This is a genomic window from Parabacteroides sp. AM08-6 (assembly GCF_003473295.1).
Classification (GTDB): Bacteria; Bacteroidota; Bacteroidia; order Bacteroidales; family Tannerellaceae; genus Parabacteroides.
Map to the genome: position 1 here is coordinate 386 of NZ_QRMP01000028.1, position 53,079 is coordinate 53,464.

General features: G+C 42.6%; 39 protein-coding genes and 1 pseudogene. 23 read left to right on the plus strand and 17 right to left on the minus strand.

Features of this window, described 5'->3' with window-relative positions:
- A partial coding sequence (locus tag DW103_RS18490; protein ID WP_233545703.1) for a DUF6383 domain-containing protein occupies positions 1 to 402 on the plus strand: 402 nt, incomplete at its 5' end.
- Positions 403 to 702: 300 nt separating this feature from the next.
- Here DW103_RS18490 and DW103_RS14410 read toward each other — a convergent pair.
- Positions 703 to 1,554: a Bro-N domain-containing protein gene (locus DW103_RS14410; protein WP_122277345.1), complete on the minus strand. Its 852-nt coding sequence runs from the start codon at positions 1,552 to 1,554 to the stop codon at positions 703 to 705.
- A 24-nt stretch (positions 1,555 to 1,578) separates the two neighbouring features.
- Complete coding sequence (locus DW103_RS14415) at positions 1,579 to 1,773, minus strand: helix-turn-helix domain-containing protein (RefSeq protein ID WP_370453488.1); 195 nt, start codon at positions 1,771 to 1,773, stop codon at positions 1,579 to 1,581.
- Between the two features lie 246 nt (positions 1,774 to 2,019).
- On the opposite strand from DW103_RS14415, the gene DW103_RS14420 reads away from it, so the two are divergent.
- From DW103_RS14420 to DW103_RS14455, 8 genes and pseudogenes are all read left to right on the plus strand, one after another.
- Positions 2,020 to 2,382, plus strand: coding sequence for a BlaI/MecI/CopY family transcriptional regulator (locus DW103_RS14420; protein WP_122277349.1), 363 nt, complete (start codon positions 2,020 to 2,022; stop codon positions 2,380 to 2,382).
- A gap of 20 nt (positions 2,383 to 2,402) precedes the next feature.
- A pseudogene (locus DW103_RS14425) lies at positions 2,403 to 3,821 on the plus strand (TonB family protein); the annotation flags it as partial.
- A 133-nt stretch (positions 3,822 to 3,954) separates the two neighbouring features.
- On the plus strand, positions 3,955 to 4,143 hold the full coding sequence (locus DW103_RS14430; RefSeq protein WP_122277353.1) for a hypothetical protein: 189 nt from the start codon (positions 3,955 to 3,957) through the stop codon (positions 4,141 to 4,143).
- A 180-nt stretch (positions 4,144 to 4,323) separates the two neighbouring features.
- The gene (locus tag DW103_RS14435; protein ID WP_122277355.1) at positions 4,324 to 6,534 is read left to right on the plus strand and encodes a patatin-like phospholipase family protein; all 2,211 of its coding nucleotides are present in this window, start codon (positions 4,324 to 4,326) and stop codon (positions 6,532 to 6,534) included.
- Positions 6,535 to 6,607: 73 nt separating this feature from the next.
- On the plus strand, positions 6,608 to 7,282 hold the full coding sequence (locus DW103_RS14440) for a DUF2461 domain-containing protein (RefSeq protein ID WP_122277357.1): 675 nt from the start codon (positions 6,608 to 6,610) through the stop codon (positions 7,280 to 7,282).
- Between the two features lie 242 nt (positions 7,283 to 7,524).
- The gene (gene sppA / locus DW103_RS14445) at positions 7,525 to 9,297 is read left to right on the plus strand and encodes a signal peptide peptidase SppA (RefSeq protein ID WP_122277415.1); all 1,773 of its coding nucleotides are present in this window, start codon (positions 7,525 to 7,527) and stop codon (positions 9,295 to 9,297) included.
- Between the two features lie 21 nt (positions 9,298 to 9,318).
- The gene (locus tag DW103_RS14450; protein ID WP_122277359.1) at positions 9,319 to 9,981 is read left to right on the plus strand and encodes a DUF2975 domain-containing protein; all 663 of its coding nucleotides are present in this window, start codon (positions 9,319 to 9,321) and stop codon (positions 9,979 to 9,981) included.
- Between the two features lie 68 nt (positions 9,982 to 10,049).
- Positions 10,050 to 10,259, plus strand: coding sequence for a helix-turn-helix transcriptional regulator (locus tag DW103_RS14455; protein ID WP_122277361.1), 210 nt, complete (start codon positions 10,050 to 10,052; stop codon positions 10,257 to 10,259).
- A gap of 151 nt (positions 10,260 to 10,410) precedes the next feature.
- Here DW103_RS14455 and DW103_RS14460 read toward each other — a convergent pair whose 3' ends face one another.
- The gene (locus tag DW103_RS14460; protein WP_122277363.1) at positions 10,411 to 11,775 is read right to left on the minus strand and encodes a TrpB-like pyridoxal phosphate-dependent enzyme; all 1,365 of its coding nucleotides are present in this window, start codon (positions 11,773 to 11,775) and stop codon (positions 10,411 to 10,413) included.
- Between the two features lie 156 nt (positions 11,776 to 11,931).
- Here DW103_RS14460 and DW103_RS14465 point away from each other — a divergent pair, with 156 nt between their 5' ends.
- Both DW103_RS14465 and DW103_RS14470 read left to right on the plus strand, forming a co-directional pair.
- Positions 11,932 to 13,155, plus strand: a complete 1,224-nt coding sequence (locus DW103_RS14465; RefSeq protein WP_122277365.1) for a DcaP family trimeric outer membrane transporter — start codon at positions 11,932 to 11,934, stop codon at positions 13,153 to 13,155.
- A 45-nt stretch (positions 13,156 to 13,200) separates the two neighbouring features.
- The gene (locus DW103_RS14470) at positions 13,201 to 14,418 is read left to right on the plus strand and encodes a hypothetical protein (RefSeq protein WP_122277367.1); all 1,218 of its coding nucleotides are present in this window, start codon (positions 13,201 to 13,203) and stop codon (positions 14,416 to 14,418) included.
- Positions 14,419 to 14,499: 81 nt separating this feature from the next.
- Here DW103_RS14470 and DW103_RS14475 read toward each other — a convergent pair whose 3' ends face one another.
- Entirely contained in the window at positions 14,500 to 15,510 is a 1,011-nt protein-coding gene (locus DW103_RS14475) for an aspartate-semialdehyde dehydrogenase (protein WP_122277369.1), read from the minus strand.
- 129 nt (positions 15,511 to 15,639) lie between these two features.
- Between DW103_RS14475 and DW103_RS14480 the strand changes: the two genes are divergently transcribed.
- Together DW103_RS14480 and DW103_RS14485 are read left to right on the plus strand one after the other, a co-directional pair.
- Positions 15,640 to 18,042 carry a lamin tail domain-containing protein gene (locus DW103_RS14480; RefSeq protein WP_122277371.1) on the plus strand — a complete coding sequence of 801 codons (2,403 nt, stop codon included), beginning with the start codon at positions 15,640 to 15,642 and terminating at the stop codon, positions 18,040 to 18,042.
- A gap of 71 nt (positions 18,043 to 18,113) precedes the next feature.
- Positions 18,114 to 19,016 (plus strand): YitT family protein, encoded by a 903-nt coding sequence (locus tag DW103_RS14485; RefSeq protein ID WP_122277373.1) that lies wholly within the window; start codon positions 18,114 to 18,116, stop codon positions 19,014 to 19,016.
- Here DW103_RS14485 and DW103_RS14490 read toward each other — a convergent pair.
- Positions 19,009 to 19,821, minus strand: a complete 813-nt coding sequence (locus DW103_RS14490) for a family 16 glycosylhydrolase (RefSeq protein ID WP_122277375.1) — start codon at positions 19,819 to 19,821, stop codon at positions 19,009 to 19,011. The genes DW103_RS14485 and DW103_RS14490 overlap by 8 nt on opposite strands.
- 763 nt (positions 19,822 to 20,584) lie before the next feature.
- Here DW103_RS14490 and DW103_RS14495 point away from each other — a divergent pair.
- Genes DW103_RS14495 through DW103_RS14505 form a run of 3 tightly spaced genes read left to right on the plus strand, consistent with a single transcriptional unit; the run spans position 20,585 to position 25,774 of the window.
- Positions 20,585 to 23,824 (plus strand): DUF2723 domain-containing protein, encoded by a 3,240-nt coding sequence (locus DW103_RS14495; protein WP_122277417.1) that lies wholly within the window; start codon positions 20,585 to 20,587, stop codon positions 23,822 to 23,824.
- A 2-nt stretch (positions 23,825 to 23,826) separates the two neighbouring features.
- Positions 23,827 to 24,438 (plus strand): polysaccharide deacetylase family protein, encoded by a 612-nt coding sequence (locus DW103_RS14500; RefSeq protein ID WP_122277377.1) that lies wholly within the window; start codon positions 23,827 to 23,829, stop codon positions 24,436 to 24,438.
- 43 nt (positions 24,439 to 24,481) lie between these two features.
- Positions 24,482 to 25,774 (plus strand): S28 family serine protease, encoded by a 1,293-nt coding sequence (locus tag DW103_RS14505; protein WP_122277379.1) that lies wholly within the window; start codon positions 24,482 to 24,484, stop codon positions 25,772 to 25,774.
- 12 nt (positions 25,775 to 25,786) lie between these two features.
- Here the strand turns inward: DW103_RS14505 and DW103_RS14510 are convergent, their stop codons facing one another.
- Positions 25,787 to 26,971 (minus strand): clostripain-related cysteine peptidase, encoded by a 1,185-nt coding sequence (locus DW103_RS14510; protein WP_122277381.1) that lies wholly within the window; start codon positions 26,969 to 26,971, stop codon positions 25,787 to 25,789.
- 154 nt (positions 26,972 to 27,125) lie between these two features.
- On the opposite strand from DW103_RS14510, the gene DW103_RS14515 reads away from it, so the two are divergent.
- Both DW103_RS14515 and DW103_RS14520 read left to right on the plus strand, forming a co-directional pair.
- A complete protein-coding gene (locus DW103_RS14515) occupies positions 27,126 to 27,686 on the plus strand; it encodes a DUF3575 domain-containing protein (RefSeq protein ID WP_122277419.1) in 561 nt (186 codons plus the stop codon).
- A 6-nt stretch (positions 27,687 to 27,692) separates the two neighbouring features.
- A complete protein-coding gene (locus DW103_RS14520) occupies positions 27,693 to 28,211 on the plus strand; it encodes a DUF3868 domain-containing protein (RefSeq protein ID WP_122277383.1) in 519 nt (172 codons plus the stop codon).
- 217 nt (positions 28,212 to 28,428) lie between these two features.
- On the opposite strand, the gene DW103_RS14525 is transcribed toward DW103_RS14520, so the two are convergent.
- The 5 genes from DW103_RS14525 to DW103_RS14545 form a co-directional block, all read right to left on the minus strand.
- Positions 28,429 to 29,274, minus strand: a complete 846-nt coding sequence (locus DW103_RS14525; protein WP_233545704.1) for a fimbrillin family protein — start codon at positions 29,272 to 29,274, stop codon at positions 28,429 to 28,431.
- Positions 29,275 to 29,426: 152 nt separating this feature from the next.
- Positions 29,427 to 30,377 (minus strand): fimbrillin family protein, encoded by a 951-nt coding sequence (locus DW103_RS14530; RefSeq protein WP_122277387.1) that lies wholly within the window; start codon positions 30,375 to 30,377, stop codon positions 29,427 to 29,429.
- A gap of 42 nt (positions 30,378 to 30,419) precedes the next feature.
- Entirely contained in the window at positions 30,420 to 31,322 is a 903-nt protein-coding gene (locus DW103_RS14535) for a DUF5119 domain-containing protein (RefSeq protein WP_122277389.1), read from the minus strand.
- Positions 31,323 to 31,448: 126 nt separating this feature from the next.
- A complete protein-coding gene (locus DW103_RS14540; protein WP_122277391.1) occupies positions 31,449 to 32,300 on the minus strand; it encodes an AraC family transcriptional regulator in 852 nt (283 codons plus the stop codon).
- 14 nt (positions 32,301 to 32,314) lie between these two features.
- Positions 32,315 to 33,841 (minus strand): glycoside hydrolase family 10 protein, encoded by a 1,527-nt coding sequence (locus DW103_RS14545; RefSeq protein ID WP_122277393.1) that lies wholly within the window; start codon positions 33,839 to 33,841, stop codon positions 32,315 to 32,317.
- A gap of 160 nt (positions 33,842 to 34,001) precedes the next feature.
- Between DW103_RS14545 and DW103_RS14550 the strand changes: the two genes are divergently transcribed.
- The 3 genes from DW103_RS14550 (at position 34,002) to uvrA (ending at position 41,915) form a co-directional block, all read left to right on the plus strand.
- A complete protein-coding gene (locus DW103_RS14550; protein ID WP_122277395.1) occupies positions 34,002 to 37,229 on the plus strand; it encodes a glycosyl hydrolase in 3,228 nt (1,075 codons plus the stop codon).
- A 12-nt stretch (positions 37,230 to 37,241) separates the two neighbouring features.
- Positions 37,242 to 38,990 (plus strand): alpha/beta hydrolase-fold protein, encoded by a 1,749-nt coding sequence (locus DW103_RS14555; RefSeq protein WP_122277397.1) that lies wholly within the window; start codon positions 37,242 to 37,244, stop codon positions 38,988 to 38,990.
- A gap of 138 nt (positions 38,991 to 39,128) precedes the next feature.
- The gene (uvrA, locus tag DW103_RS14560; RefSeq protein ID WP_122277400.1) at positions 39,129 to 41,915 is read left to right on the plus strand and encodes an excinuclease ABC subunit UvrA; all 2,787 of its coding nucleotides are present in this window, start codon (positions 39,129 to 39,131) and stop codon (positions 41,913 to 41,915) included.
- A gap of 227 nt (positions 41,916 to 42,142) precedes the next feature.
- Here uvrA and DW103_RS14565 read toward each other — a convergent pair whose 3' ends face one another.
- From DW103_RS14565 to DW103_RS14590, 6 genes are all read right to left on the minus strand, one after another.
- Positions 42,143 to 42,349 (minus strand): hypothetical protein, encoded by a 207-nt coding sequence (locus DW103_RS14565; RefSeq protein WP_122277401.1) that lies wholly within the window; start codon positions 42,347 to 42,349, stop codon positions 42,143 to 42,145.
- A 66-nt stretch (positions 42,350 to 42,415) separates the two neighbouring features.
- A complete protein-coding gene (locus tag DW103_RS14570; RefSeq protein ID WP_158576702.1) occupies positions 42,416 to 43,411 on the minus strand; it encodes a LacI family DNA-binding transcriptional regulator in 996 nt (331 codons plus the stop codon).
- Between the two features lie 5 nt (positions 43,412 to 43,416).
- Complete coding sequence (locus DW103_RS14575; protein ID WP_122277405.1) at positions 43,417 to 45,189, minus strand: L-fucose isomerase; 1,773 nt, start codon at positions 45,187 to 45,189, stop codon at positions 43,417 to 43,419.
- 35 nt (positions 45,190 to 45,224) lie between these two features.
- Positions 45,225 to 46,376, minus strand: coding sequence for a DUF6786 family protein (locus DW103_RS14580; RefSeq protein ID WP_233545705.1), 1,152 nt, complete (start codon positions 46,374 to 46,376; stop codon positions 45,225 to 45,227).
- Positions 46,377 to 46,477: 101 nt separating this feature from the next.
- The gene (locus tag DW103_RS14585) at positions 46,478 to 47,647 is read right to left on the minus strand and encodes a glycoside hydrolase family 172 protein (protein ID WP_122277409.1); all 1,170 of its coding nucleotides are present in this window, start codon (positions 47,645 to 47,647) and stop codon (positions 46,478 to 46,480) included.
- Positions 47,648 to 47,677: 30 nt separating this feature from the next.
- Positions 47,678 to 48,883 carry a sugar MFS transporter gene (locus tag DW103_RS14590; RefSeq protein WP_199653033.1) on the minus strand — a complete coding sequence of 402 codons (1,206 nt, stop codon included), beginning with the start codon at positions 48,881 to 48,883 and terminating at the stop codon, positions 47,678 to 47,680.
- Between the two features lie 344 nt (positions 48,884 to 49,227).
- Here DW103_RS14590 and DW103_RS14595 point away from each other — a divergent pair, with 344 nt between their 5' ends.
- Both DW103_RS14595 and DW103_RS14600 read left to right on the plus strand, forming a co-directional pair.
- On the plus strand, positions 49,228 to 50,421 hold the full coding sequence (locus DW103_RS14595) for a glycoside hydrolase family 172 protein (RefSeq protein WP_122277411.1): 1,194 nt from the start codon (positions 49,228 to 49,230) through the stop codon (positions 50,419 to 50,421).
- Between the two features lie 231 nt (positions 50,422 to 50,652).
- Positions 50,653 to 52,947, plus strand: coding sequence for a GH92 family glycosyl hydrolase (locus DW103_RS14600; RefSeq protein WP_122277413.1), 2,295 nt, complete (start codon positions 50,653 to 50,655; stop codon positions 52,945 to 52,947).
- Positions 52,948 to 53,079 lie beyond the last annotated feature (132 nt).

Here is a 53,079-nt window from a genome sequence, read left to right on the forward strand (position 1 = left end):
AAACCTTACCAATTCGCATTCCCGTTTGTATCAGGTGAATCTGGTGCTGTTTATGTGCAGACAATGCAACAGAAAAATAACAGTTATCAATATCTGCGCATTGTGAACGAATATGTAACATTGACAACTGAAAAAGATCAAGCTATCATCATCAATCCTGTAAATACAGGTGAAGCAACTGCAAACGAAGGTATTTCAACATCCGAAGTATCAGTTATCGGTGGCAATGGCCAGGTAACTATCAACGGTGCAGCCGGCAAGAAGGTTGTTATCAGCAACATGCTGGGTCAAATCAAGGCTAACACAGTTATCACATCCGACAACGAAACGATTGCAGCACCTGCCGGTATTGTAATAGTAGCCGTAGAAGGTGAAGAAGCTGTAAAAGCAATGGTTGAATAAGATATTAGAATAAAAGAAATATATAAGCTGCGGAGCCTTCAGGCTAAGTATCCCGTGACGGGTGAACAAGCAGCATATTAATACTAAAGTAAAAAAGTTATTCTGTAAGTACCCCTGTGAAGGAGGAAGACAGACAAAGAACAAGCCCCGGAGGAATTAGATACCTTCCGGGGCTTCGTCTTCGTAATCAGTTACCAAATCAGAAATCCGGCTCATTGTAGGTGAATCCTTTACAGATGTCTGCAACCGTCCATTCTGTATGCAATGTTGTCTTCATGATATTGATTCGCTTTTTTAGGATTATTCTTTTGTTTCCTCTTCCTCCGGGGATGAATTGAGTGCAATGCCTGTCTTGGCATTCAGCGGACTGATGACCGTCTTGCCTGTTTTAGCTTCCAATTCCATACGGGCGTTGCGGGCAATCTCACCACCTGCTTCTGCTACATTCATATGCTCCCGGAAATTTTTGGGATTTTTGCTTTCCGAAATTTCTTTGGTGGAAAGTTCTGCCAGCATATTAAGCACCAATTCCTTATTGGTCATATTGTCACGTAAGTTTTCTTTTTTCAAACCTTTGAACTGTTTGTATTCCTTGGCAGTCATGTCGCTCCAAGTCTGATAGATAATATCAGTCAGCGTAGCAAACTGTCCCCCCTCTTGCAATCCATGTCTCTTCCATTCATCAGTAAGGTCTTTACGAATCTCTATAGATTTGAGTCGCTGATTAATCCAATTATCCGAATAGCCCAGCCGCTTGTAATCCATCAGTGCTTGATTAATTGAAAGCTCGGGGTCTTGTATTTGATTGAGACGTTCCGTTGCCACCTGAGCCATCCACTGCTTGAAAGGTTCTGCCTTTGGCGATGGGATAGATTGGATAAGGCGAAGAATTTGCTGAGTATCTGCAACATCCGTTAAGCGCATCTTTCCATCGGCAGCGAGCATTTTCAAACCGTGACAGTTTGTCACGGTTTCATTACCTTCTGCTTTCAGCCTTTGTTTTAGCTTACGCCAATAGGCAGTTGCATCGACACTGTCTGTCAAAACAGCTACTACATCTACTATGGAAAAGTACCATTTTTCTTCTTCGTCGTTCCAAATGGTGCGGACTTTTTTTGCTTCAAAAAGCTTGATGGCATTATGTTGGGTCATAATATTTTATTCTTGTTTTTATTTTTAAATTTCGTTAGGTATAAGAAGTGTACGCATATCCACATTTAGTATTTCCGCTATCCTGTATAGTACGGATATAGGCGGTTGCATTCTATTCATGGCGTATAGATTGACCATATTGAAACTTTTACCAAGTCGTTTAGCTAATTCAGTTTGGCTAATGCCCTTCTCTATCAATGCTTCTTTTATCCGATTCACTACGACATCTTCTTTAACTTGTAACAAAGATAGCATAGTCCTTCCGGAAAACAAAACATCCTTTCGAAAATAGGAAATTTCAGCTTGTCTCCAATTCTGACATCCGGCAATGTGGCATCACAGTACCTTCCGGGGCTTCGTTATGTTAATCCTGCCAATGTTTAACTCTAATTAACTCATTTGCTCTTGTATATATACGGTTATATCGTAGATTTGCGATATAGTCGTATATTAATAGATAAAAAAATGGAAAAATTAACAAGACAGGAAGAAGAAGTAATGCGCTGGATATGGCAGATTGGGCCATGTTTCATAAAGGATGTTCTGGCAAAATACGAGGACCCGAAGCCTCCTTATACAACAATTGCTTCTATTGTGAAAAATTTGGAACGCAAGAAGTATGTGAAGGCAAAACGCTACGGTAATACGTATGAATATACGCCTTTTATCGAGGAAAGCGATTATAAACGTACGTTTATGAGTGGTGTAGTACATAACTATTTTGAGAATTCTTATAAAGAGATGGTTTCGTTTTTTGCTAAAGAGCAAAAAATTTCAGCGGATGATTTGAAAGAAATCATCGATATGATTGAAAAAGGGGAAGAATAATATCCTAAACATCTTATGCCATGACACCGGAATTTGCCTACTTTTTGAAGGTGAATGTAGCTTTTGTACTCCTTTATGCCTTCTACAGATTGTTCTTTTATAAAGATACATTCTTTAAGCTACGTCGTGCTATATTGTTGGCTTTCTTCGGTTTATCGTTGTTTTATCCGCTGATGAACATTCAGGATTGGATGAAAGAGCAGGAACCGATGGTTGAAGTGATACAGATATACTCATCTATGTTGCCTGAAATAGTTATTACTCCGGAAAATATTCCGGAGACGGATTGGCATGGCATTTTTATTTCCGGTATCTCTTATTGTTATTGGGGAGGAGTGGTACTTCTTTTTTTACGTTTTTTGCTGCAGTTAGGTAGCATCTTGATGTTGGCTCGCAAATCCGGGCGGACTGCTATGCACGGAGTACCGGTGCGTTTGTTGGCGAAACCGGCAGGTCCGTTTTCTTTTTTCCGACTTATTTTTTTACACCCTGACAGTCATTCCGAAAAAGAAATCGATGAAATTCTGACTCATGAATGCACTCATGTATCCCAGTGGCATTCGGTGGATGTGCTTATTTGTGAATTGGTTAATATTATTTGTTGGGTGAATCCGTTTGCTTGGCTCTTGAAACGTGAGGTTCGGCATAATTTGGAATATCTGGCCGATAACAGGGTACTTGAATCGGGCTACGACTGTAAAAGTTACCAGTACCATTTGCTGGGTTTGGCACACCATGACAAGTCGACAGCCGTTCTGTACAATAGTTTCAATATGCTGCATCTGAAGAACCGGATTAGCATGATGAATAAAAAACGTTCGCGCGGAATAAGCCGTACCAAATATTTGGCATTTATTCCGGTATCTGCCGGTTTAATGCTACTCAGCAATATCGATGCGGTAGCTCGTATCACGGATAAATTGACGGATGAACTGGCCGGTGGATTAACGAAGCATGTAAGAATGGATATATCCGGAGATATGGCTGTCCAAATTTACGGATTCGGGATGGAACCCCAGAGTTTTAAGCTTAGTAACCTGAATGATAATATGGATGTTCAGGTATTTCCCGGAAAGGAAAAAGTAGATTTCGGAGAGACTTCCAAGTCTGATTTGTTTTTTACAGTAGTGGAAAAAATGCCTGAATTTCCTGGTGGAACGAGTGCGTTATCGACTTATTTGTCTGAAAATACTAAATATCCGGTGATTGCACAGGAAAATAAAATACATGGACGTGTGAGCTGTTCTTTCGTTGTAAAAAAAGATGGGTCGATTACGAATGTAGAGGTCGTACGGAGTGTAGATCCTTCTTTGGACAAGGAAGCTGCACGGGTAGTAAGTTCTATGCCTTCTTGGAAGCCGGGAAGGCATCGGGGAGAGACTGTAAATGTAAGATATACGATTCCTGTCATTTTTCGTTTGAAGGCTAAAAACGAGGCATTTGAGGATGGAAAGAGCCAAAAATCTTCTATAATCAAAAGAATTGATACCTCCGGGCAGATGTTTACGATTGTAGAGAAAAAGCCTGAATATACGCTGCCGATAAATTTTCGGTTGTAATAAGAAATAATATATGAAATATAAGTTTTCTCTATTACTGTTCCTTTGCGCACTGTCCTTTATTGGGCAGGCGCAAAGTTTTGCGCTTCAGGATTTGGTTAATAAAAAACAGTTTGCGGCGGTTATTGCCCATGCTGACAACCTTACTTCTGCGGATTCAGCTGATTATGCAACAATGTTTTCCCTCTATCCTTCAGAATGAGCAGTTAAAGGGTATAAAAGAGGATGATAATCCTGTTCTGGTGATTGTCTGCCTGAAACAACAAGGTTAAATCATGCCTTCTTCTTGCTCAATAAATAAATGATAAGTATGTTTGTATGATATAAACATTAGAAATACTACTCGCTTTTTAGGGGGCAGACCCGGTAACATTTATTTTATATGAAGAAATTTCTCTGCTTTTTGCTGACGTTGTTGATGGTATTGCCTTCCATGGCTCAATCCAGGAAGAAAGTAGCTGTTGTATTGGGAGGAGGCGGAGCAAAAGGGGTTGCTCATATCGGGGTATTGAAAGTCTTGGAGGAGGCCGGTATCCCGATTGATATTGTGACGGGAACCAGTATGGGAGCTATTGTCGGAGGTTTGTATGCCATAGGGTATACTCCGGATGAAATAGAGGACATGGTGGAAAAACAGGATTGGGATATGCTGTTGAGTGACCGTGTGAAACGTAGTAGCCAGTTTTTCCCCGAAAAGGAAAACTCCGAGCGATATATCCTTTCCTTGCCTTTCGGTATGGCAAAAAAAGACCGGGTTATCGAGGGAATGATAAAAGGGCAGAATTTGCAAAATCTTTTTTCTAACCTAACGATAGGTTATCATGACTCTGTCGATTTCAGTACTTTTCTTAAGCCTTTTGCCTGTGTCGCCGTTGATATGGTAACAGGAAAGGATTATGTATTCCACCAAGGAAGCCTCCCTCTGGCAATGCGTGCCAGTATGGCTATTCCGGCGGTTTTTGCCCCGGTCCGGCTGGATAGTATGGTACTTGTTGACGGAGGATTGAATAATAATTATCCGGTAGATGTCGCTTTGGAGATGGGAGCCGATATTATCATTGGTGTTGATTTGGCAACTAGCGACCTTCGGGAGTTAGAACGGCTTCATTCACCGGGAGACGTCGTGACACAGATTATTGCTTTACACGGATATGATAAATATGCCCGGAATAAGGAACATACAGATTTGCTTTTTCGTCCGGATATGGAACCTTACCGCTCCGCAAGTTTCAGCCATGAAGCCTTGGATACTTTAATACATCGCGGGGAACGGGAAGCACGAAACCGGTGGGATGAAATAATCGCCTTAAAAAAGAAAATCGGTATTCCGGATGATTATCGGCCGGAAATCGCTGAAAAAAAGGGGGAGCCTCATTTGATTCAACCAGCCGATAGCTTTTATATTCGTAACATTTCATTCATAGGAGTTGACCCTCGGGATGAAAAATGGCTATTAAAAGCCAGTGGATTGAAAGAGAATAGTTTGACTACTGTGGAAGGACTTCAAAAAGCCATGTCGATAGTTGTAGGAACAAATGCTTATTCGAATGTAAATTATAAACTGACCGGTGAGCAACAGCAGGATTTGATACTAACTGTCCAGCCTAAATCAGTCAGTTCCGTTAATCTTGGGTTACGTTTTGATTCCGAGGAAATTATCGGAGTTCTACTCAATGCGACTTTTGATTATCGTAAGCATAATCATTCCAGATTAGCATTTACAGGTAGAGTTGGCGCCAAGACTTCTTTTGCACGACTGGATTGTGCAATAGAACGTTCTCCGCTTCGAAACATCAATTTGGCTTATCAATTTACTTATCAGGACTTGGATATCTTCCAGAAAGGGGAGAAAAAGTATAATACTACTTATCGGCATCATTTTGCGGAATTTGGTTATTCGGATATGAACTGGATGAGTTTTAAGTTAAATGTAGGTTTGCGGTATGAATACTTTGACTACAATACATTTCTTTATACCGGAGCGAGCGAACAATACCAAGTGAAGCCTGAAGGCTTTGTCAGCTATTTTGCAACGGCACATTTGGAAACATTTGATCGGCGTTATTTCCCGAATAAAGGTGTTTCATTGCAAGCCGATTATTCCATGTATACGGATAACTTTGTCAAATATCGCGGTTCTTCACCTTTCTCGGCTGTTTCGGTTAATTTTAAGACAGTTGTTCCGCTTACTTCCCATTTAAGCTTATTACCTGCGCTATATGGACGCGTACTTATCGGGAATAATCCGGCTTATCCTTTTCTGAACATGGTAGGGGGAGAAACTTTCGGACGTTATCTTTCTCAGCAGATACCCTTTGCAGGTATTAATCATGTTGAAATTTTTGATAATTCCGTAGCTGTGGCGCGTTTACAGGTTCGGCAACGTATTGCCGGACGCAACTATATTTCGTTAACGGGTAATTATGCCATTCACAATAATGATTTTTTTCGTTTGTTCGAAGGCAAAAACGTGTGGGGAGGGAGTCTTGGCTATGCTTATAACAGTATTGCCGGTCCCTTGAGCGCAACTTTCAGTATGTCTAATCAAAATACACATCTTCAATTTTATTTGAATTTGGGATTTAACTTCTGATGTGATTCTTTATTTTGTTTAGTCTGTCGTTTCATTAATTTCCGTACATTTGAAAAACAAATACATTAAATATATGAATGCGGAAATTATACAATTCCTGAAAGAACTTCAGCGGAACAACAACCGGGATTGGTTTCAAGCCAATAAAGAGCGTTACGACGGTTTGCGCAAAGGATTTATCGATGAGGTACAACAACTGATTAATCGGATTGCTTTGTTTGACCCCGAAGTGGCTGGGCTGGAAGCGAAAGATTGCTTGTTCCGTATTTACCGGGATATTCGTTTTTCACCGGATAAAACTCCTTATAAAAATCATTTTGCCGCTTATATAGCTTCTTGTGGAGGGCGTAGTAGCGAACGTGGAGGATATTATATTCATCTGGAGCCGGGCAATTGCTTGCTATCGGGGGGCGTTTGGTGTCCTCCTCCGGCTTTATTGAAAAAACTCCGGCAAGATATTTATGATCATATAGACGAATTTGTGGCTATTCTGGAAGAGCCTTCGTTTAAAGCCCTTTTTCCGGAAATGATGGGAGAAGTGTTGAAACGTATGCCTGCCGGTTATCCTTCGGACTTTAAATATGGAGAGATATTGAGACATAAGGATTTTAGTGTGGGTGCTTATAAACCGGACGATTTCTTTACTACTCCGGATTGGCTAGAGCAGTCCGTTGCTTGTTTCGAAAAATTGATGCCTTTTAATCGCTTCCTTAATTATACCGTGGATGAATATTTAGGTAGAATATAAGTAAATCTTTTCTGTGGGACGGCCTTTCCGGTCGTCCCGACAGGTTTTCTTTCAACTAATCAGACCTCTTTCTTTGGACAACACTCCTCATTACCAGACTGTTTATTCCCTGTTTCGATATATATTTTATGAATTTCGAAATAAATTTATCGTTTTTCGATAAAATATTTGGTGGAATAAAAAATAATGTATTCATTTGCATATCGAAAAACGATATAATAAACTACAAACATAGAAAAAGTATGAAACAATTTTTTAAAACAGTTTTTGCGTCGACGCTGGGTGTGTTGGTCGCATGTGGGATTATGACGATTGGCTCTATTTTCTTTATCCTGGGCGTGGCTGCAAGTGGGGAAGGTTCAGCTGCTTATAAACCGGAGAAGAATACCGTATTTAAACTTTCATTGAATGCTCCGCTGGTGGATCAGGTTGTGAAAAACCCATTTTCCGAATTGATGGGAGAGAGTAATGAACAGCTTTCCGTATCCAATGTGATAAAAGCGATTCGCCGTGCAAAAAATAATGAGAATATAAAAGGTATTTACTTGGAAGCTGGAGCTTTATCAGGAGGTTTTGCCGGAGTTGAGGCTATCCGTCGCGAATTGAAAGATTTTAAGGATAGCGGAAAATTTATTGTTGCTTATGGCGATTATTATACACAAGGTAGTTATTATATCTGTAGTGTAGCCGACTCTGTTTACTTGAATCCGCAAGGTTCTGTAAGCTTGATTGGACTTGCCTCACAGGGTATATTCTATACGGGATTGGCTGAGAAACTGGGGGTAGAACATTATATCTTTAAGGTAGGGACTTATAAAAGTGCCGTTGAACCTTATTTCCTGAAAAAGTTTAGTGATGCAAACCGTGAACAGTTGACTTCTTTCTTGGGTAGTATCTGGAATAATGTGACTACAGCAATTGAACAAGATCGGAATATTCCGGCAGAGCAATTGAATAAATATTTGAATGAAGGACTTGCCATAGGGGATGCTTCCAATGCTGTTGAATATAAATTGGCGGATGCTCTCCGTTATCGTTATGAAGTAGAAAACAGCATTAAGGCATTAGCCGGACAGAATACGAACGGTAAGCTGAAAACGGCCGGTGTCGATAAAATTGCATCTATCGCAGAAAAAGCAAAAGACAGTAAGAATAAAATAGCCATCCTTTATGCCGAAGGCGAAATCAGAGATGATGATTCTTCTTCTCCTTTCAGTGTAAATGATAAGATTATCTCTGAAAAAATGGCAAAAGAATTACGTAAGTTAAAAGATGATGATAATGTAAAAGCTGTTGTTTTCCGCGTGAACTCTCCGGGTGGTAGTGCTTATATTTCCGAGCAAATCTGGAAAGAGGTTGCAGAATTGAAAGCAAAGAAACCGATTGTTGTATCTATGGGCGATTATGCTGCTTCCGGAGGTTATTATATTTCCTGTGCTGCCAACAAAATCGTTGCCGAACGTACAACTTTGACCGGTTCAATCGGGGTATTCGGAGTTGTTCGCAACTTGACGGGAACCTTTGAAAAGGTAGGTGTAACTACGGATGTTGTTAAAACGAATACATATGCCGACTTGGGTGATATGAGCCGTCCGATGCGTGAAGATGAAAAAGCTCTTATCCAGAGAAGTGTCGAACATACTTATGATTTGTTCCTGACCCGTTGTGCAGATGGTCGTGGAATGACTAAAGCAGAAATCGACTCGATTGGTCAAGGACGTATATGGACCGGTGAACAAGCTTTGGAAAGAGGTCTTGTTGATAAACTTGGTGGTATGGATGATGCTATCAAAGAGGCTGCTACATTGGCAGAACTGACAGATTATTCCGTCACTTATGCCGATGGTCCGAAAGACTTTTTCACCAAATACATGGAAAAGAAAATGGATGAAGTAAAAGTTTCGATGATAAAGAATATGCTGGGTGATGAATATGAGTTGTTCAGTACAATCCGGAAAGCTAAAACAGAGAAGGGTATTATTGCCCGTATGCCATTCGATGTAAAAGGTTTATAAATAAGATAAAGGCTATAAATTATGAAACGACAATTGAATTTAATCTGTATCTTGATATTTCTTTGCTTAGGACTTTCTTTAATACCTCATGCTTTGATGGTATGTAATGGATTTATTGAAGGTTTTAAGTATGGAATGGAACAAGCTGAAGATGCAAGAAAAAGTGGGATGACAAGCTTCGATGCCCCATCACCTGTTGAACTTAGTTTATGGCCTAAATCGTTGGCTGTTAGTCCTGATAAGGTGTTTAACCTGAAAACAAACGAATGGGTTCCGGCCCAACATCTTAAAAGTTTGTTGTGGGTTAGACCGGAACATACGTTTTTTCCTACGGCTGTTAATGGTTTGTTCTCCTTGTTGGGACTGATTGCTATTCTATATGCAATTGTCCAGTTTTATAAGTTGATAAATGCAATCAACCATGAAATCATTTTCGAATGGGTAAATGTCCGTAAACTGACTCGTATCGGTATCGCTTTACTTCTTTCTTTTCTTTTGATGCAGACTTTCTGGTTATTGAACTATCTGTTGGTGAGAGAAACGGTAGAACTGGAAGGATATACGGTGAGTTTCTGGATGGATTTTAAAGCAATAGAATTGGTGTTAGGGCTGATAGCCTTATTGGTCGGACGTATTTTTGCTATGGGAATTACGTTGCGCGAGGAACAAGAACTGACAATTTGAAAGTTGTTGAAAATGCGGGAGATGTTGAAGAAGAACTGGTCGTTGAAGAAAAATCAATAGAATAAGCTATGGCGATAATTGTAAATTTAGATGTGATGATGGCAAAACGGAAAATATCGTTAGGCGAGTTGGCTGAGCGTATCGGTATAACTCCTGCAAATCTGTCTATATTAAAGACAGGAAAGGCCAAAGCTATACGCTTTTCTACATTGGAGGCGATTTGTAAGGAATTAGATTGCCAGCCTGCGGATATACTGGAATTTCAACACGAAGAGTAATCATTTCTGAGCACGAATCTGATAATAAATAAGGATTTGGTTATTGTCGGATAGGTGATTAAAATATTTCATAGACACCAAAAAGAGGCGCGAATAACAAAAGACGTGAGTCCCTGTTACAGCGCCCTTTTTATTGTAGATAAATCTTTGTTTATTTGATTATTTGTTCAATTTCAGAAAGATTCTTTGCCACTTCTTCGTCTGTAACTTCATAGTTCGTAAGGTCGCCGGCCAAATACTGGTCGTAAGCGGCCATGTCGATAAGACCATGACCGGAAAGGTTGAACAGGATAGTCCGGGGTTTCCCTTCCAGCTTGGCTTGTTCTGCTTCTTGAATAGCGGCTGCGATGGCATGTGATGATTCCGGAGCCGGAATAATACCTTCGTGTTGTGCAAATAGAGTGGCTGCTCTGAATGTATCCAGCTGTTTGATATCTACAGCCCCCATCAGGCCATCTTTCATCAATTGGCTGACGATAGAGCCGGCACCATGATAACGTAGACCACCGGCATGAATATTAGCCGGAGCGAAATTATGTCCCAGCGTGAACATCGGCAGAAGCGGAGTGTAACCGGCTTCATCACCAAAGTCGTATTGGAATTGTCCACGTGTCAGTTTCGGACAAGATGCCGGTTCGGCGGCTATAACACGAATCTCTTTCCCTTCAGTCAATTTATGGCGCAGGAACGGGAATGTGATACCGGAGAAGTTGGAACCACCACCAAAACAACCGATTACCACATCCGGGTATTCACCGGCCATTTCCATCTGTTTTTCTGCTTCCAGACCGATAACTGTCTGATGCAGCATCACATGATTTAGTACGCTACCCAATGTATATTTGCAATTCGGGGTCTGCATTGCCAATTCCACAGCTTCGGAGATTGCCGTACCTAAGCTACCCTGGTAATTAGGGTGGTCGGTCAGAATCTTGCGACCGGCTTTCGTACTCATACTTGGAGAGGCGATGACTTGTGCGCCGAAAGTCTGCATAATAGAACGGCGGTACGGTTTCTGGTGATAGCTGACTTTTACCATATAAACAGCCAGTTCCAATCCGAATGCTTTGGCTGCGTACGAAAGGGCTGCTCCCCATTGTCCGGCACCTGTTTCTGTCGTGATATTCGTCACTCCTTCTTTCTTACAATAGTAAGCTTGAGCCAGTGCCGAATTCAGTTTATGTGAACCGATAGGGCTGACACTTTCATTTTTGAAATAAATATGAGCGGGTGTATCTAATGCTTTTTCCAGTCCGGTAGCACGTACCAACGGTGTCGGACGCCAAACCTTATATAATTCGCGAACCTCTTCAGGTATTTCAATCCAGGTATCTGTTGTGTTCATTTCCTGGTGAGAAACAGCTTGGGAGAATAACGGATACAAATCTTCTTCCTTCATCGGTTGTTTGGTCTGGGGATTCAAAATAGGAAGTGGTTTGTTTTTCATATCGGCTACGATATTATACCATGCAGTAGGTATTTCATTCTCCTGCAATAAAAACTTTTTTGTACTCATAATCTTTCTATGTAGTTTACATTATTAATCATTATTGGCCTTTAAGGCTTACAACTTGGAAGCAAAGTAACAAATAATATTTCGTTATTCAAATGAAATGGACAAAAATATATACCTTTGCGACCTCGAATTGATAAACAAGTAACAAATAACAAAATGAAAAAACTGGTCTTTCTGTTAGCCGGTTTCTTTTCTGTGTTTCCGGTTGTTGCGCAGAAAAAGAATTTTACTTACAAGTTTTACGGCTTTGTGCGTGGAGATTTGTTTTATAATACTCGTGCCAATATGGCGCCTGTTGATGGAAATTTCTACCTCTATCCTTTGGATAAAAAACCGGATGCAGATGGTAAGGATTTGAATGGTACGCCCAATGGTAGTTTTTATACGTTTACTTCCCGTTTGGGGCTTGATGCGACAGGGCCAAACATTGGAACAGCCCGAACCTCGGCTAAGGTAGAAATGGATTTCGGTGGTTTTTCCGGTAATACAACTGTGTTGCGTATCCGTCAGGCGTATGTTGCTTTGGATTGGGATAAAAGTAATGTGACGATTGGACAAACCTGGCATCCGCTGTTCGGAGCCGTGTTTCCCGACATTCTTAATCTCTCTACCGGGGCCCCTTTTCAGCCCTTCAACCGTGAACCGCAGATACGTTACCAATATAAAGCCGGAAAAATCAAATTGACGGCTTCCGCTCTTTGGCAATTGCAATATCTTTCCAGCGGTCCGAATGGTATGAGCGAAGAATACATCAAGAATAGTTGCATTCCCGAATTTTATATAGGAGCCGATTTCGCCCCGGGCAATGGCTGGCTGGCAGGAGCGGGTGTGCATATGATTTCCCTGAAGCCCCGTACCAGTACCGTCTGGAATGATAAGACCTACAAGGTAAATGAGCGTATGACAACTTATTCGTACGAAGCTCATTTGAAATACACCGGACAAAATTACACTTTTGCCGCCAAAAGTTTGATGGCTTCCTGCCTCGACCATACTGCTTTGTTGGGTGGGTATGGTATCAGCAGTATTAATCCGGATAATGGAGAGCAGGAATATACGCCTTTCCGCCACTCTACGTCGTGGGTAAACTTTACTTATGGCACGAAATGGAAGACACACTTTTTTGCCGGTTATACAAAAAATCTGGGAACGACCGAATCATTGGTTTCCGATACTAAATATGGAATGGGCTTGGATATCGACCAACTGTTTTCGGCTAATCTCGCTTTTTCCTATAATCTTCCTCATTGGCAAATGGGTCTCGAATATATGCCGACTACCGCTTGGTATGGTAAAACCGATAAAGAAAACGGAAAAGTGACGGATACCCATTCTGTAACGAATCATCGTATTTTGGGATTAGTCATGTATTATTTCTAAAATACGGAATAAACGTTACCTTTGCGCAAAATTTGAAGAATTGAGATGAAGCGATATTGTCTAATCTTGACGGCTTTACTTGTAGTGACAGCCGGTTATGCACAAAAGAAGAATTTTTCTTATAAGTTTTATGGGCAGGTTCGCGGCGATTTGTTTTACAATTCCCGTGCAAATGCTGAGATTGTGGATGGTCTTTTCCATCTTTATCCGAAAGATGTAAATCCGGATGCGGATGGAAACGATTTGAATGCGACGGCAAACGGAAGCTTCTATCTGCTTTATTCCCGTTTGGGTGTGGATATAAAAGGGCCTAATATCGGTAAAGCTGTTACCACGGCTAAATTGGAAGGCGATTTCCGTGGGGCGGGTAGTAACTGGGCCGTTCTTCGTGTCCGCCATGCTTATGTGAATTTGGACTGGGGAAAATCAGCCGTTTTGGTCGGACAAACCTGGCATCCGCTTTTCGGAGATGTATTCCCGCAAATGTTGAATCTTTCTACCGGAGCGCCTTTCAACCCCTTCAACCGTAGTCCGATGCTCCGTTATCGTTATACCAATAAGAATGTACAATTGACAGCTGCCGCTATTTGGCAATTGCAATATCTTTCGGCCGGCCCTAACGGGAAGAGTGAAGAATATATCAAGAATAGCTGTATCCCTGAATTTTATGTCGGTGCAGATTATAAAGACCGGAACTGGATTACCGGTATCGGCATGGAAGTGCTTTCTTTGAAACCTCGTTTGCAGACAACAATTGGTGACCAAGTTTATAAGGTAAACGAACGTGTGACTTCTCTTTCTTTCGAAGCGCATGTCCGGTATACGGATAGCAACTGGCTGGTACAAGCCAAGACATTGTTGGCTTCCAATCTAACGCAAGCTTGTATGTTAGGTGGTTATGGAGTAACGTCAGTCAATGCGCGTACCGGTGAACAGGAATATACACCTTTCCGCCATTCCATGAGCTGGGTGAATGTTGTTTACGGTAAGAAATGGAAACCGGGTATCTTTCTGGGGTATTTAAAGAATCTGGGGACCGGGAAATCGATAACCGGAACGACTTATGGGGTCGGACTGGATGTGGATCAGGTGTTTACTACAAATTTGCAACTCTCCTATAATCTTCCTCATTGGAAATTGGGTATGGAATACAGTCCTTCGTGGGCCTGGTATGGCGATAAAGAGGGTGACAAAGGAAAAATAACCAATACACATTCGGTAGCGAACCATCGGGTGCTTGGCGTAGTGATGTATATGTTCTGAGCCAACGTATAGATATAAAAAACAGGGCAATAAAAAACCGAAAGGTTTCTATTGCCCTGTTTTTTATGCGAGTCAGGTGTTTTATCCGATATTCTTCACTTTCAACAGATATTCTGCAATCTGGACGGCATTCAGAGCAGCTCCCTTCTTAATCTGGTCGCTTACGGTCCAGAATGTTAACCCGTTCGGGTTGGTGATGTCTTTGCGGATACGGCCTACGTAAACAGGGTCTTTTCCGGCGATGAACAACGGCATGGGGTAATCTTTCTTGGCCGGTTCGTCCTGAAGGATGATACCTTCTGTTTCGGCAAAAGCCTGACGGGCTTCTTCCACGCTGACAGGATGTTCTGTTTCCACCCAAGTAGCTTCGCTATGAGCACGCATTACCGGAACACGTACGCAAGTTGCACTGACTTCAATGTCGGAATGCATGATTTTACGTGTTTCGTTGTACATCTTCATTTCTTCCTTCGTGTAACCGTTGTCTGTAAATACGTCTACGTGAGGAATTACGTTGTAAGCCAACTGATAGGCGAATTTTTCTACCGTAGGTTCTTCCCCTTTCAGCAGTTGTTCATATTGTTTGACCAGTTCCGCCATTGCTGTTGCACCTGCGCCACTGGCTGCCTGATAGGTAGATACATGTACACGTTTGATGTGCGACAGTTTTTCGATTGCCTTCAGTGCTACGACCATCTGGATAGTCGTACAGTTCGGATTGGCAATGATACCGCGCGGACGATTCAGTGCATCTTCCGGATTTACTTCGGGAACAACCAGAGGTACATCGTTTTCCATACGGAAAGCACTTGAATTGTCAATCATCACAGTCCCATGTTTCGTAATGGTTTCTGCAAATTCGACAGAAATACTGCCACCGGCCGAAACAAAAGCAACATCGATTCCCTTGAAGTCGTCGTTATGCTTAAGCTCCTTTACGGTATACTGTTTACCACGGAAGGTATAAACACGTCCGGCACTGCGAGATGAGCCAAAAAGCACCAGCTCATCCATCGGGAAGTTTCTCTCGTCGAGTACACGCAGGAATTCTTGTCCTACGGCTCCACTCACTCCAACAATTGCTACTTTCATTTTGAGCACTAATTAATTGTTTATTGAAAAAATTTGATAACTTTACGCCGTATCCGAAGCGCAAGCGCTCCTATGCTACAACGCTTTGGGCTGCAAAGATATACAATTTATAAACAAAACTGTAAAACTATGAGACAATTTATCTTATTCCTCTTCCTTTTGCTTCCTTTTTGTATATACTCACAAGTGAATGAAACGTTTGATGGACCGGAAATCGATTCGGACTGGATTGGTAAAGATCGCGATAAATTCGTGGTGAATACCGACGGACGTTTACAATTGAATATACAACCAACCGCTTCCGGTTCTGCTTCTATCGGAAGGAATATCGAATATGCGGCCGACATGCAATGGGAGTTTGATGTATTGATGAATAATGTACCGAGTGAAAAGAATCGTTTGTATGCCTATTTATATATAGAACCGGAGAACTTTTTCTATGTCTGTATCGGCTTTGACGGGGATAAAAAACTGGGTTTATGTAGGAAAGGCGGACAGGATATGTTTAAACGGAATATGAATAATTATAAAAAAGGCTCTTGGGTGCATATCAAAGTAACACTGGAAGAAAATAAGTATTGGACTTTATATAGTCGCCAACATGCGGATACTTATTATGTGAAGGAAGGAGTTTGTACTTATCCGGTTAATTCTGTGCCAAAAGGACAGTTTAGTTTTAAATTTCTTTATACTGAAACACGTAGCCGGTTATTCAGTATTGACAACGTGCGGATACAGCATGAAATAACGCCGACCGATACGATTCCTCCTGTCGAACCGGAAATACCGGCCCCTTCTCCGGCTGATTTGCCTGAATTGGAAGACATACAGGTATTGACCGCCTCTTCCCTCCAATTTGTTTTTACGGAAGCAGTCCGGATAGAGCATGCAGTCTTTTCGATTTCCGGAATAGGTAATGCGCTCCGGGCTACCTATGCCGATGAGTCGAAAGCCGTTATCAATACGCTTTTCCCGGACGAGCTTCAACCGGACGAAGTGTATACCGTCTCTTATGAAGGGGTGACGGATGTTTCGGGAAACAATCTTTCTGCCTATTCGGAGAAATGGTCGACAGCAACCGGAAATGAAGAGGATGAAAAGGGAGATGAGGATAATGAGAATGATGATGAAAATGATACGGAAGCCATACCTTCCAAAGCCGTTTTAATCAACGAAGTCATGGCTGATCCGAAAGGATTAGCCGAAAAGGGAAATTTGCCGGAAACAGAATATGTGGAAGTATATAATACGTTGAATCAAGAAGTTTCCCTTTCTGGTTGGCAATTTGTCTATCAAGGTCAGAAACCGAAAACAATCGGAAATATACAGCTCCCGTCCGGTGGTTACGCTGTGCTTTACCGTGCCAGTCGGGATATTAAAGTTGATGCAGGAGGATTAGCCATTCCATTGGAAAGTTTTCCGGCCTCTCTTGCCAATGCAGGAAAGATGCTGCAATTACTGGATGCAAAAGGGAATGTGGTGGATGAAGTAACTTATGAAAAAGCCACTCCGGGCAAGTCTTGGGAACGTGCTGCCAAAGGATGGATACTTTCAACAGATCCGCGCGGAGGTACACCCGGTTCGAAAAACAGTTCGTCGGAAGAGGAAAATCCCGGAAAACCGGATAAACCTGAAATTCCGGATACCCCTGACGAACCCGACACTCCTGAAATTCCGGATGAACCGGACTTTTCGGAAATATTTGTTGTCGAACCCGGTGAAATTGTATTTAATGAATTACTCCCCGAACCCTATTCCGGTGGTTCCGAATATATGGAATTGTATAACCGTTCGGGACGAACTTTGTCGTTAGCCGGCTTGTCTGTCGCGGTTCGTAAAACAGATGGTTCGCTCAGTACCCGATACCCTTTGTCTGCTGTTCATGAAAAGATGGAACCGGATAGTTATGCGCTACTTACAAAAAGTAAGGAAGGCGTTTCCTCTTTTTATCTGCTTAAATCGCCGGATGTCGTTTACGAGCTTCCTAAATTGCCGATACTGGCCAATACCTCTTCCTCTTTGGTTCTGTTTCGTACGAAAGATGAATGTGTAGTCGACGAAGTTTCTTATTCTTCTAAATGGCATGCCTCTTCCATAAAAGATAGGAAAGGGGTGGCTTTGGAGCGTATTCATCCGGATATGGAAACTCAAAATCCGGCAAATTGGACCTCGGCCACCGAAACGGCCGGTTATGGGACACCCGGCTACAGGAATTCGCAATACGGCATATCCAATCCGGAAGATGCAACCGGAATAGATGCACCGGCCTGGATTGAAGAAGGTCGTTATTACATTCTTTCCTATCTGCTTGATACCCCGGGCTATTATTGCCGGGCTTTTGTGTATGATATTTCCGGCAGACGTGTTGCCGAAATCGCGAATCATGCGTTGTTGGGTACTTCCGGGCAGTTGACGTGGGATGGAACAGCCTCCGGCCATCACCTGAAAGCTGGTGCTTATATCTTTTACGCGGAGCTTTATCACCCGGCCGGAAATATGAAGAAATATAAAAAGACATTTTTAGTTTATTGAAATACTGTTCTATTTTAAGCTTTTACATGTAAACTTTGATTAATTTTGCAGCCGCATAAAACTAAAATAGAATGAAATCTACATTGTCAATTACGTCTAACCAGATGATGTTCAGGGAAATGAGAGACTATCTGATGATTGCTCTCGGTATGATTCTCTATGGCATCGGATGGACTGTGTTCCTGTTGCCGAACGATATTACTACCGGTGGCGTTCCGGGTATTGCCTCTATCGTTTATTTTGCAACCGGATTGCCGGTTCAGTATGTTTATTTTGCGGTAAACGCCTTTTTGTTGATGCTCTCCTTGAAGATACTGGGTTGGAAGTTTAGTGTGAAGACTATTTATGCAGTGTTTGTACTGACATTTTTCCTGTCGGTCATACAAAAGGTGACAGAGGGGTTGACTCTTTTGCAGGATCAACCTTTTATGGCCTGTGTGCTGGGAGCTTCTTTTTGCGGAAGTGGCATCGGCATTGCTTTTTCAGCGAACGGAAGTACGGGAGGTACGGATATAATTGCCGCGATTATCAATAAATATCGCGATATAACACTGGGACGCGTGATTATGATTTGTGATATGATAATCATTACCTCCAGCTATTTCGTGTTGAAGGATTGGGAAAAGGTGGTATATGGTTTTGTTACCTTGTATGTAAGTAGTTTCGTTCTGGACCAGATTGTGAACAGTGCCCGTCAGTCCGTTCAGTTTTTCATTATCTCCAAGAAATACCAGGAAATAGGGAAAAGGATAAACGACTTACACCGGGGCGTTACGGTAATCGATGCGACCGGCCTGTACACCGGACAAGAGCAGAAGATTATGTTTGTCCTGGCAAAGAAACGCCAATCCACCACAATCTTCCGCATCATCAATGATATCGACCCGAATGCCTTTGTTTCCCAAAGCGCCGTTATCGGAGTTTATGGGGAAGGATTCGACCATTTCAAGGTAAAGAAAAAACTCACTAATTAGTTTTCTGGAAAACCCTTACATAATCTATCTTGTAGATAGCCGGGAGCGCCGTTTCGTCTATACCTTCGGCTCCTCCCCAGTTGCCGCCCCAAGCCAAGTTCAATTTGATATAGAAAGGAACATTGAACGGCCAGGTCCCTTTATCTCCTTGCCGGTCGTTCGTGAAAGTGAAATAACATTTTCCGTCGACATATCCTTTTATGAAATCTTCCGTCCATTCCACTGCGTAAACATGGAATTCGTCTTCGGCAGTATCGATGTATATCTCGTTATTTTTTTGCGTACCGATAGCATGGTTATATTTTTGGCAATGGATGCTCGACACAATCCAGTTAGGTCGGTAGCCCACCTCTTCCATAATATCGATTTCCCCGTCCAGCGGCCACTGTTTGAACTCTCTGGGAAGCATCCAGAATGCAGGCCAGGTTCCTTTCCCTTTCGGCAATTTCAGGCGTGCCTCGAAATAACCGTATTTCCAGCTTTCCGTACTGTTCATCCGGACGGAAAGGACCTCGTCTTTTACTTTTTTTGCTGTGATTTCCAATACTCCGTCAACAACCCGTGCACAAGTATCTTTCCCCCGTACGCCTGGTATATAATTTTGTATTTCATTATTTCCCCAACCATGATTGCCGGTTTCATACTGCCACAACGAGTTATCCGGCAGGGTCGGTTTCCCGTTTGTTTGAGAAGTTTCAAATTCATCGTGCCATACCAGTTTATATCCCGGTGGTGTCGTGATGTCTTCTCCAGCCATAAGCCTAAGGGAAGAAGCTAATAATAAACAGATTGTCAGGTGTTTCATGATATATAAATGTTGTTTACAATTCCATAACAGTTTTTATCCGCTTCCCTGTTCCGTTCATCTCTTGACAAAGTCCCGAATTTGAACAGGGGGAATAGCTTTTGCTAAGAAAGACAAATATAAGTAGTTTTTGTAAGAATAGGTAAACCGAAGAAATATTTTGAATGGAAATACAAAAGCTATCCGTCATATTTTTACTAATTGACAGGATGTTCTTCTTTTGAGTGTTTTGCTATCGGAATGATATCTTAAAAAGGGTTACATGTGCGGGTAATTTATTTTACCCGCCATACTAATCCCATTTACCCGCTATAGTAGTGACATTTTGATAATCGGAGAAATTAACTGGTAAAACTTTTGTCTGGTTCTTACAATTATTTTTCAAGTATGAATTTAGTCCCGATTTTTCTCATCTTTAATGATGCTGGCACTTTTCAGATGAACGTGGATATTTAGAAAGCATTTTTTTATTATCGAAATAAGTTAATATATCCAAATTCACAACCTTTATTTATTCAAGCTTCAAATCTCTGAAAAGCCTGATTTCATCCGGTGAAATCGGATGTGTCAGAGAACTGTCGGCGAATTGTCATTGAATTGTTGCTTTTTGTTCGTTTTTTGTCTGTTGCTTTTAATGTATTTCTAATTTTTCCCACACAATTTATGCGTTGTCAGGGCGTTGGTATTAAACGTAAATGCTTACCTTTGCGGCCGGTCGTCCGTGGAAGGAAGGCCATTGTTCAACAAATTTTTATACAAACGTATGGGAAAGTATAAACTAATCAACAACGTGTTAGGATGGATTGTATTCGCAATCGCATCTACCGTTTATTTGATGACAATCGAACCTACCGCCAGTTTTTGGGATTGCGGTGAGTTCATTTCTTCTGCTTACAAATTAGAAGTCGGGCATCCGCCCGGAGCACCTTTCTTTATGCTGACAGCTAACCTGTTTACACAATTGGCGTCGGATTCTGCTTCAGTAGCTAAAATGGTGAACAGTATGTCTGCCCTTTTCAGCGGGTTGACTATTTTGTTCCTGTTCTGGAGCATTACTCATCTGGCTCGTAAAATTATGGTGAATGATGGGGAAGAGGTTTCATTAGGCAAACTCATTACTATTATGGGTAGCGGCTTGGTGGGAGCACTGGCTTATACCTTTAGCGATACATTCTGGTTCAGTGCCGTGGAAGGAGAAGTATATGCCTATTCTTCTCTGTTTACAGCTGTGGTATTCTGGCTGATTTTGAAATGGGAAGAGGTGGCAGACAAACCTCATGCCGACCGCTGGATTGTATTGATTGCTTACCTGATGGGATTGAGTATCGGTGTTCACTTGCTGAACTTGCTGTGTATTCCGGCTATCGTCTTGGTGTATTATTATAAGAAATTCCCGAACCCGACCATGAAAGGGACGTTGGTCGCTTTGCTCGTTTCCTTTGCTATCGTTGCATTGATGATGTACGGCGTGGTACAAGGATTGGTTGAGGTATGCGGATATTTCGAACTGCTCTTTGTCAATGTATTTGGAATGCCTTACAATTCAGGAGTATTTGCTTATGTGATTGTGATGGGGGGCGTGTTGGCTTGGTCCATTTGGGAAACAATGCGCGACGAAATACATCCGGTTCGTTTGAAAGTAGCTTTCATCTTATCGATTGTACTGATTGGTGTTCCGTTTATCGGTAGTGGTTATGTTTTGGCTGTTATACTGACGGGTGCGCTGACTGCTTATCTCTTTATGAGCAAGAAGTTGAATATCAAGATGCTGAATACGGTTCTTGTCTGTCTGATGGTGGTGGTGGTAGGCTACTCTTCGTATGCACTGACACTGATTCGTGCTACGGCCGACACTCCTATGAACCAGAATGCTCCGAGTGATATCTTTACTTTGCGTACTTATCTGGCTCGTGAACAATATGGTAAAACTCCGCTTCTTTATGGGCAGACTTATGTTTCCGAAGTAAAACGTGAAAATAAGGGAGGAGCTTGTGTCGCTGTAGTGAAAGAAGGCGAACCGACTTGGAGCCGTATCGTCAAGAAAGATAAGAATGAAAAAGACCGTTATTACGTGTCCCGTAGAGACCAGGAATACCAATATGTGGATGAGCTGAATATGCTGTTTCCCCGTATGTATAGTTCGGATTCGCACCATGTCGAGGCGTATAAAGAATGGGCTCAGATAAAAGGAGAACCTGTCAAGTTTGACCGTTGTGGCGAGACTGTTTCTGTGATGAAACCTACATTTGCGGAAAATCTTCGTTATTTCTTCTCTTATCAGTTGAACTTCATGTACTGGCGTTATTTCATGTGGAACTTCTCCGGTCGTCAGAATGATATTCAGGGGCATGGCGAGATAATGAACGGAAACTGGATAACCGGTATTCCTTTTATCGATGAGGTATTGGTAGGCCCTCAGGAAGATATGCCGTTCGACATAGAGAACAATAAAGGACATAATGTTTACTATATGCTGCCGCTTCTGTTGGGTATTTTAGGTCTGTTGTATCAGGCGTATGCCGGACAGAAAGGTATTCAGAGTTTTTGGATTACATTCTTCCTGTTCTTTATGACCGGTCTGGCAATTGTACTTTATTTGAACCAGACTCCCTATCAGCCGCGTGAACGTGATTACGCGTATGCCGGTTCGTTCTATGCGTTCTGTATCTGGATAGGATTTGGAGTCGCGGCATTGGCGAAAGGATTGGAAAAATATGGAAAGATGAATCCGGTGATTGCCGGTTCCGTTGCAACGGTTCTCTGTCTGTTCGTGCCTATTCAGATGGGTGCTCAGAACTGGGATGACCATGATCGTTCGGGACGTTATGTTTGCCGTGATTTCGGAGCAAACTATCTGGAATCTTGTGAACCGAACGCTATTATTTTCACCAATGGGGATAACGATACATTCCCCTTGTGGTATGCCCAGGAAGTGGAAGGTATCCGGACCGACGTGCGTGTATGTAATACCAGTTACCTGCAAACCGATTGGTATATCGACCAGATGAAGAAACAGGCCTACGAGTCTGCTCCACTGCCTATTACCTGGACACGCGACCAGTATATACAGGGTACACGTGATGCAGCTTATATCTTCCCGTTGACAAAGGAAGCGATTGACCTGAATACGGCATTGAACTTTGTCCGTAGCGATGATCCGAAATTCAAGAAGATACCGGGTATTAGCCAGGAACTGGATTATATCCCGTCCGAAACATTGATATACAAGGTCGACTCTATAGCCGGAGTCAAGGCACTGGATGGGGATACTACCGGTTTGCTGAAAGAAATGGTTATCGACCTGAAAGGTAAGAATGCTTTGGGAAAACAGGAATTGACTATTCTGGATATGTTGCAGACGAATAATTTCAATCGTCCGATTTATTATGCTGTTACGGTTAATTCGGATCAGTTTGTAAAACTGGACAATTATTTTGAGCAGACAGGTTTGGCTTATGAAATCGTTCCGAAGAATGCAGGAAAGGCTGTCAACACTGAAAAGATGTATGACAATGTAATGAACAAATTCAAATGGGGCGGCGTTGACAAACCAGGCGTTTACCTCGACGAGAATGTAATGCGCATGTGTAAGAGCTACCGTATGGTGTTGTTCAATAAGTTGGCTGAAGCTCTTATTAATGAGGGAAAAAGAGATAAGGCGCTGAATGTACTGGATAAATGTATGCAGGTTCTGCCTCCCGAAAATGTTCCGTTGGACTATACAGCTCTTGCAACCGGTGAACTGTATTATACACTTGGCCAGAAAGAGAAGGCGGAGAGTATATTTACCGGTATTGCAGATGCTTCCATGCGTACTATCGACTGGTGCTTCCGTTTGAAACCTTCGCTTCTTGCACGAATGATGGGTGAATTGGAACAGAATCTGTATATAATGAGACAGGTACTGCTTGTGAATAAACAGTATAATCCTGAATTTAATAAGAAGTATCAAGAAGATTTCGATAATTATTGGATGAGCTTGAACTCGGTGCGTAAAGAATAGATATGTTTATAGAACAACCACCCTGGTTTTACAGGGTCCTGTTTCCAGGGGTAATCTGGCGAATACCGGCCAAGAAGAAGTGTGTGTATCTCACCTTCGACGATGGTCCAATTCCCGAGATTACCCCTTGGGTATTGGATATATTGGATAAATACGGCGTGAAAGCGACCTTCTTTTGTGTAGGCGATAATGTCCGGAAACATCCTGATATTTATCAGATGGTTTTGGATAGGGGGCATCATGTCGGTAATCATACTTTCAATCATATCCAGGGATTGCAATACTGGACGAAGAATTATCTGGCTAATGTGGAAAAAGCTGCCGGATATATCAAGAGTAATTTGTATCGTCCACCTCACGGGCATATGCGTTTTCCGCAGGTTGTCGCGCTTCGCCGGAAATACCGTATTATTATGTGGGATGTAGTGACGCGTGATTATAGTCCGCACATGACGCCGAACGGTGTATTTAATGTGGTGAAAAATTATACCCGGAACGGTTCGGTGATTGTTTTTCATGATTCTTTTAAGGCAGAACACAATATGCGTGAGGCAATGCCTCGTGCCATCGAGTGGCTGCTGGAACAAGGGTACGAATTTAAGCTGTTTGAATAGTGCCTTTTTCTCTTTGTTGGTTTGTATATTAATAAATTATAGCATGAAACGAGCGTTAAATCTACTCTTTCTTTCTGTTCTGTTGATTTTTGCCGCTAATACGGCAAATGCCCAATCACTGGAAGAAAAATTGGCGGCATTGGAAGGTGTCAGCGGCATTGAAAAGTTAGAATCCGACCATTACGCAGAGAAATATCTGGTTCGCATCACTCAACAGCTTGACCCGAAGAACCCGGCCGCCGGAACTTTTTCCCAACGTGTGATTGTGGGACATGTAGGCTACGACCGACCGACTATTTTGGTTACAGAAGGTTATGGAGCGGCTTATGCGCTGAGTTCCCGCTACCGGGAAGAACTCTCCAGCTTATTGGATGCTAATCTGATATTCGTAGAATATCGCTATTTCCTTGAGTCTACGCCTGAGCCGTGCAACTGGGATTATCTGACTGCGGAAAACTCGGCTTACGATTTACATCGTGTCAATCAGACATTCCGGCAGTTATATAGCGGTAAATGGATTAGTACCGGTATTAGTAAGGGAGGACAGACTACCTGTCTTTACCGGGCTTATTTCCCGGATGATGTCGATTTCTCCGTTCCTTATGTCGCTCCGTTGAATAGGAGTGTGGAAGATGGACGTCACGAACCGTTTCTTCGTAAAGTAGGAACCAAGGCAGAGCGCAAAAAGATTGAGGCGTTCCAACTGGAGGTGTTGAGACGCAAAGAGGAAATAGTGCCTTCTCTGGAACGTTTTTGTAAAGATAAAGGATTGTCATTCCGTATTTCGATGCCTGAAGTACTCGATTATTGTGTACTGGAATATCCGTTCGCGTTTTGGCAATGGGGGACTTCTGTAAGGAGAATTCCTTCTTTGTCGTCGGATACGGAAACCTTGTTTTCTCATTTGATGGATATCAGTAGTCCTGATTATTTTGCCGAAAACCAGCCGAATGTTTCTTTCTTTGTCCAGGCTACCCGCGAATTGGGTTATTATGGCTATGATACAAAGCCCTTTAAAGAGTATCTGACGATAGATAGCAGTGAGGGGTATCTGAACCGGATTATGTTGCCCCGCGAATTGGTAGATAAAATTGAGTTTCGTCCGGAATTATATAATAAAGTGTATAATTTCTTGAAAGAGAATGATCCGAAAATGATATTCATCTATGGCGAGATAGACCCGTGGAGTGCCACGCATGTCCCTGTTTTTCGAAGAAAAGTGAACGAACAGGTGTATTTCCAACCGGGTGGTAGCCATCTTTCTCGTATCGGCAATATGCCGGAAGATCTGAAAGAGAAGATATTGACGCAAATTAATAAATGGTTGGCGGAATAACCTCCCTGTTTTTTATTTATACACTGCCTTATACCATTTCAAGTGTTCTTGGTACCAAGCATTTATTTTCGGATAGTTCTCCGCGGGAACGTAGACGGAAAGGCCGCTACATCTGTTGATGGGAAAAGATTGCTGGGGATTCCCGAAATAAGCGGTTTCCGTATGTGCTTCATAAATAATTGCATTTTTCATACCGGCAGTGAAGCGTGTATATTGTTCTGGGGTTGCCAGTTGAGAGATAAAATCGTTGAAGTCATACAAAAGAACCGGGTTGTATGAGCCGGATTTGTATAAGTATTCAAGTCTTTGCATGGATGCAGACGAGCGGTCCAAACCATAGAGGTCATCTTCGCTTTTATCCGACAGTATTTCTTTAACAATGTTTGCCAGATTGTCGAGCTCACTGGTTTTGACCAAAGATACGGTAGCTGTCCGATAATCGCCGCTCATCACGTTATAATAGTTGTAGAACGCTTCTCCGGCTTTATCCAACTGGGCTGTTTCTGTGAAGAAATAAGGCATTATTACGCTATATGGCCAACCGGTTCCCATTGTTTCTGTAGGAGATGCCAGTATATAATCTGCTTTATCTTTAAGTTCGTAAGCACATTCTATATTTGCCATATAGCAGGCATCGAATAAAATAAAATCGAAGAAGTGGTCCGGTATTCCTTGTGCTAACTGGTCAATCTCCATCCAATTGCTGCCGTCTTGTCCGAATGCTCTGAGCATAGAATTCAGGTTGGATGGAAACCAACTTGTCCCATGGCTCCATAGGACAAGGCCATAACTGTCTGCCGGTGCCAATGTTACGGCATCCCGGATAATACTTTGCATGATTTCCGGGTCAACAGCATTTTGACTGTCGTAGGTCTTTATCGTATGTTCTTCTATATAACCTTTCAATACGTCGGATTGATTGATGTTTTCTTTTGTTTCTTCAATACGAAGGAGGCGGGGAAGTTCATTTCTTTGTGCATAGTAAACAAGCAAGTTCCCTCCGTTCAGGTTCTTATCGGATGCGCTCTCAATCATACTTTTCAGATTGCCTGTAGCAAATGAACTCAGGCTGTTATTGGCTATTATGTAGGCCAATACCGTGCGTTTTGGCTTGACTTCCGGTTCGTTATTCTCTTTCGAACAACCGGCTAAACCCAGGCAAAGAGTGAAAAGGAAAATGATAAATTTGAACTTCATGCTTACCTTAATGATTGATTAATAGATGTTTTGCAAAGATAGTGTTTTCTTGCTCCGACAGATGTATTTTCTATCGATTTTGTCTATATATCTATAGATTTTACATATATTTGTATCTTCAATATAATTGGTTTCGCATGTATCCGTAATGCCTATGAATAAAATATTTCTTGTCATTATCTTTTGTGTTTGTCTGGGATTGAATGCAAAGGCCCAAGTGATAGCTGTTAAAACAAACGTATTGTATGATGCGACTACAACGTTCAATTTGGGGGCTGAAGTCGCGTTTAATAAACATTTGTCGCTCGACATCTCCGGGAATTATAATCCGTGGACGTTTAACGATGATAAATCTATTAAACATTGGTCGGTGCAGCCTGAATTCCGCTATTGGATACATGAACGCTTCAACGGGCATTTTTTAGGAGTGCATGGCTTGTACGCTGACTACGATGTGGCGGGACAGAGTATTTTGAATGTGATGAAGTCCGGTTATGCTTATGACGGCAATGCTTACGGAGGTGGTATTTCGTACGGTTATCAGCTTTATTTGTCGCCGCATTGGAATATCGAGTTTACGGCGGGAGTAGGATATGTCTATTTTTCGTATGACAAAAAGCCTTTCCCGACGGGTGGAGAAGTGATTGGCCGGTATCGGAATAATTATTTCGGGCCGACAAAATTGGGTATCAGTATTATGTATATTATCAAGTAGAAAGCGATGAGAACAATTACTTATACTATTCTGTCCCTGCTTGTTTCCTGGGTTTGTTTGGCACAGGTGGAGATTTATAATTTCAGTGGTTCCGTATTGATTAAGGATAATCGTATCAGTCAGTTGCAGGGTAATAAGCTTTCATTGGACTGGACGTTTGATTTATGCGGATTGTCGGTTGGGCGGTATGAAACGTTGTCGATAATCCCGATGTTGCAGTCCGGACAAGATTCTTTGTTGCTGCAACCGATTGTAATTAATGGAGCTAATAAGCAAAAGATGTATCAGCGTACGCTTGCCTTTCACGGGAAAGAAGTTGCGGATGCCGGTGCTTATGTCGTGTTGTCTAACGAATCGGATTTGATGCGCCGGTTTTTTTATCGAAAAGATATTCCTTATGCCACGTGGATGAAGGGGTGTAAGTTCATTTTGGTTGGCATTTTGAAGGATTACGACGGCAATGTTATCCAGCGTTTTACGGATGTGTTGACGGAAGATTTCAAAGTAGAAGAAGCGGGGCTTTAGTAAAACGCTCCTTTGCTAAACCCAAAATGCTCCCATAGTAATCCCAATTTTCATTCGAGCCTTTATACTTACAACATATATTGAAACTAAAAAAGACAATTATTGAAAGTACTTTCAATAATTGTCTTTTTTGTTTTCCATGTTATGGATAATAAATTTGCTTGGGTGAAAATCCTAAAAAGGGAGTAAGCTTCTTTGATGATGTAAAGCTCCTTTTTCAGAAAAATACAGTTTCGTTGCTGCTACCTCCATCAAGCCAAGGCCTGATTTGTCCGGAGATACTAATATCTTTCGCTTGAATGGTGAATTCAAACGTTTGTTTTTTCCCGGTTTCGAATGCTTTGGATGATTCAATCCGGTAGTCTTTTCCACTTAAATGAATGATAAATACCGGTTTTTCGATTGGACAAAGCAAGCAATCTGTCAGGATTGTCGTTTCTTCCGAAGATATTGTTGTGGTTAAGCCTTCAATAAGAGGGAAAGGAGAGGCTAAAGCAGTTTGTGTTAGTTGGCCGGTTTGTATATTTAGTTCTGCTGTTGGTGCATAGTTTTCAAGGGATATGCTTTGTAGTGTCATATCCTCCTTAATATCATTTGCTTTTTTGAATTTTAGAGTAATGGCGGATAGAATATGATTGAATTGCAGATTTATGTTTGATTCAGTCGATACTTTTCCTCGGTTTAATACAGGTGTAGCCCACATGATATCTTCTTGTTCGTTCAGGTTGAACGAAATCTTTTGTGGGCTGTTGATGGATGTTGTATAAGGATAATAGGCATAAAAATTTAACAAGGTATCCGGATTAATGGGGTAATGTGCATCAATGGAAGGAATAAGCTCTTCGCTTCCTGTTTCCTTTGTGTATTTCGCGTTATTCAAATCGTCACGAAGAGTCGTGTTTGTATCTCCATCTTTTTGATGATGCCCCCAGGCATAGATGCCGATTTCGGAATTATCGGGAAAAGAGGTCTCGGTGATAATGGATTTAGAAGGGAGGGCTTGGATTCGGGAGGAGAAACGAATATTGATGGGCGCATTATTGGATAAATCAGTATTGTCCATGCTTGTACAACAAAGATTAAAAAGAAATAGAATTATAATGTATCTCTTGTGAATCATACTTTGAGAGGTGGATTTTAGTGACAATGAAAATGGGGTGTATTATTTGTTTTTGGAAGAAAAATAATACACCCCTGTTGTTGTACGAAGAAATATTAGTCGATGGTTCCTGTTCCTGTGTTTGTACCGTCAGTTTTCCATCCGGTCAATGTTGCTGCTGGCTCGATTGCAGTTGCACTAAATGTTAGTTCAATTTTATGTGCACTTCCGGCTATGGCTGTACTATTCATTGTAACGGTTACTTCTCTATCTGTTACTTTATCTGTGGTTACTAATAAAGTGTACGTAGCTGCAGGCTGTAACATCACATAACCGACAGTTGTAAAATTGCTACTTATGGCAGCGCTGCTAATTGGAGTATCTGTTCCTGTACTGAATACATCAAAAGTTGCCTTATCTGTTGTATTAGCCCAATTTAAAGTAGTTACTTTGGCACTCGTAAAAGTCATGCTGGGTTTTGTTAGTGCATCTTTTACTTTTATAGATTTAATAGTTGTGCCAAAAGTCTGAGTTGCAGCAGCATCACCCTTGACCTCTATTTGCAATTGTGTTAGTAAATGCTCAAAAGCTAATGCACCTACCGGTGTGTTTTTTGATCCACTAACAGCTTGTGCTACTATAATATCTTTGGAACCATCTATAGTCCATGTTACGGAACCGGCTGTTGTATTATCCCCTTCGGGGCTATATGCTAACAAGTGAGATTTATTTGTTTCATCCGCATTATAGTATAAAGAAGTAGTTCCTGTAAAGTCAACACTACCTGTTGTTTTTAAGGTTGGAGTAGAGGCTACTGAAGTAATCGCTGTCCATACAGCTTCTGCGGCATCCGGTGCTGTCACAATTTGCAATCTGACATCTTTTGTAGGATGGCTACTAGCATCGCTTTCAATAGGAGCTTTTGTTGTTACCACTCCTGCATTCAGCTTAATTTCCACCTTTTCATTATTACCGTTCGGATTAGCACCGTCTATTAAGTCGCTTTCTTTGCTGCAGCTGCAGAATATGCTTGCTATAGCAAGCATGCTGATTGTTAGATTTTTCATGTTGTAAAATTTATTTTGTTAATAATATTGTTTTATAATTGTTTATTCAATCGTGAGCTTGTCTCCCGGTGCTACTTTCCATTGTTTGACATTTACAGTGAAGGCTATGCCTTTAGCGACGGTGGCTTCAATGGAGACATCTATGGTACTACCTTCGGTTTCTTCGATGGAATTACCTAAATCGATGGCGGTGGATGCCGTACTTCCGTCGGTGAGGGTAAAGTCCAATTTCACTTCATGCGATGATATGACCGGAGGTGTTTCTCCTTCTTCTGTCGGTTTCCCAAGCATTAGAATATTTGCGTCTACTCCTTCCTCTGAAGTTGTAGTTTGAAAAGGTATTTCAGTGGTAGCTTCCGGTAAAACTTCTTGTTTGCTTAGGTTTATAGTTGTTGCCATGCCACTTATCGACCCTTTACACTCGGTGATGTGCTCCATCCCATCCACCTTGATATGGATGGATACTTTGCGCGTCAGCGGAACTGGGATAAATTCTATCGGACTGTTTTCGCCAGCTTTCACTATCAGCTCTTCGTTCACGATGCCATATAGAGGAATATCACCGGAGTGCTCGATGTTTTTAGATTTTGTTTCCGGGATATAGGCCTCTGCCGTTTCAAATTTATTTGTATTCCGGAATGCTATGTTGTCTGCATCGCAGTTGAATATTAAAACTTTGTATCGTGCCGGAGGTAATGTAAAACTCATTCCGTCCGCATCATCGTCCATCTGGATAACAGAACCGCTTTCAATCGGATAAAAGCAATACCGTAAATGTTGAGGAGCAGAGGTTTCGGATAATACATTATTCCAATTGAAAGAATAATAGACATTTCCTTGTAATTGCTCTTCTTCCCCTTTTTCGTCGGTGCACTTAATCATACTTACAACGATGATTAATGTCATAAAGACAATGCCTGCCGATAAAAAACTTTTACTGTCCATACTGATTAATTAGCCGTTGATAATCAAATAACTTATTTGATACAGTGCAAAAATAATCTGAATGGAGACAGGATAAATTGCGTTATTTAATCAAAGAGTTGTAAAAACTGTGACAGTTGTTGATTTTTATACATTTTCTTTGCTTTCAGTACGAATAGCACGAGGAGATTTGCCGAAATTAGCCCGGCAGAAGTGGGAAAAGTTGGAAAGGGACTCGAAACCGAATTTGTAACAGATTTCGGAAATACTTATTTGAGTTGTAGTCAGGTCGGCATAAATATCCTGGGATTTCTTTTTTACCATCCATTGATAGGCCGGTTCACCAAACGTCTCTTTGAACAGCCGGCGGAAGGTTGGAGTACTGTAACCTCCCAACTGGGCAAATGTTTCCACATCTTTTGCCTTCAGATAATTTTGCATGACGAAATAACGGAATGTTTTACTATACCTATATATAGGTGCATAGAATGCGGCTATATCCTTAATCGGGTAATAGCAATTCAGCAAAAAATATAATTCAGTTTGTTTGGCCTGTAGAAATTCGGCACAGAGCAGTTCGTTATTCAGATACATTTTCAACCCGTTGATAAAAAGGCGGAGTGGAAAATACATATCCATAACAGTTGATGAGAGTGTGGAATCTTTCGCCAGTTCGAGTCCCTTTTTAAAACGGTCGCCACAGATTGTCTGAGGAGTTTCGAAAAGATATAAGATACATTCCGTTGCTTCGAGAATATGGAATTCCACCCGTGAACCGATGGGTTGCATGATAAATTGTCCGTCATGGAAAACCGTGCCCGGATGTTCTTCGCTATCCACTTGTACACGTCCCGATACCAGAAAATATATAGTATTCTGTGAGCAGCGTTCACGTGGAATGAGCATGCCTTTCGGGTAGGAACGGTATTTGAACAGCTGCTTCTGATAATGTGGGCATGAAGCGCAATCCGTATATTTTTGGCAGAAAACTTCTGTCATGGGATAATCCGGACTTAAAGTTTGACTTTTTTACTTTTGCCTTTATTCTCATTGTGGAAACGGTCTACGGCTGTTACCACATACCGGTATTTCCGTATTCCCTTGTCGTAAGGCAGCAAATAGCTTGTTTCACGTGTGATAGCTACGATTTTAGAAGGGTCGTTTATATTGACCGGCTCTTTTTCTTCAAAGCGATAAATAACGAAATAATTGGCCAGCTCTGGGTTGGTAGGGCTTTGCGGAGTTTGCCAGTGAAGCAGGAGTCCTTTGGCTGTCCATTCCGTTTTCAGCTTCTTCACCTCTTGCGGGGCACGGTTATGAAGGTGAGTATAGGCGGGTATTAATGCCGGGTAACGATGATAATTGCGTTTGAGGCTGTCTGCTACGCCTTTATTATTCCATAGTATCTCGTTTGCCGGCCAGAAACAGTTCCCTTTTACGTTAGGAAGAGCGCGTTCGTAACGCATCTTACGGGTGAGTTGCTCGGCTTTCATCGTACGTGCCACATCCTGCCCGATGTAAAGATGTCCCCCATTCGCATTTTTATCCCACCATTTAATTAATGTAATATAATCTGCTGCCGGATGACCGATTTCCCAATATATCTGCGGAATGTTATAGTCTATCCAACCCTGTTTTACCCAATATGTGATGTCGGCATACAGGTCGTCATAGTTTTGCAGGCCGTTTGTTTCGCTACCCGAACCATCGGGAGTGCTTTTTTTGTTCCGGTAAATGCCGAAAGGACTGATGCCGAACCGTACCCAAGGTTTAGCCAGCAGGATGGTACGCTTGATTTCGCGTATCAGTTGGTTTACGTTTTCCCGGCGCCAATCCCCACGTTGAGCGGCGGTATATCCTTTGTTCAGTCCGTATTTGCGGAAGCTGTTGTCGTCGGGGAAGGGCATGCCGGCGGCCGGATACGGATAGAAATAATCATCCATGTGTATGGCGTCCACGTCGTAGCGGCTCACGATGTCTCGTACTACACGGCAGATAAATTGCCGGCTTTCCGGTAATCCCGGGTCAAATAGGATTTGTTTATTATAGGTGACAAACCATTCGGGGTGTTTATTATAAATATGTGAATCGGCAAAACGGGTATTTCCGGCTGTGCTGGCCCGGTAAGGGTTCAGCCATGCATGAAATTCCATATTCCGCTTGTGGCATTCTTGGATGAGAAAAGCCATGACATCAAAATTGCCGGCAGGAGCTTTTCCCTGTTCGCCGGTATAGAAACGGCTCCACGGTTCGATATCCGATTTGTAAAAAGCATCCGCTTCGGGACGAACTTGAAACACGATGGCATTGATACCGCATTTCTGCAGATAATCGAGTTTACGGATAAAGTCTTTTTTCATCTGAGCGGGTGTCATATCTTTATATTCACCCTGAAATGCAGTTTGTATCCAAGCTCCTCGGAATTCACGTTTTGCTTCTTTCCCGGTGGCTGTTTGCTGCGGAAGCTGTTGTGTCGTTTTACATGAAGTTACTGCACAAAGTAATAGTACCAAAAATAGGCGGAGGTATTTATTGACCATGAATTTTTTCAGGTTTGAGAATTTGTTATAACAATATTGTGTGCAAATATAAGGATAAGTATTGCAATTTTATCATTTTTCTAAAGAGATAAATCAATATGAATAGTCGAAAAAGTCATTATCTTGCTACTTTTACGACCAAATCTAAATTAAATAGACCATGAGGAAAACACTTGTTCATACGTTATTATCTCTTTCTTTGTTAGCTCCTTTGGCTGCTAACGCACAAGAGCAAACGATGTTGGAAACCAACTTTATCAAGCCTTCGGATGATGTACAGACTTCCGTGTATTGGTATTGGATTTCCGGTAATATCTCTGAAGAGGGAGTTGTAAAAGACCTGCATGCCATGAAGGAAGCAGGCATAAATCGTGCTTTCATCGGGAATATCGGTGTAGACGGTATTTCCGGTAAAGTGAAATTCGGCAGTGAAGAATGGTGGAAAATACTCCATACCACACTTAAAACAGCGACCGAGTTGAATATAGAAATAGGTATATTCAATTCACCGGGTTGGAGTCAGTCAGGCGGTCCGTGGGTGAAACCGGGGCAGGCCATGCGCTATTTGACATCCGTCAAGGCTGAGGTTGCCGGAGGAAAGAAGGTGGATATTTCTTTACCTAAACCTGATAAGGATTTTCAGGACGTAAAGGTGATTGCTTTCCCCTCTGTGGATAAAAAGGCAAATCTGCTATCGTTGGCCAACACACAAGTAACTTCCCAATCTGCTTTGAAGGACTTGAATAACCTGATTGACGGAAATGTCGAGACTGGGCTTGTGTTTGCCGAGAATCAGGAGCAGCCCGTACAGGTCGATTTCCGGACGGATAAGCCCTTTACCTTGCGCAGCTTGAAGCTTTATCCGGTTCATAGAGCGGTTAGAGGTAAAGGCCGCTTGCTGGTAAAAGAAAATAACGCATACCGGACATTGGCCGAATTTAATATAGATCGTTACAATGATGCACTGAATGTAGGTTTTGAGCCTTATGCTCCGATTGTCGTATCAACTCCGGCTACAACCGCTTCGGAATTCCGCTTGGAATTTAGTGAGATGGTACAGAATTCAGGAATTAATGAGCTCGAATTCTCTTCTGCACCGGCCATAGAGCGTTATCCGGAAAAAACATTGGCGAAGATGTTCCAGACTCCACTTCCTTACTGGCATGAATATCAATGGCCGGAACAGCCTGCTGTAGATGATTTGTCTTTGTTGATTGAACCGTCTAAAGTAATCGACCTTTCTTCCAATATGCAAGACGACCGTTTGGTTTGGGATGCCCCGGCAGGTGATTGGACAGTGATGCGTACAGGTATGTTGCCGACAGGTGTTACCAATGCTCCCGCTGACCCTGAAGCAACCGGTTTGGAAACAGACAAAATGAGTCGTAAACATATTGAGGCCCATTTTGATGCTTATATGGGAGAAGTACTTCGTCGTATTCCGGCGGAAGACCGTAAATGTTGGAAAGTGGTGGTACAGGATAGCTATGAAACGGGCGGACAGAACTTTACAGACAATTTCCTACGGATATTTGAGGAACGTTACGGGTATGACCCTCTTCCTTTCTTGCCTGTATTTAAAGGATATGTCGTGCAAAGTGAAGATGCTTCCGACCGTTTCTTATGGGATTTGCGCCGTCTGATTTCCGATAAAGTCTCTTATGATTATGTCGGTGGGTTGCGTGATGTTTGCCATCGGTACGGACTGACTACTTGGTTGGAGAATTACGGCCACTGGGGATTTCCGGGTGAATTCCTGCAATATGGCGGCCAGTCTGATGAGATAGGCGGTGAATTCTGGAGCTTCGGGGATTTGGGTAATATCGAAAACCGGGCGGCTTCTTCTTGCGGACATATTTATGGAAAGACAAAAATCTCGGCCGAATCATTTACCAGCGGTGGCGTTCCGTTCACTTGTTATCCGGCTATGATGAAACAGAGAGGCGACCGTTTCTTCTCGGAAGGGATTAATAATACTTTATTACATCTTTATATCGAACAACCGTTTGAGGATCGGGAGCCGGGCGTGAATGCTTGGTTCAGCAGTGAGTTTAACCGGAAGAATACTTGGTTCTCGCAGATGGATTTGTTTACTTCTTACCTGAAACGTGTCAACTATATGTTGCAGCAGGGATTGAATGTGGCCGATGTCGCTTATTTTATCGGTGAGGACGCTCCGAAGATGACCGGTATTGCGGATCCGGCCCTGCCGAAAGGGTATCAGTTTGACTATATCAATGCGGAAGTTATCGAACGGGATATGTTTGTAAGAGATGGCTTGCTTACTTTGCCTCATGGTACTCAGTATCGAATTTTGGTTCTTCCGAAACTGGAAACGATGCGTCCTGAACTGCTGGCGAAAATTAAAAAGTTGGTGGAAGCGGGTGCTGTTATTATGGGGCCGGCTCCTAAGCGTTCTCCGAGTATGGAAAATTACGGTGTTGCCGATAAGCAAGTGAAGGAAATGGCCGACCAGCTTTGGGCAGGTCTCGATGGCGTAAATGTAAAACATGTACGAAGAGGAAAAGGACAGCTTTTGTATGGCATGACGATGGAAGAAGCATTCCGGCATATCGGATGTACGCCCGATTGTAAATTGACGGCGGACGACCCGGTTCTGTATGGTCATCGTACGGATGGGGATACTGAAATCTATTTTATAACTAATCAAGCGGACAAGACAATTGAAATAAATCCTGAGTTCCGTGTTCGTTCCAAACAACCGGAATTGTGGAATGCCGTAACAGGTAGTATTCGTACGCTTTCAGGTTGGGAGCAGACTTCTACCGGAACTGTAGTGCCGATGAGATTGTATCCTTTTGAAAGTGCATTTGTTGTTTTCCGTAAACCGGCTTCTGCTGCTAAAGGAACAGATATTTCGGTTAATTTCCCGACTCCTGAAACACTGGTTCAGTTGGATGGTTCATGGAAAGTAACGTTCGATGCTCAAAAGAGAGGACCGGAAACTCCGGTTACATTCGCTCAATTGGAAGATATCAGTAAAAATGAAAACTTCGACATCCGTCATTATTCGGGAACCCTTTTGTATGAAAAGGACTTTAATCTGAAAAAGAAACCGGAAGGACAGTTATTGCTGAACCTGAATGATGTAGGCGTGATGGCTAAAGTCAAAGTGAACGGTCAGTATGCCGGCGGTGTCTGGACTCCTCCTTACAAAGTGGACATAACGGACTTTGTGAAGAAAGGAAAGAATAAAGTGGAAATAGAAGTTGTCACCACTTGGATGAATCGCTTGATTGGTGATAGCGGATTGCCTGAAAATGAACGGAAAACATGGGCTCCATGTCTTAATTTCAAACCGGAAGATGCTTTGCAGAAGTCAGGTTTGGTTGGTCCGGTAAGTATAGAGAACATTCCTGTTTATTAAAAATAATTTAGTATGAATATACTAAGATTATTAATAACAGTTGTTTCATTGTTTATAGGAAGTCTGGCTTTTGCACAGAATGCAGATACACAGGCTTATCCATTCGACCCTGCTACACAGCCTCTGGAAAACGGTACTCCCGGCGAAGTTATGCAAAGGGAGTTCTCGTCCTCAAAGATTTATCCCGGTACGCAGCGGTCTTATTGGATTTACGTTCCGGCAGGATATAATCCGGATGAGCCGGCTTGCTTGTTTGTTTCTTTGGACGGTGTGCAACATAATGCGCCGACAGTATTCGACAATTTGATTGCTTCCGGCGAAATGCCGGTAACAATCGGTGTTTTTGTTGCTCCCGGCGAGGTGAGGAATGCCAAAGGAGAAGTCCTGCGATATAACCGGAGCAACGAATTCGATAAAACGGATGATACGTTCGCCCGTTTCTTGCTTGAAGAACTTTTGCCGGAGGTCGAACAACAGTCTACTGCCGACGGACGCCCCATCCGCTTATCAAAAGATGCTAATGACCGGGCTATTTCCGGATGTAGCAGCGGAGCTATTTGCGCTTTTACGGCAGCTTGGTTTCGGCCGGATGCTTTCAGCCGCGTGTATAGTGCCATCGGGACGTATGTTCCGATGCGCGGTGGAAACGAATATCCCGCTCTGATTAGAAAAACGGAGCCCAAGCCATTGCGTATTTTCTTGGAAGACGGAAGCCAGGATACATGGAATCCACTGTTCGGAAGTTGGTATGAGTCGAATGTGCTGATGGAATCAGCTTTGCGTTTTTCCGGTTATGAAGTGGCACATTCCTGGGGACATGGCGGACACGACGGTACGCATGCAGCCCTGATATTCCCGGATGTTATGCGCTGGTTGTGGAAAGGTTGGCCGCATAGAGTCCAGAAAGGAAATTCGTCTAATAACATGCTTCCCGGAATAGTGTTGAAAGACTGTGAATGGGAACCGGTGGATTTATCGTTCACTCCCCAGGGACAGTTGTTTGCTACCCGGGACGGAGGTGTTTTGGTGCAGGATGAGAAACATAAAGTCTATCAGTTGGACGCAGAAGGGAATTTGTCTACTGTTTTAACTTTAAATGCGAATGAATCGTTAGTCGGGTCAACAGGCGAACATCTTTATTTAGCTGACACGAAAGGTAATCTGATTGAAGCCGGAAACGGGAAGAAAAGAACGATAGCTAAAGGACTGAACCGGATTGAATCGGTTTTGGCCACGGAAAAAGGTTCTATTTACCTTACGCAAGCCTCCGGAGAGGACGACTGCCTGTGGCTGATTCAACCGAATGCTCCTAAGCAACTTCTGAACCGGCAGCTGAATGGCGGCGGTTATTTGGCTTTATTCCCTAATCTGCAATTGATGTTGCGGTCGGAGAAAAACTCCCAGTGGCTGTATAGCTATACGGTTACGGAAGAGGGGAAGACGGAGAATGGACAACGTTTCTATTGGCTGCATAATACTGAAAATTATGATTGGACTGAAAATGGGAATATGGTGTTCGACCGGAATGGCAATTTGTTTATTGCAACCGTAATGGGTGTGCAGGTCTGCGACCATAATGGGCGCGTCCGTGCAATTTTGACATTGCCTTCAGGGAGAATAAGTTCTCTTTGCTTTGGTGGAAAAGAGTTGAATGTACTGTATGTGCTGTCCGGAAATAAGCTCTACCGGCGTAAAGTAAACACACAAGGACATTATCCCTGGTTGCCGGCTCTAAATCCCGGCTCGCAAGGGGCCGGTTAAGGGTAACCGGACAAACCGCCTGAGATTGTTTCGGAATGTGAATGCCAGTCGATTGCTTGTCAGAACGATATTACTTTTCTAAATTTGCAAGGTGGTAAATGAATAGTTGCCAAACCGAATAAAAACAAGGAAAAGAATATGTCTGAAAACAATTCGATATTTATCAAGGGAGCTCGTATTAATAACTTAAAGAATATTGATGTCGAGATACCCCGCGACAAATTGGTTGTCATAACCGGATTATCAGGTAGTGGAAAATCATCGTTAGCATTTGATACATTATATGCGGAAGGACAACGGCGCTACGTCGAAAGTCTTTCCGCTTATGCCCGCCAGTTTTTGGGACGCATGGGCAAACCTGAATGTGATTATATCAAAGGCATTCCGCCCGCGATAGCCATCGAACAAAAAGTAAATACCCGCAATCCGCGTTCAACGGTGGGGACTTCTACCGAGATATACGAGTATCTGCGCCTGTTGTATGCCCGTATTGGAAAAACCATTTCGCCTGTTTCCGGTCTGGAAGTCAGGAAACATCAAGTAAACGACATTGTAAAAGAGGTGCTTTCCTATCCGGAAGGAACCCGTTTTGCTGTTTATGCACCAGTCGTTTTGCCTGATGGACGGGGAATAAAAGAACAGTTGGAAATCTTACAAAAGGAAGGCTATACCCGTCTTTCCATTCATGATACGGTTTATCGTATCGGGGAAGTGCTGGCTGATGATGCCTTGCTCTCTTCCCCTGTAATCGAGTTGCTGATAGACCGTTTGACGGTTTCCACGGATAAAACGCTGAAAAGCCGTTTGGCAGACTCCGCCGAGACCGCGTTCTTCGAGGGGCATGACACCTGTCTGATACGTATTTATACCCCGGAAGGAACCGTTGTAAAAGAATATTCAAAAAAGTTTGAAGCTGATGGAATGACGTTCGAGGAGCCAAGCGACATGATGTTCAGTTTCAACAATCCGCTGGGAGCTTGTCCGACTTGCGAGGGATTCGGGAAAGTGTTGGGGATAGATGAAAACCTCGTTGTTCCGGATAAAAGCCTTTCTGTCTTTCAAGGAGCGGTAGTCTGCTGGAAAGGGGAGGTGATGGGCGAATGGCTGAAAGAATTTATCGCGCGAAGTGAAAAATATAATTTTCCAATCCATCGTCCCTATTACGATTTGACTCAAAAGGAAAAAGACTTGCTTTGGCATGGAGCGAAAGGATTGCATGGAATTGACGACTTCTTCAAGTTCGTGGAAGAAAACCTGTATAAAATCCAATACCGTGTGATGCAGGCCCGCTACAGGGGGAAAACGGTTTGCCCGACTTGTAAAGGTTCCCGCCTGCGGCCTGAAGCCTTATATGTACAGGTCGGAGGTAAAAATATAGCCGAGCTGGTGACTTTGCCGATTACGGAGGCAAAAGCCTTTTTTGAACAGCTTGAACTGGATGAAAACGATGCTTCTGTTGCTAAACGCCTGTTGACGGAAATCTCCAACCGGTTGCAATTCCTGCTGGATGTCGGACTGGGTTATCTGACGCTCGACCGCTTGTCGGCTTCCCTATCCGGAGGGGAGAGCCAGCGGATTAATCTGGCAACTTCTTTGGGCAGCAGCTTGGTCGGTTCGCTTTATATCCTGGATGAACCGAGTATAGGGCTTCATTCCCGCGACACGGATTTGTTGATTCAAGTATTGCGCCAGTTGCAGGAATTGGGGAATACGGTTGTGGTGGTGGAGCATGATGAGGAAATTATCCGTGCCGCCGATTATATTATCGATATCGGTCCGAAAGCCGGTCGTCTGGGAGGAGAGGTGGTTTATCAAGGGGATGTGAATAACCTGAAAACCAGCAGCAACAGTTATACGGTCGGTTATCTGACAGGTGAGGATAAAATAGAAGTGCCCGCTTTCCGCCGTTTGTGGAATAATTATATCGAGGTGAAGGGGGCACGCAAGAATAACCTGAAAGGAATAGATGTGAAATTCCCGTTAAACGTAATGACGGTGGTAACGGGCGTCAGCGGTTCCGGCAAGAGTTCGTTGGTGCGTGATATTTTCTATGAAGGTGTAAAGCACTACCTGGATGAGGCTGCCCGTCTGATGGTGGATTGTTGTGGCCTGAACGGAGATATGCACCTGGTGAAGGGGATTGAGTTTGTCGACCAGAACTCTATCGGGAAAAGCTCCCGCTCGAACCCGGTTACTTATATCGGTGCTTACGACGAGATACGAAAACTTTTTGGAGACCAACCGTTAGCTAAGCAAATGGGATATTCCCCGGCTTATTTCTCTTTCAACAAAGAGGGCGGGCGTTGTGAAGAATGTAAAGGTGAAGGCAAAATTACGGTCGAAATGCAATTTATGGCTGATATCACGCTCGAATGCGAGGCTTGTCATGGAAAACGTTTTAAGTCGGATGTACTGGAAGTCGAATATCATGGCGTTAATATTTATGATATGCTGGAAATGACAGTCAACCAGGCTATCGAGTTCTTTGAGCAATATCCCGGAACGCAGGAAAAGAAGATTATCAGAAAACTGAAGCCTTTGCAGGATGTGGGTATCGGTTATATTAAACTGGGGCAAACTTCATCGACTCTTTCCGGTGGTGAAAACCAGCGTGTGAAGCTGGCTTATTACTTGGGACAGGAGAAGCAGCAACCCACTCTTTTCGTATTCGATGAGCCGACCACCGGCTTGCATTTCCATGATATAAAAACATTGTTGAAGGCTTTTAATGCCTTGATAGATAAAGGCCATACGGTTGTTATTATCGAGCATAACATGGATGTCATTAAATGTGCCGATTATGTAATCGATTTGGGTCCTGAAGGAGGAAATGCCGGTGGCAACTTAGTTTGTGCCGGAACGCCTGAGGAAATAGCAATGTGCGCTACTTCTTATACCGGCAGATACCTAAAAGATAAATTGTAAATCCTCCCCAAACAGTTCGCTGAACCATCATTTACTTTTCACAGTGCCATCGTAGTGGCACTGTAATGCCATAGGCATGGCACTGTTGTGCCACTACGATGGCACTGGCATTTGATGCGGATGAAAATTCCGTGTTCCAGTGGAGACTGAAAATAGTATAAAGCAAAGGACCTCGACGATTATTGCCGAGGTCCTTTTCGTTTTCTTCTATTGGGAGAAAAGAATCTCTACTGATTTTCTTTCCTCCTTTTCTCCCGCAATTTGTACCGTTTGATTTGGACAAACCGTAAGATACCAATGACTACGCAAGTTACAATGATGATGCTGAAATATTGTACATAATCCGGTTCCGCTTGTTTCCCCGGCCAGCCTATCACGCTCATTACTATCAGATATACAACCAAAACGGCTGTCGTAAAATTAATCTTCTTCATTTTGTCTGTTATAGATAGATTGCAAACATAAAGAAAAAATCCGATAGGAAGATAAATCCAATAGATTTATTCATGAACGAGAGTAGCCGGGAATTTGCAGGTTTGTACAATTCGTTCGTCTGAACTTAATTGTTCTAACAACAAATCGGCAGCTTTGCGTCCCATTGCCTCAATAGGTTGCTGGATATAAGGAATAGGATGGGGCATGAATTCGAATGCCTCACTCCGGTCGAAACAGACAACTTGTATCTCATCCAATATTTTTATGCCGTTCTCCATCAGGGCATGCAGGCCTAATAAGGAAATCGTGTTTGTCGCGAATAAAATACCATCGACCTTAAGTTGGAGTAATGAAGCGACGGCATTGTATATATCTGACTTCAAATTAGAGAAATCTACCTGTTTTATTAATTCTTCCTTGAATAAGCCAGCCTGTTGGAGGGCATCGATATATCCGTGTTTACGTTCGTTCATGTGGGATTGCGTATTTTGATACATGAGCAATCCGACATTTTTGCACCCTTTCCTGATTAACAGATTGGTTGCTTGAAATGATGCCTGATAACTGTCTATCATTACATTGTAGGTCGGCAGGGCCGGATAGTATCTATCCAACAGGACTAAAGGGACATTGGAATTGAGCAGACGGTTGATATACGGTTCTCCGTGTTCGGTAGGCACGATGATGTAGCCGTCGACTTGCCGGTTGACCAGATTGGATATGATTTTATCTATTTGCTGATCACTTTCATTTGTGTTCATAATCATAACCGTATAGCCGGCTTTTTCTATTTGTTCCTGTACATAGTAAGCCAACGTACCGAAAAAAGGGTTTGAGATGTCCGCGACAATCAAGCCTATCGTATAAGTGCGGCCACTTTGCAAACTTCTTGCCAGACCGTTAGGCTGGTAGTTCATTTCGTCCGCTATTTTTCTTACACGGTCTGCAACTTCTTTGCTGACACGTCCTTCTTTCTCTTTTCCGTTTAATACTAATGACACAGTCGCGTTTGAAACGCCGGCTTCCCGTGCTATATCTTTTATTGAGACTTTTTTCATCATTCTTTTTATTTGTACAGAGGCCCGTAGGCGGTACAGGCTCTGTAATCTGAACCTTCTATATCCGAACCGTAGGCATTCCATGCAGAGGGACGGAATATCTTGTCTTCATCCACATTGTGCATACAAACAGGTATCGAAAGCATGGAGGCCATTGAAATCAAATCTGCCCCGATGTGTCCGTAACTGATGGCTCCATGGTTGGCTCCCCAGTAATTCATAACGGAATATACATCTTTGAAATGTCCTTTTCCTGTGACGCGGGGAACGAAGAAGGTGGTCGGCCAGGTTTTATCTGTTCGTTTGTTGATAATATCAAATACATCGTCAGGGAATGTCGCTGTCCACCCTTCGGCAATCTGCAACACCGGGCCTATCCCTTTGGTCAGGTTCAGCCGGCACATCGTAACAGGCATACCTGCTTTTGTCAGGAAATTCGAAGAATAGCCTCCTCCGCGGAAATATTCTAATGAGGCCGGATACCAGGTTGTTACGTCCAGCATTTTTTCTACTTCTTCTTCCGATATTTCCCAATAAGGTTTCATCACCGGTTGGCCGTCTTTGGTTTGTTGCCCGGTTCCGTCCAGGGTACAGGAACCTGAATTGATGAGGTGGATAGCTCCTTCGGCCAGCAATCCTTCCGGCTTCCAGCCACTGACACGTTCGATGGCTTCAGGACTCCAATAGGTACGGACATCGGCAAATATCTGGGCCGTATTGGTCAGCAAGTTTCCAAACAACATGGAAAGGCCGTTCAGATGATCGTTTTCGGTTGCGAAAGTGAAAGGCGCACGAATACCGTTCCAGTCGAAAGAGGAATTGAGGATGGCTTCGGAGAAGTCACCGTTTGGCAGGAAATCTGTCCACTGGCGTTGTCCCTGGAAACCGCCGGCAATGGCGTTATGCCCCATGGCCTCTTCCTTATAGCCGATTTCTGCCAATTTTTCGTTACCTATCAGCAGGTCGCGCATGATAAGAGTCATTTTTACGACAAATTCCCAATCAGCTTCTTTTTGTTCGGGTGTTCGTTTGATACTTTCCGGATTGTAATCAGTCCCTTCCCGTGACATACAATTCTTTTTTGTCCAGGCAAGTGCCTTTTCGTATTCGTCCTTATCGTAAATTCCCAACTGGATACGACGGAGCAATTCGCTACAGTCTACATATTCTGCACGCATGCCCAAGTATTCCTGCAAGAATTCGGGGTTGACGATAGAACCGGCGATACCCATCGATACAGAGCCGATAGCCAGATAAGATTTGCCACGCATGATAGCGACAGCCAGACCGGCTTTGGCAAAGCGAAGCAATTTCTCTTTGACATCATCAGGAATAGTCGGGTCTGTTACATCCTGTACGTCATGGCCATAGATACCGAATGCAGGTAATCCTTTCTGATTGTGCGCCGCCAATGCCGCTGCCAGATAAACAGCCCCCGGACGTTCTGTCCCGTTGAACCCCCAAATTGCTTTCGGAATGAGCGGGTCCATGTCGATTGTTTCCGAACCGTAGCACCAGCAAGGGGTGACGGACAGGGAAACACCAACTCCGGCTCTTGCAAATTTTTCGGCACAGTTTGCCGCTTCTTTTACACCGCCGATACAGGTGTCGGCTATAACGCATTCTACCGGTGAACCATCCGGATAGCGGAGTGTTTCTGTATATAGTTTAGCCACTCTTTCTGCCAATCCCATTGTCATATCTTCCAGGGATTCACGAATACCGCGGCGTCGTCCGTCAATAACCGGGCGAATACCAATTTTTGGAAATGAATTTTTCATGTCTTTAATTGTTTAGCTTAATTGAATAACGAAGATTAGAATACACGTTTGATCTCTTCAATCGAGACCCCGAATAATGCTTCCGTGATAGGAGTTAAATCGGTTTCTTCTCCCACAAAATGGAATACATTATGATTGTGTTGTAAAGTTTCTCCTGGATTGAGGAAAGCTGCCGGTGAGGCACTTTCCACTTCCAGGAAGGGACCCATGATACTGCCATCTTCCAGCGGACCGTCATTATAGGCATTCAAAGCATCTCCGATAAGCGGATTTTTGTCAGGATTCCATTCTTGGTTGAGATAAATGCCATTTTTGTCGGTATCGAATGTAGTGATGGTTAGTCGTTTGGAGTCCGGGTCATAATTCCCTGCAATTGCTTTTGTCCGCATAGCATTCATCCCCAGCTTGTTTCTGCATTTTCCGTCGGTTTTCAGGAATAGGACGCCATCTTTTATTTTCAGTCGTTCGGCGGGAATCTCTCCGAAATAGTCAGTAGTCGCTATTTTTCCTAATTCCTTTTCATCACCCGTTTTAAAAGGTACAATTGTAAGTGAATGGGGGGCTGTATTGAACATGTCGAGCATCCAGATACAAATCGTTCCGGTTTCTTTTGTCCAGGCATAATCATTTAGATTGGTTATTTTGTTTTGAGTAGCATAAGCAACCGATTGGATTTTGTTACCCGGATTTATGCCTAATGTGGCTTGTATGTCGGCAGGGCTTAACATGCTGATTTTACGGTCTACGTTGAGGTGCATTTTATTCCCCAAATAATTGGCAACTTCCATATCTTTCTTCAATACAACCGATTGCCTATTGGAAGTAACCACCTCCCAAGGTTCGGTATCGATGGGTTTAGGTGTATGCCAGTTTTCATAAACCTGTTCACTTCCCGGCTTGAAGAAGATGGAGTAACGTCCGCCTTCCGGTCCCAGCCATAAACGATTTTCACCTCCGTATCCGTTCATGTGCTCATTTGTTTCTTTTGAATCGAGCGCATTGTAATTCAGGTATCCGAGGCTTTTCCCTGCTTCTCCGGCGGCTGTCGATGTAAATACTTTTGCCTGATATTTGGGGGAGACGATTACCTGTGAAAGCTTATCGTCGCTACTTAATATGACCAGACTGTCTTTGACGGATAAATATTCCAGGTCGTATCCGAATGTCCCTTTTTCGTATGATTTCATTTCTGTTTTATTTTTATTAGACTGGCTGCATGTACAAAAAACAGCACTTACTATCATGGCTGCCAGTATGTGAATAGGGTATTTCATAAATTCACTTACTATCAGGGAATTTCCAATTCATCTTTAGAGGGCAATGCCGGGAATTTGGCATGCGGTTCGGTCTGATACCAGAATACGGTGGATGATATATCCGATTTCTGGTTATTGTAACGACCGTCATGCCGCCAACCTAAATCCTGGATGGTAACTTTCAAGTCCTTATCGAAACGGACCGGGTCCATGATATGCCAACGGTAAAGTCCGAAAGCCGTGACAGCGCGATAAAGCCCGTCCGGACGGATAACCTGATGCATACCGCTATAAGGGGTTGTGAATTCCTGGTATCGATGGGTTGCCCCATTTTCAAAATTGTAAGAACCACAGAAGTAATCTTCGGTTCCTGTTCCGCAAATAGTCGGATATTGCTTGTCACCGTCCATAAAGAATTTGATTTCGCCTTCTCCCCACCAACGGTTGTCGTTTACACGCCATGCCAGATAAGTCCCTACATATTGTCCTTTTCCTTTAATGCCGTCAACCAGTGTATGGAGTGAGCCTTGTGTTGGATTGGAACGGCGGAATTGAGCATGGAAATAACCTTCATCTGCCGGGACGTCCGTCAACGTATAATTGATTTGGTAGTATAGACGCATTTCATCGCGTGTATCAATATTTTCCAAAGTGATACGTGCTTTTTTACGGAAAGGCATTTGCCAGTAGCAATTGAATGCGCTACCGGGATTTACACAGATAGCCAGAGAGGATAATTGTGCATATTCGTTATAAGCACTTGCGAAAAAGTCACCAATCGGACATTCCACCGACGGCTCTTTTTCATCGTCCCAATACATACGGATAATAGAAAAACGCCAATTTCCGGTAGGAGTCATCCAGATTTGTTGGATAGCACCCGGACCTTCCATTTCGGCAATAGTGATGGTTTCTCCTGGTTTAACGATAATGAAGGGATTTACTTTCCAGCCTTTGCCTAAATCACGTGCTGCTCCCCACGAATTGGCTATATTTCTGGAATCCCGGTCTTTAGGGTCGGCCATGCCGCCTTTTCCCGGCTCTCCGGTGAAGTTTTCCGGACTAATCGAACGTGTTTTCGCATTCGACAAACGGGAGAGATTTCCCATACTCATATTTAATCCGTTGAATGGGTAGTCCTGGGCTTGTATAAGCCCTGCTATAACCAGAAAGGTTACTAAAATTAGACTTAATTTCTTCATAACATTAATTTATAGTCTGACAATTATTAATTACAACTTGTATCCCTTGAAAGCAAAATAAGCGATATAGGCAAAACATAACAATGGCACAATGAAGCCGATAGCCATATTCTGCTCTCCGATGAATCCCATTAGCATAGGAGCAAAAGCTCCTCCGGCAACTCCCATAATAATATAGGAGGATGCTTTTTTCGTATAAATACCCATTCCCGACAGTCCTAATGCAAAAATGGTCGGGAACATGATAGACATGAAGAAGAATGTAATATAGAGCGCATATAGAGAAATTTGTCCTAACTCTAAAATAACCAGCACCATGGCAATGCAGCACATAACGGAATAGAATGCCAGAAGCTTATTGGGAGCAAATTTAGCCATTACCGCACTACCGGTCAGACGGCCTATCATGAATAACAACATTCCTCCGAAAGCCAGAAAACGGGATGCCGTCAACGGAGTAATTGATGAATCGAGTTCCGTTACATAATTGATAAAGAAACTAAAAACTCCGGTTTGTGCTGCACAATATAAAAATTGGGCAATAACCGCCAATACGAAATGTTTGTGTGACCACATGGAACGGGTTGGTTGCGCTTCGACTTTTATTTTCGGCTCTTCTTCATCCTTGATATCCGGTAATTTCGTGAAGAAAAACAGTACTGCAATCAGCAATGTCGCTGTACCTAATATAATATAAGGCTTAGTCAAAGCCATTGTATCTTCCGGCGATGCTCCTAAAATAAGTTGACCGCCAATCAGCGGACCTAATATCCAACCCAAACCGTTGAACGATTGCGATAAATTGATACGTTGGGCGGCGTTTTCTTTCGGTCCTAGTACCGTTGAATAAGGATTGGCGGCGGTTTCCAATACACATAATCCGCAAGCGACAACAAATAAAGCTATCAGGAACGGATTGGCTGAATGTAAAAGTGCTGCCGGAATAAATCCGAAGGCTCCGATAGCATACAAAAACAGTCCCAGAATAATTCCTTTTTTATATCCGAACCGTTTCATGAACAGGCCGGCCGGGATACTGATGAGTGCATAAGCAATATAGGTAGAAAACTGTACCAGACCCGATTGTGCCTTCGACATGGTGAATGCCACCTGGAAATGCTTGTTTAATACATCCAACAAGCCGTGTGCCATTCCCCACATTAAGAATAGACTTGTAACCAAAACAAAAGGTATCAGGTAGCTTTTGCCTGTCGGTGAAGTAAAAATTGATTTCATATCAGTTGTTTTTATGGTATAGAATAGAATGATTAACCGATACAAATGTAATAGGTTTAACGTTTTAGCAATCTAAATAGAAGGTGTTATAAAACATTTATTCGGGTTTTAACTTTTCTTTAAAGAAGAAGGGTCTTTGAAATTTATAGCTTGTTTGTTTATAACTTATTTGCCTATTCCCTGTTTTAATTTTTCATATTATGTTTTAGAACACTGTAGAAATGTAAACTAAAACGATTAACTTATGCTAATTTTGTTGTCTCTGATATATTCTTTGGAATTATGTTTATATCTGAATGTCTGATTATGAATAAACACTGTTGTCAACTTAATTTGTAATATGTATGATAAACGTAAGATTTAAATTTTTATCCCTGCTTATCGGACTGATGTTTTTTAGTTTGTCCGGTATTTCTCAGGAGAATGTGTCCGGTGAGTTATACGATTTGGCGAAAGTTAAAAACGGGGTACGTAATAAAAGAATTAGCAGTACCGACCCTACCGGAGGAAACAATGACAGGCTGGAAAATATCAAATCCGGTGAAACCCGCGTATTTGCCGATATCAAAGGTAGTGGTGTAATAAACCATATTTGGATAACAATAGCCCCGGGACCGGACCGCCTGATTCGTAATGATGTCATTTTACGTATGTATTGGGACGGGAATGAGAAACCTTCGGTGGAAGCTCCCATCGGCCCTTTCTTCGGGCAAGGATGGAACGAACAATATAACTATGCCTCTTTCCCTTTATCTGCCGGTCCGGCCAGAGGGACGGGGATGTCCTCTTATTTCGTTATGCCTTTTGCCAAAGGAGCCAGGTTGGAAGTCGAAAATCAGTCGGATCATACAATTGAAGCATTCTATTTTTATGTGGATTATCTGGAAATGGATAAATTACCGAAGGATATGGGGCGTTTTCATGCTTGGTATAATCATGAATTAACAGATGCGCTGCCTGAAGGGGAAACCGAATGGGGAGTAGTGGGAGAGAACAAAAATAATACGACCGGAGCAGATAATTATGTTTTTGCCGATATCAAAGGAAAAGGACATTTTGTGGGGATTAACTATTATGTGCATTGTCCGACTCCGATGTGGTATGGCGAGGGTGATGATATGTGGTTTATTGACGGTGAACAGAAACCTTCGCTGATTGGTACAGGAACGGAAGATTTCTTTAATACATCCTGGTGTCCGAAAGAACCTTTCAGCCATCCGTATTTCGGTTATCCGCGGGTTAATAATGATATAGGCTGGTTGGGACGTACACATGTTTATCGTTTCTTTATCAATGATCCGGTCTTTTTTGAAACAGAACTGAAAGCAACGATTGAGCATGGACATAATAACAATTTGACCTTAGATTTGGCCAGTGTCGCTTATTGGTATCAGGACAAGGCAAGTGCTTTACCTCCTGCTCCGACCAAGGAGGAGCGTCGTCTGAAACCGTTTATCAGCAATACGGATATTCATAAATGGCGTCATGAATGGAGAAAAAGTAAGGGAAATGGTTCGAAACTTTGGGGAAATGAATAATAATTATGAATAGGGGTATCTTAGAGGCAAAAGGCAAGAATAAGAATATTCCTATACGGAAGAATTAGGAGTTTTGAGTCGTGTGAACAGATTGCTTGCTTATGAGGTAAGATGCGGAGTTTGAGTTGGAGCGTGTGTTCTTGGATAAAGTTCAATGGATTAATTTAATAGGGGTTAGCAGAAAGTGGAATTTCTACTTTCAGCTTCCCTGATATATCAAAAGCTGTAAAAATGAAATCTTTGTTAGTCGTGATTTTAGCAGGGTTGGGAAGTTTGACTTTCTTGAATGCCCAAAAAGATTATACATCGTATGTCAATCCGCTTATTGGGACAGATGTACGGATTGTAAAAGGAATAGCGAAAAATACTAAGGAAGAACGGGGACAGATTGCTCCTTTGGTAGGTGTTCCGCATGGGATGACGAATTGGACTCCGCAAACACAAGCTACGGAGCAGAAATGTATGTCTCCTTATTACTATTATCAAGATGCAATCCAAGGCTTTAGGGGCAGTCATTGGATGAATGGCTCTTGTGTGCAGGATTATGGTACTGTTACAATTATGCCTATGATGGGCAAGCCTGTGTTTCTGGCAGAAGAGAGAGCTTCTCAATTTGACCACAAACAGGAAATAGCGAGTCCTTTCTTCTATAGTGTTTATCTGAAAGATTACGAAATTCAGGCTGAATTAACCGGTTTATCCCGTGCCGGAATGATGCAATTTGATTTTAAAAAGGAAGGGAATCAGTATTTGGTGATTGAACCGAATAGTGATGAAGGTCTTGGTTTTCTTGAGATAGATGTGCAAAAACATGAGATTCGCGGTTATAATCCTGTTCATCGTATTTATCAAGGTTCCGGAAAATATGCGGGTTTTAATGGCTTTTTTGTGATTCAGTTGGACTGTGATATAGCTGAATATGGTTTGTGGAATGGTGAACAGGAAATAAAGGGACAAATCCGGACTACCGGGAATAAAACGCCGGTGGGTGCTTGGCTTCGTTTATCAAACAGTCAACCTTGTAAAGTAAAAGTGAAAGTTGGCACTTCTTTTACCAGCTTGGAAAATGCCCGTTTGAATTTGGATAAAGAAATTCCCGCATGGAATTTCAACCAAGTCAAAAAAGAGGCAAAAACACGTTGGATGCAGGCTTTGGGTAAAATCAAAGTAAAAGGAAAGAACGAAGATGAGAAAATCAAGTTTTATAGTGCGCTTTATAATGCCAGCTTATTGCCACGTTTATTTAGCGACGTGGAGGGGTCCTATCCTGTTTTTGGTGCAAAAGAGGAAATTGCAAAAGCGGATGGTTTTGATTATTATTGCGATTTTTCACTCTGGGATACTTATAGGGCTGTACATCCCTTACTGTCTATTATCGATAGCAAAATCAATGCGGATATGGTCCACTCTTTCGTGGTGAAAGGCCAAGAAGGAGGATGGTTGCCGATTTTTCCTGCCTGGAATAATTATACGTCTGCTATGATTGGAGACCATGGTCTTTCTTTGATAGGTGATGCTATTTTGAAAAATCTACCAGGGTTTGATTATGAGGAAGCTTATAAACTGATGCGTAAAAATGCTTTTGAACCGAATCCGGATAGAAACAGCTATCTTGGCGGAAAAGGACGTAGGGCCGCTGAATCTTATCTGAAATATAATTATGTCCCTTTGGAAGATGGTGTCAAAGAGGCCTTCCATCAAAAGGAGCAGGTTTCCAGAACTCTTGAATACGCTTATGACGATTTTGTATTATCCCGGGTTGCTGATAAATTAGGAAAAGATGCAGATGCACGGCTTTTAAAACAAAGGGCTTTTAATTATAAAAATGTGATTGACCGGGAAACCGGATATGCCAGAGGAAGACATGCGGATGGTTCTTGGATAACCCCATTCGAACCTAATAATTTTGTTTCTTATATATGTGAAGGTACACCTTATCATTATACTTGGTATGTCCCTCAGGATGTAGCTGGTTTGATAGAACATATCGGTGGAAAAGACCGTTTTACGGAACGTCTGGATCGCTTTTTTGAAGAGGAATATTATTGGCATGGCAACGAGCCTTGCCACCATGTGGCTTATTTGTTTAATTATGCCGGCCAACCTTGGAAAACACAGAAGTGGGTACAACATGTGATTGATAAGGAATATTACATCACGCCTGACGGGTTGTGCGGAAATGATGACGCGGGACAAATGTCGGCATGGCTTGTATTTAGCATGGTCGGTTTTTATCCGGTTTGTCCGGGGATGCCTTATTATGTAATCGGAAGCCCCAGTTTTGAGGAAGTCGCCATCTCGGTTGGGAAAGGGAAAATCTTTAAAATTATAGCTAAAAATGTATCGGAAGAGAATATCTATATCCAGTCTGCCACATTGAATGGCAAAGTGTATGATAAGAGTTATATTCTGCATGAAGATATAGAAAAGGGGGGTGTGTTGTCGTTTGTTATGGGAAATGTTCCGAACAAAAGTTGGGCTACTTCTCCTGAATCATTGCCTTATTCTTTGAGTACTATGCAGTAACAGCCCTTTGCATGGGATTTGCAGGTATGGATAATAAGTAGAAATACATACTTTGTTACAAATATCTTGTTCCCGTCAGTTTCGGCATGACTACAGGGCAAACGCATTAGGAATAAAAATCAAAAGCCCCTT

Bases quoted from the DNA above. Each gene is read 5' to 3' on its own strand.
- DW103_RS14410 (WP_122277345.1), bottom strand. From the start codon at position 1,554: ATGACCCAACATAATGCCATCAAGCTTTTTGAAGCAAAAAAAGTCCGC.
- DW103_RS14420 (WP_122277349.1), top strand. From the start codon at position 2,020: ATGGAAAAATTAACAAGACAGGAAGAAGAAGTAATGCGCTGGATATGG.
- DW103_RS14430 (WP_122277353.1), top strand. From the start codon at position 3,955: ATGAAATATAAGTTTTCTCTATTACTGTTCCTTTGCGCACTGTCCTTT.
- DW103_RS14435 (WP_122277355.1), top strand. From the start codon at position 4,324: ATGAAGAAATTTCTCTGCTTTTTGCTGACGTTGTTGATGGTATTGCCT.
- DW103_RS14440 (WP_122277357.1), top strand. From the start codon at position 6,608: ATGAATGCGGAAATTATACAATTCCTGAAAGAACTTCAGCGGAACAAC.
- sppA (WP_122277415.1), top strand. From the start codon at position 7,525: ATGAAACAATTTTTTAAAACAGTTTTTGCGTCGACGCTGGGTGTGTTG.
- DW103_RS14450 (WP_122277359.1), top strand. From the start codon at position 9,319: ATGAAACGACAATTGAATTTAATCTGTATCTTGATATTTCTTTGCTTA.
- DW103_RS14455 (WP_122277361.1), top strand. From the start codon at position 10,050: ATGGCGATAATTGTAAATTTAGATGTGATGATGGCAAAACGGAAAATA.
- DW103_RS14460 (WP_122277363.1), bottom strand. From the start codon at position 11,775: ATGAGTACAAAAAAGTTTTTATTGCAGGAGAATGAAATACCTACTGCA.
- DW103_RS14465 (WP_122277365.1), top strand. From the start codon at position 11,932: ATGAAAAAACTGGTCTTTCTGTTAGCCGGTTTCTTTTCTGTGTTTCCG.
- DW103_RS14470 (WP_122277367.1), top strand. From the start codon at position 13,201: ATGAAGCGATATTGTCTAATCTTGACGGCTTTACTTGTAGTGACAGCC.
- DW103_RS14475 (WP_122277369.1), bottom strand. From the start codon at position 15,510: ATGAAAGTAGCAATTGTTGGAGTGAGTGGAGCCGTAGGACAAGAATTC.
- DW103_RS14480 (WP_122277371.1), top strand. From the start codon at position 15,640: ATGAGACAATTTATCTTATTCCTCTTCCTTTTGCTTCCTTTTTGTATA.
- DW103_RS14485 (WP_122277373.1), top strand. From the start codon at position 18,114: ATGAAATCTACATTGTCAATTACGTCTAACCAGATGATGTTCAGGGAA.
- DW103_RS14490 (WP_122277375.1), bottom strand. From the start codon at position 19,821: ATGAAACACCTGACAATCTGTTTATTATTAGCTTCTTCCCTTAGGCTT.
- DW103_RS14495 (WP_122277417.1), top strand. From the start codon at position 20,585: ATGGGAAAGTATAAACTAATCAACAACGTGTTAGGATGGATTGTATTC.
- DW103_RS14500 (WP_122277377.1), top strand. From the start codon at position 23,827: ATGTTTATAGAACAACCACCCTGGTTTTACAGGGTCCTGTTTCCAGGG.
- DW103_RS14505 (WP_122277379.1), top strand. From the start codon at position 24,482: ATGAAACGAGCGTTAAATCTACTCTTTCTTTCTGTTCTGTTGATTTTT.
- DW103_RS14510 (WP_122277381.1), bottom strand. From the start codon at position 26,971: ATGAAGTTCAAATTTATCATTTTCCTTTTCACTCTTTGCCTGGGTTTA.
- DW103_RS14515 (WP_122277419.1), top strand. From the start codon at position 27,126: ATGAATAAAATATTTCTTGTCATTATCTTTTGTGTTTGTCTGGGATTG.
- DW103_RS14520 (WP_122277383.1), top strand. From the start codon at position 27,693: ATGAGAACAATTACTTATACTATTCTGTCCCTGCTTGTTTCCTGGGTT.
- DW103_RS14525 (WP_233545704.1), bottom strand. From the start codon at position 29,274: ATGGACAATACTGATTTATCCAATAATGCGCCCATCAATATTCGTTTC.
- DW103_RS14530 (WP_122277387.1), bottom strand. From the start codon at position 30,377: ATGAAAAATCTAACAATCAGCATGCTTGCTATAGCAAGCATATTCTGC.
- DW103_RS14535 (WP_122277389.1), bottom strand. From the start codon at position 31,322: ATGGACAGTAAAAGTTTTTTATCGGCAGGCATTGTCTTTATGACATTA.
- DW103_RS14540 (WP_122277391.1), bottom strand. From the start codon at position 32,300: ATGACAGAAGTTTTCTGCCAAAAATATACGGATTGCGCTTCATGCCCA.
- DW103_RS14545 (WP_122277393.1), bottom strand. From the start codon at position 33,841: ATGGTCAATAAATACCTCCGCCTATTTTTGGTACTATTACTTTGTGCA.
- DW103_RS14550 (WP_122277395.1), top strand. From the start codon at position 34,002: ATGAGGAAAACACTTGTTCATACGTTATTATCTCTTTCTTTGTTAGCT.
- DW103_RS14555 (WP_122277397.1), top strand. From the start codon at position 37,242: ATGAATATACTAAGATTATTAATAACAGTTGTTTCATTGTTTATAGGA.
- uvrA (WP_122277400.1), top strand. From the start codon at position 39,129: ATGTCTGAAAACAATTCGATATTTATCAAGGGAGCTCGTATTAATAAC.
- DW103_RS14565 (WP_122277401.1), bottom strand. From the start codon at position 42,349: ATGAAGAAGATTAATTTTACGACAGCCGTTTTGGTTGTATATCTGATA.
- DW103_RS14570 (WP_158576702.1), bottom strand. From the start codon at position 43,411: ATGATGAAAAAAGTCTCAATAAAAGATATAGCACGGGAAGCCGGCGTT.
- DW103_RS14575 (WP_122277405.1), bottom strand. From the start codon at position 45,189: ATGAAAAATTCATTTCCAAAAATTGGTATTCGCCCGGTTATTGACGGA.
- DW103_RS14580 (WP_233545705.1), bottom strand. From the start codon at position 46,376: ATGAAATCATACGAAAAAGGGACATTCGGATACGACCTGGAATATTTA.
- DW103_RS14585 (WP_122277409.1), bottom strand. From the start codon at position 47,647: ATGAAGAAATTAAGTCTAATTTTAGTAACCTTTCTGGTTATAGCAGGG.
- DW103_RS14590 (WP_199653033.1), bottom strand. From the start codon at position 48,883: ATGAAATCAATTTTTACTTCACCGACAGGCAAAAGCTACCTGATACCT.
- DW103_RS14595 (WP_122277411.1), top strand. From the start codon at position 49,228: ATGATAAACGTAAGATTTAAATTTTTATCCCTGCTTATCGGACTGATG.
- DW103_RS14600 (WP_122277413.1), top strand. From the start codon at position 50,653: ATGAAATCTTTGTTAGTCGTGATTTTAGCAGGGTTGGGAAGTTTGACT.